This is a genomic window from Rhizobium sp. BK212 (assembly GCF_014197475.1).
Taxonomy (GTDB): Bacteria; Pseudomonadota; Alphaproteobacteria; order Rhizobiales; family Rhizobiaceae; genus Rhizobium; species Rhizobium anhuiense.
The window spans coordinates 1-57255 of record NZ_JACIFS010000013.1 but is presented as its reverse complement, the minus strand read 5'-3'; the positions used below and the strand labels follow the sequence as shown (position 1 = coordinate 57255).

The following is a 57255-nucleotide window of genomic DNA, read 5'->3' as shown; positions in this document are numbered from 1 at the left end:
GTGGAAAACCAGAGCCTCCGTATGCCGCGCCCGCTGGTCTGCCACAGCATCGTCGCAGCACGCGGCGCGGGCCAGGGCACCGTAGAAATGATGCTCCGGCGTCTCTTCGAAATGCGCTACGGACGACCATGGCAGCCTCTGCGCCCGCAACGACGCATCGACGGCCGCCTCATAGTCGCCGGCGAAGAACCGGGCCTGGAGTTTTCTGACGAAGTAGCAGATTTCCGCAAGATTCGGATTTTCCGAAAACCGGCGTTCGATCTCGAATTCGTCAAATCCGTCGTCGTCAAAGGAACCGAATTTCCGGGTCAACCCGCGCAGCGTCCGGACGAGCCCGAGCTGCGCGCTGGTGAGATCTACGACGAACTGGAACTGCACCTTTTGCGCAAATGCGAGGCCGGTCTCCGCTTGGTGTTGCACTTCCATAAGCGGATCTCCTGCTGCCAGCAGATTCGAATTCAAACTGGCATAGCTGTATCCGGCAAACGTCAGGTCACCGCTCTGATCGGCAATTTCAAGGGCTCGCCGCAACATGTCGCGGCCGATTCGGACATGTCTCGTCCACGGAATGACGTGAGCCCCGAAGTCTTTGTAAGTCCTGGCCTGAAAGCGTTTCAGGTCGCGCTTTTCGACCAGTTGGCAGCCTAGCTGACCGAAGCGGAAACCGGCCTCATAGTCACCGAAGCGCGGCCCAGCAATATAGCCAAGCGACACGTAATGGTAGCAGGAGCCGTCGCTGTTGCCGCGCTCGAGGCTCAGATTCACAGCCAGGCAGATTGCCATACATGCTAGGTTCGCGTCGGTATGCCATACCGCCCCCACGAGCCGGGCGAGAATATCCAACGTCGCGGAGGATGCTGGGTCGCTCATCAATGGCAGATCAATGAGATCCTTGATCGCGCGGCTCCCGAGCTGCAACCAGATCCGGTCGTATTCTCGTTGCACCTCCGCGTCGGCCGGATGCGGCGACCAGTCGACGCCGAGATACCGCCTCAGATATTCGAGACCGACGTCTGCGGAGCGGCTGGTTTGCCCGAGCGCAGCATAGAGATCAATGCGCAGGCAGGCGACAGCAGCCTGGTCGTCGGCGCCGACAGCACAACTGGAAAGCTGGGCTAACCGGCCCTCCGCATCCGGCAGAGCGCCAAGCAGGAACTCGCATTCGGCCCGGTTCAGTTCAAGCGCAAACGCCAGTTGGTGCTGGCGCTGCCACCGGTCTTTCGAAAGCATCATCGTGCCAGCAACGAAATAGCTCAGAGCGGAAGCGTATGCCGTCGAGGCCTTGGCGCGCTTGCCGGCCATCAGATTAAACTCTGACAGTTGCTCGCGCTCCTTAGCCGAGTTGATCAGTGCGGCTCCGCGATTAAGCTGGCTGACAATCTCGAAGACATGATCGTCAATCCGCTCCGGCGTAGTATTCGCCGCAAGTCGTCTGCCTATGCGAAGGTGTAACTCGCCGCGTCGATCCTCCGGGATCAGCGAATAGGCGGCTTCCTGAACGCGATCGTGGACGAACCGGTACGTGCCTGCCAGACGCTCGAGCAGTTCATGAGCGACGGCAGGCCACAAGGCCCCGGCGACTTGCTCCTCCGGGATCCCGAGCACGAGTGAAAGCACCCTGATATCTGCGGTGTTTCCAAGACAGGCGATCTGCTGCAACGCCTCCCGCGTTTCGGGCGGCTGACGCGCGAGCTTGCCGACCATGAGATGCACGACGTTGTCGGTGTATCCCATGGAGTGAATGCGGCTGAGATCCCAGGACCAGCATGCCGCGCGATAGTCGAAAGCGAGCACTCCCTCTTCGGCGAGCGAAAACAGGAACTGACGGACGAAGAACGGATTGCCGCCGGTCTTGTCGTGCATCATTCGGGTGAGCGGGGCCGCACGATCAGGCTGACAGTGGAGCGTATCCGCGATCAACTGCTGGAGATAGTCCTCAGTGAGCGGCGCAAGCGTGATCTCCGCGACCTTGCCGCCCGCGGTCTTGATCACGTCAAGCGTCCGCATCAGCGGATGGGCGGCAGTGACTTCGTTGTCGCGATAGGCACCGATCAGCATGAGGTGTTGCAGATCCGACCGGGTCAGCAGATCCTTAAGCAGATCGAGCGTCGCTCCGTCAAGCCATTGGAGATCGTCGAGGAACAGCGCCAGCGGATGTTCGGGCCGGGCAAAGACACTGATGAACCGCCGGAATACCAGTTGGAATCGTCGTTGCGCGTCCTGTGGTGGAAGTTCCGGGACCGGCGGCTGGTCGCCGATGACGAGCTTCAATTCGGGGACGAAATCGACCATCAGCTTTGCGTTCGGTCCCAGCGTCTCGCTCAGCGCCTCGCGCCACGGTGCCAAATCCGCCTCGCTCTTGGCGAGGAGCCCTTTCAGCAGACCCTGAAAGGCCTGCGCCAGGGTCGCGTAGGGGATGTCCCGTTTGTACTGGTCGAACTTGCCGGACGCAAACAGCCCGCGCGGCGGCACCAGTACCTTGTGGAGTTCGTTGACCACAGCCGACTTTCCGATGCCGGAATAGCCAGAGACCAGCACTAACTCCGGCGCCCCGCCCAGCACCACACGGTCGAAGGCAGCGAGCAAGGTTTCGACCTCATGCTCCCGCCCGTATAGCCTTTCGGGGATCAGCAGCCGGTCTGCGATATCGCGCTCGCCGAGCGGGAACGCCTCAATCCGCGATTCCATTTCCCATTGGCTGAGACAGCGCCTCAGATCGTGCTCGACGCCGCCTGCCGTCTGGTATCGTTCCTCGGCCGTCTTGGCGAGCAGCTTCATGACGATGGCCGAGACTGCCGGTGAAACGTCCGCCGTCCGCTCCTTGGGCGACATCGGCTGTCGTGCAATGTGGCAATGCACCCATTCCATCGGGTCGGAAGCGGCAAAGGGCAGGCTCCCGGTCAGCATTTCGTAAAGTGTCACGCCGAGCGCATAAAGGTCGCTGCGGGAGTCGATCGAGCGGTTCATGCGCCCGGTCTGCTCGGGGGCCATATAGGCAAGCGTTCCCGCAACCACTTCGGGCGGCTCGAGCGCTTGCCGCTCGCGGGATAGGCGTGAGGCAATGCCGAAGCCGGTTAGCCGCACCTCGGCGCACGTGCCCGCTACCAGGATATTGGCCGGTTTGATGTCCTTATGGACCAGGCCGCGCTGGTGGACTCTGCCGAGCGCAGCGGCGATGCTGATCGCTAGGCGCAAGAAAAGTCCGGTTTCCATTGCCGCTCCGAGCCGGCGGGCGAGCGGCTCGCTGCCCGGATCTTCAAGCACCAGCATGGTCCGGCCGCCCTCGCGCACCAACTCAAGCGGTCGCACCGCCCACGCGCTATCGAGCTCATCCTTCAATCCGTATTCATGGTCGAGGCGGCCGAGGCTTGAAGGCGTCGGATACTCGAGGGCCGAAATCACGACCAGAACCGGGTTCCACGTGCCGTCGGCACCCAGGCGCCGTTGCCTGTGGAACACGCGATCACCGTCCTCCCAAAGAACCTCCAAACTCCCATCTCCACCAACGCGTTTCGGAGATCCGTCCGGTCAAATTGGCCAAAGCGAGCACATATGACGAACCGCAACCACTTCCTCACTTCTTACCACATCTCGCCTGCCCGTCCCAACAACGAGGCCATCACCCGCCCGGTCGATACGTGGTCCACCTCTAGGAAAGACCGCCCAGCGGCTGCTGGGCGGTCGGGCGGGTCGTGGACCCGTAGAGCTTCGGATGGAGGGAGCGCCGAAGCTTGGTGGTAGCAACGGGGGGATTCGCTACCTGTCTCGCGAGGCAACGACTAGTCTAGCGATGGAAGGGACGACGCGACATTATACTGTGGTTTCGCTTTGCGATACCTTGGAATACCGGCACGGACACCCCTCAGCAGAACTTCTGCTCAGCGACTCATGTCGGCGAAGTCATCCTGGCCCGCAATGACTGGGGCGATGGTCTGCTCCTCTAACCCCGCGCATGGGTGCCGTCAGTTCGATTCGGTGTCGGTTTCCGTGTTGGAGTCGAAAGTGTCTTGCAGGGACTGAGGCCAAAAAGAAGCCTCCCGCGGGTGGGAGGCCAAGGCGGGCCGATCGGTAGCGATCCGGCCTGGGAGGAGGGGGAAATGAACGCGCACCATAGAGGAGGGCTTCCGCAGGGGCTATTGGCCACCAGGAAGGATCGATTACCAATGAGCGGGGGATGACCTATACGCGCAGCCAAGACCTTTATCAGTTCGTTTGAGTCTTTCCTGGCGCGAGCATCAGCTTGTCAGCCATACGCGCGAGTTCGGGCAGGGATCTGGTGCCCATCTTCTGCATGACCTGGCTGCGGTGAACCTTCACGGTAATCTCGCTGACGCCTAGAGCGCTGGCAATCTGCTTGTTGAGCCGTCCTGTCACCACCAAAGCCATCACCTCGCGCTCCCGTGGGGTCAGGCTAGCGAAACGAGTGCGCACCGTCGCCAGCGCCTTTTCATTTTCAAGCCATTCGCGGTCGCGCGCCAGGCCGATGTGAATGGCGTCGAGCAAGTCCTGGTCTCGGAACGGTTTCGTCAGGAACTCGACCGCGCCCCCTTTCATCGCTTTGACAGACATGGGGATGTCGCCGTGCCCGGTGATGAAGACAATCGGCAACTGAATGTTTTCTCTCGACAGCTCGAGCTGAAAATCAAGACCGCTTTGTCCCGGAAGCCGGACATCGAGTACGAGACAGGTCGGTCCATCGGGTCGCCCGGACGTGAGGAAGTCGCCCACGGAAGCGAGGAGGTTGACGGCAAAGCCGACCGAACGCAGCAGACTCCCAAGCGCCTCCCGGACCTCGGGGTCATCATCGATAACAATGATGGTCGCTAGCGCCTCGGTCAATCGTCAGAACCCGCAATGTGAATCGACGTTGGCATAATTTACTATCTACGCCTATTGGCCACGAGATGAGTAAACGAATGCCGAAATCGGGTTTCCTTTCGCACGCCACCATGCGCGATAATCACCCCGGCCACAAGGGTGGATGCCGGCGGCCGCAAACGGCGTTTTGCGCATCGTGGAGCGGCCAGCGTCGCCGGCGAACGAACCTTCTGTCGGGGCGCGTCGGTTGGTTCGGGTAGAGTAGGCAGCCTGCAGGACGGCTCTCCACCCTTTCGGCGCGGGCACATTCGAGATGACCGTCCTCCAACCCACATTTTATGCATTAACGAACTTGCCACGCGTATGGCTCTGTTTTCGCAGCGCGCGTCGGTCTCCTCATTTCCATGTTCCGCGCGTTCACATTCCCAATCCGTCGCAGAACTGTTTAGACAGCGTATACGAGCGTATAGCTTGCGGTGCCTTTGTCGCCGCCCGATAATAAGTCCATCCAGCAATTTGCCATAACGCCATTTAGGCGCGACGCCCATCGGCGAAGTCGGGAGGCGGCGGTGCCAACCAAGAAACCTCTGATTGCGATCGTCGACGACGACGAGTCGATGCGGGAGGCTATCAAGGGGCTCATAAGGTCGATGGGATTTGACGCCGAGACCTTTTCATCCGCGGATGATTTCTTGAGATTCCCTGATATCCGCCGCACGGCCTGCCTTGTGACTGACATCAATATGCCCGGAATGAGCGGGCTCGATCTGCACCACCGGCTGGTCGCGCTGGGCAAGAGCGTTCCGACTGTTCTGATCACCGCCTTTCCGGAAAAGAATGTGCGCGCGTCTGCGTTGGGCGCGGACGTCGTCGGCTGCCTGACAAAACCGTTTGGCGAACAGATTTTGCTTGATTGCATCCGTTCTGCGCTAGTTCTCAATAGCGAGGGCGAAAGCGGTTCGTGAGGTCGGAAATTCCAACGGAATTTCACATCAGACGGCTTCGACGAAACTCCGACCTCTCAGCTTCGATCTGCCGCAAGCAGGTCAAGGGAACTTAGGCGAGGGGCGGTACCACTGGCAGGCGCGGGAACGCCGGTGCGGAGCGCATCCAATCTAAAACCGACCGCGTCACATCTAATGTGACCTAAAACGCGAGCTGCAACTGCGGCGTCGCTTCAGATCTGCGCCGCTCCAGCGAAGACAGCGACACGCCGAGCAGACGGATGCCTTTTCGCGGCGGGAAGATTGGCGCGAGAAGCATATCGACCACCTCCTCAAGATTGGCAATTGCTGGCAGTGCTGACGGAACTGTCTTGCTACGGGTGATCTGGCTGAAGTCGGCATACTTGACCTTGAGCGTCACCGTCTTGGCGCCGATTTCATTGGCCTCGCAATAGCCCCAGACCTTTTCGATCAGCGACTGAAGCCCGTCGCGCGCGGGTTCATAAGAATGGATGTCGGCAGAGAAAGTGTCTTCCGCACCGACGGATTTCCGCACCCGGTCCGGTCTGACCTGGCGATTGTCGATGCCGCGGGCGATGCCATAAAAATACGGCCCTGACTTTCCGAAATGTTCGACGAGGAAGTCGAGCGTTTTCTCCTTCAGGTCCGCTCCCGTTTCGATCGCGAGCCGATGCATCTTCTCGGCCGTTGCCGGTCCCACGCCATGGAATTTCTTGACGGGAAGCTGTTCGACGAAGGCGGGGCCGTTCTTGGGGGTGATGACGGCCTGGCCGTTCGGCTTGTTGAGGTCGCTTGCCATCTTGGCCAGAAACTTGTTGTAAGAAATTCCCGCCGACGCGTTGAGCCCCGTCGCCGCCTTGATCCTCGCTCGGATCTCTTCGGCGATCTCGGTCGCAATCTCCATGCCCTTCAGGTTTTCGGTGACGTCGAGATAGGCCTCGTCGAGCGACAGTGGCTCGATCATCGGCGTGTATTCGGCGAAAATCGAGCGGATCTGCAACGACACGGCTTTGTAAACATCAAAGCGCGGCTTGACGAAGACAAGGTCCGGGCATTTCCGCTGGGCGGTCACCGAAGGCATGGCGGAATGGACGCCGAATTTGCGTGCCTCGTAACTGGCGGCCGCCACGACCCCGCGGGCAGCAGGACTGCCGACAGCAACCGGCACACCTCGCAGCTCCGGATTGTCGCGCTGCTCGACCGATGCGTAGAAGGCATCCATGTCGACATGCACGATCTTGCGCGGCCGTTCGCGGTTGTCTTCGCCTGTCATTATCTAGCTTCCATCAGCAAGACCATCACTCAAACATGGGAAGTGTGCTCCACACTTGTCACCTCGCGGCGTCTGCATCCGCTCGCAGCCCATGGCCATGCGCCGGCGGATTTCCGCGAAGGTGACGCTTGCGCCAAACGCTTTGACCAACAGTTTGCGCTCATGTGTACAATGGCGATCGCAGAGGAGGCATATGAGTTCGACCACCGGGACCTGGTGATCTTGCAGTCTCGGGATCGTATCTTCCACAAGCCGCGTTCGGCGCATCCAAAAATATTCCTGTCTCAACATCCGATTGAATCCGCTGGCGATTTTTATCTTTTGTACCGGCGCTCAACTTCAGCGGGTCATATGCGCATTGACTCATTTATCTCTTCGGAACAAATACAGAACATATTGCTGTTACTCAAGCCGAAAACGGGTTGCCCGAGATCATGAAGTCAGCCGTCGCCCCAAACGCCGTCCTCGACGGGCTGCGCGAGCAGATCGCGCACCTGGAAGGCGCCGGTCGGCGCAGCCGAGGCGTTTTGCCTTTCGGTGTCGCGCAGATCGACGAGCGGCTTCCGGGTGGTGGATTGGCCTATGGCGCGCTGCACGAATGCGCCGGCGGCGGGACCGGCACCGTCGACGGGGCGGCGGCCGCCCTGTTCGTGAGCGGGATTGCCGCCCGTACCAAAGGCAAGGTCGTCTGGTGCCTGACACGTCCTGACCTGTTCTTCCCGGCCTTGGCGCAGGCGGGTCTTCATCCGAACCGGGTCGTCTTCGTCGAGTCCGACAAGGAGGAGGACGTCCTTGCCAATATGGAGGAGGGCCTTTCATACGGCGGCCTCGGGGCGGTGATCGGCGAGATCGTCCGGCTGCCGATGGCCGCGTCCCGGCGGCTGCAACTCGCAGCCGAGAAGAGCGGCACGATGGCGCTTGCAGTGCGGCGGTGGCGACGGCAGACCGAGGCCAGCGACTTCGGCCAGCCGACGGCGTCGACCACGCGCTGGAGGGTGAGCGTCATCCCGAGCGAGGAACTGCCGGTTCCGGGCGTCGGGCGGGCGAGATGGCTTCTGGAACTGATGAGGGTGAAAGCGGGTGAGTGCGCCGAGTTCGAAGTAGGAGCCTGCGATGCCGAGGGTCGTATCGATATTTTTTCCCGATCTGGCGACGGACAGGATCAGGCGGGCCGATCCCGCCATTCCCGTTGAGGAGGCGATCGCCGTCATTTCGAAGAGCGGTTCCAAACGCTGGGTGTCGGCCGCCGATCCCGCGGCCAGAAAGGCTGGCGTTCACGTGGGCATGCCGGCCGCCAAGGCGCAGGCGCTCTTCCAGGGCCTCCGGATGATCGACGCCGATGCCGCCGCCGATGCAGCGGCGCTCGATCGCATCACCATGTGGGCGCTCAGCCAGTATTCGCCGATCGTCGCCGTCGACGCGCCGGACGGCATCGTCATGGACACGGAGGGCGCGGACCATCTACAGGGCGGCGAGGAGCGAATGTTGACGAGCATCGCCAACCGCTTCCGCGCCAAGGGCCTGACGACACGGGTCGCCATCGCCGACACGTGGGGTGCCGCCCACGCATGCGCCAGAGCGACCAGCCGCGAGACCGTCATGGTTCCGAGGGGCGAGACCCTCCGGGCAGTGGAAAAGCTGCCGATCTCTCTTCTACGGCTTCCTGAGAAGATCGTCGGCGACCTGCGGACGCTCGGCTTCAAGACAATCGGCGAGCTTGCCAATACTGCTCGCCCACCGCTTACGCTCCGCTTCGGGCCGGAGGTCGGCCGCCGCTTCGACCAGATGTTCGGCCGCACGCCTGAGCCGATCGATCCCATTCGAACAGCCGAACTTGTCGAAGTCAGCAGGGCGTTCGCCGAACCTATCGGCGCCGCCGAGACCATCAACAAGTATGTCGCCCGACTGGTCGTCCAGCTTGTCGATGCGCTGCAGAGAAGGGGGCTCGGCGTCCGTCGCGCAGACCTCATTGTCGAGAAGGTCGACGGCACCCGGCAAGCCATCCGCGCCGGGACCGCCAAACCCGTGCGCGATGTCGCCTGGCTGACGAAACTGTTCAAAGACAGAACCGAGAAGATCGAACCCGGCTTCGGTATCGAGAAGATGACGCTAGTGGCGGTCATGGCGGAGCCGCTAGAGGAAGCCCAGAAGACGTCGTCGCTGGTCGAAGACGAGGGTGTGGACCTCACGCCGCTCATCGACATCTACGGCAACCGTGGCCAGCGGGTCTATCGCGTCGCCCCCTTTGCTTCCGACGTTCCCGAGCGCTCGGTCCGGAGGATCAGTGCCGCATCCGATCCGATAGAGGCTGCCTGGGTCAATCACTGGCGCCGGCCCGTCCGCCTGCTTGCGCGACCAGAGCAGGTCGACGTGATGGCGCTGCTGCCAGACCATCCGCCCGTCTGGATCATGTGGCGGGGCAAGCGCCGGAAGGTGAAGAACGCCGATGGTCCAGAGCGGATCTTCGGCGAATGGTGGGAACGCAACTCCGAGATGGCCGCGGTCCGCGACTACTTCGTCATCGAAGATGATGCGGGCGAGCGTCTGTGGATTTTCCGTTCCGGCGACGGCGTGGATCCTGAAACCGGGAACCATCGGTGGTTCATGCACGGGATCTTTGGCTGATGAGATATGCCGAACTCCAGGTCACGACGCATTTCAGCTTTCTCCGGGGAGCGAGTTCTGCGCAGGAGCTATTCGAGACTGCGAAGATACTGGGAATTGGTGCCGTTGGTGTCGTTGACCGGAATTCGCTTGCCGGGATAGTCCGCGCACTGGAGGCGTCGCGGTCGACCGGGATCCGGCTCGTCGTCGGCTGTCGGCTCGATCTGCAGGACGGGATGTCGATACTGGTGTATCCCACCGACCGCGTCGCGTACTCCCGGCTCACGCGCCTGATCACGCTTGGGAAGTCCCGTGGAGGCAAGAACAACTGCATTCTGCATTGGAACGACGTGGTCGCATATGCCGATGGCATGATTGGAATCCTCGTGCCGGATCTTGCCGACGAGACCTGTGCCGTCCAGCTTCGGAAGTTGGCCGAGATATTCGGCGATCGCGCCTACCTGTCGCTCTGCCTTCGACGACGTCCGAACGATCAGCTCCGGCTCCATGAGCTGTCGAACCTCGCAATCCGCTTCAAGGTGAAGACCGTCGTGACCAATGACGTGCTTTTCCATGAGGCCGGGAGGCGGCAGCTTCAGGATATTGTCACGTGCATCCGGCACAATACGACCATCGATGCCGTTGGTTTCGAGCGCGAGCGCCATGCGGATCGGTATCTCAAGCCTCCCGACGAGATGGAGCGCCTGTTCCCGCGCTATCCGGAAGCGCTCAGGCGCACGATCGAGATCGCCGATCGATGCAAGTTCAGCCTCGAAGAGCTTACCTACCAGTATCCGGAAGAAGCCATCGTCCCCGGCAAGACCGCGCAGGAATCCCTTGAGCACTATCTCTGGGAATGCGTGCCGAACCGCTATCCGGAAGGCCTGCCGCCGGAGGTGCTGAAGACTGTCCGGCACGAGCTCGCCCTCATCCAGATAATGAAGTATGCCCCGTATTTTTTGACGGTCTTCAGCATCGTCAAATATGCGCGCAGCCAAGGTATTCTGTGTCAGGGACGCGGATCGGCGGCGAACTCGGCCGTCTGCTACATCCTCGGTATCACGAGCATTGATCCCTCGACCAACGATCTTCTGTTCGAGCGCTTCGTTTCGCAGGAACGGGACGAGCCGCCGGATATCGACGTCGACTTCGAGCATGAACGTCGCGAGGAGGTGATCCAATGGATCTACAAAACCTATACGCGCGAGAAGGCCGCTCTGTGTGCGACGGTCACCCGCTACCGGGCCAAGGGCGCCATCCGCGATGTCGGCAGGGCTCTGGGGCTGCCAGAGGACGTGATCAAGGCGCTGTCATCTGGCATGTGGTCATGGTCGGAGGAGGTTCCTGATCAAAACATCCGCGACCTTGGCCTGAACCCCGATGATCGCCGTCTTGCACTCACCTTGAGGTTAGCGCAGCAGCTTATGGGCGCGCCTCGACATCTGGGCCAGCATCCAGGCGGCTTTGTGTTGACGCATGACAGACTGGACGACCTTGTGCCGATAGAACCCGCCTCGATGAAGGATCGCCAGATCATCGAGTGGGATAAGGATGACGTGGAGGCGTTGAAATTCATGAAGGTCGATGTGCTGGCGCTCGGCATGCTCACCTGCATGTCGAAGGCTTTCGACCTGATCCGGGAACACAAGGAGGTCGACCTCGATCTCGCGAAGATCGAGCAGGAAGACTCGAAGACCTACGCGATGATCAGGCGCGCGGACACGCTCGGAACTTTCCAAATCGAATCCCGCGCGCAGATGTCGATGCTCCCAAGGCTCCGGCCGCAGACGTTCTACGATCTCGTGGTTCAGGTTGCTATCGTTAGGCCGGGGCCAATCCAAGGCGACATGGTGCACCCCTATCTCCGCCGCCGTGAAGGCAAGGAAAAGATCGAATACCCGACACCGGAACTGGAGGCCGTTCTCGGGAAGACCCTCGGAGTGCCACTCTTCCAAGAGAGCGCGATGCGCGTGGCTATGGTCTGCGCCGGGTTCACGGGCGGGGAAGCCGACCAGCTCCGGAAGAGCATGGCAACCTTCAAGTTCACGGGCGGCGTATCGAGGTTCAAGGACAAGCTGGTATCCGGGATGGTCAAGAATGGCTACACCGCAGAATTCGCAGAGAAGACCTTCTCACAGCTCGAGGGATTCGGATCCTATGGTTTCCCCGAAAGCCATGCGGCCTCGTTCGCTCTCATCGCCTACGCCTCCAGCTTCGTGAAGTGCCATTTTCCGGATGCCTTCTGCGCGGCGCTCCTGAATTCCCAGCCCATGGGCTTCTATGCTCCCGCGCAGATCGTCGGATGTGCCAAGAACCACGGTGTGCAAATTCTACCGGTCTGTGTGAACCGATCTCGCTGGGATTGCACGCTTGAACGCGTCGGCAACGGCGACCGCCATGCCGTTCGTCTCGGGATGCGGATGGTCAAGGGACTGGCGGCCGCCGATGCCGCTCGGATTGTCGCCGCCCGGATGGATACGGTATTCGAGAGCATCGACGACATGTGGCGGCGTTCGGCCGTTCCGTCCGAGGCTCTGAAGCAACTCGCCGATGCCGATGCATATCTGCCGTCTCTGGGGCTTGAGAGACGTGATGCGATTTGGGCGATCAAGGCCCTCCGTGACGAGCCGCTACCTCTGTTCGCGGCCGCTGCCGAGCGCGAGATGAAAGCGATCGCGGAGCAGCAGGAACCGGAGGTCGCACTCCGGCAGATGACCGACGGGCACAATGTCATCGCCGACTACAGCCACGTCGGGCTGACGCTACGCGAGCATCCGCTCGCCTTCCTGCGGAAGGATCTGCAGAAGAAGAACATCGTCACGTGCGCGGCAGCGATGAACGCTCGCGACGGCCGCTGGCTGATGACCGCGGGCCTTGTCCTCGTCAGGCAGAAGCCAGGATCGGCGAAGGGCGTGATGTTCATCACCATCGAGGATGAGACGGGTGCTGCCAACCTGGTCGTCTGGCCATCCTTGTTCGAAAAGCGCCGTCGCGTGGTGCTCGGATCATCAATGATGGCGATCAATGGGAAGATCCAGAGGGAGGGTGACGTCGTCCATCTTGTTGCACAGCAGCTCTTCGACCTGTCCGGCGATCTATCCGGTCTGGCGGATCGCGACACAGGTTTCAGGCTACCGACAGGCAGGGGCGACGAGTTTGCGCATGGCTCTCCCGGAAGTTCGGATTCGCGGGATCGACCGAAGCCTCTGCCCGAGCCGAGGGATATCTTCGTCAGAGATCTGCACATCGATACGCTGAAAGTGAAGGCGCGAAACTTCAACTGAAACGGCAATCCTACCGAAGGAGACCGTCGCTCCCGAATTCGTCCCATCCGCTCAAGCCGATCGCGGCTTCATCGGCTCGTTCGTTCTGTTTGGCTTTTTCCTTTTTCTTCAGCGAACGCGTCAGCTTCGCCTGATACGCGGCCCGCCTGCGATTTTCCGCTTTCGCCGCTGCGTCGTCCTCTCGCCATTCATCCACTGCGCCACGGTCGAGCAGATCTTCGACGACTCGGGGGTCGAATACGTGAAAGGTGATCTTCCTTGCGCGCCCTTGCAGCCTCACCGTTCGCGTTCCGGCGCTGGGCAGGCGACCGTCTTCGAGCCAGCGCTTCCGCTCTGATGCCGTGATCGTCAGGATATCCTCGATCTCACGAGGGATGATCGGAAGGTCTGCGATGCCGTCCAGTGCGCAGGAAACGGCCGATGCCGTCGCCCTGAATGCTGTCTTCGCAGTCTCTGGCATGACGAGGATGAGCGTGCCTGCCTGCATATCGAGCGACTTCCGCACCGGGGATGGTAGTCGCGAGCGGATTTCCTGCAGAATTCCCTTCACCCTGACACCAGATCCGAGGGTCGCCACCACGGGAAGTAGCCACTCCCTGATCAGCTCGGGATCGTCGGTTTCCTTGCTTTTCGTCTTCGTCTTGGGCATGTCGAAGCAAATGGTGTCCAAGGGGTCAAGCGTCAACGGAACTCGGGAGGATTTCCCACGTTCTCGCAGCGAGGAGGACCCCATGTCTGTGCCAAACGAACCCATCGTGCCGCCGCCATCGCCACCGCCCGTCGACACGCCACCGCGCGATCCTGACCGGATACCCGGCGAGGAACCGCTTCCCGATCCCGAGCCCGACGAGGGCGCTTCTCCAAGAACACGCGCTTCCGTACATCGCCCGACGTGGGACCTTCTTTGCAGAGGCATTCGTCTTCAGCCGGAGAACGGGCAATGACCAAGGACTGGCGCGACGACCTGAGCCTGAAGCTCGAAGATTTCGTCGACACGTTCGTGGTTAAAGGCGCAAAGGCAACGGAGGTCTACGATGCCATACAGAACGAACTTGACCGCCTGAGGGTCGCGTACGACCGGGACCCGGATCCCGCAGACGACCAATCGGACGACGTTGTCGAGGAACCGTCAAACGACTAGCCGGCTTCCCAGGCCTGACCCACGCGCGGGAAGACGGCCGGCAATCCTTCGGGAAATTTTCTAGTTGAGACTTGTTGCGGACACACTTCAGGTAGAACTCTCCCACAGGCCTTGCTGATGCGCGCTGAATTCGCTGCTCGCAACGCCGCATCGCTGAAATGCTTTTGATCGCGGATGTACTGGCACTGGTCAAAACGCGATGATGGGTCGGTGCGGTTTCTACCCGGCCTTTTTTGTTGCCTGAGAGGCCGGGGGGGGGTCCTCAGGGCGGATCAGTGCCACGTATCCAACGACGGCTCGTCGTCCTCGAAGTTTCCATTGCTGGCAGCATCGTACGAGTTGATGCTGCGGCCGCCGCCACGCGTGCCATATGCCGTCAACTGAACCATGACCTCTTTCGCACGCTCAATGGCCTCGTCTTCGCTTGCAGCGTGACCGTCTGCGACCTTGATCGACACCACTTCACCGTCGTCGCCGACGAAATCTATCCGCCAGCCCGTCCTCTCGTGTGCAACCTTGGTTTCCAGCAAGTGCATGTGACTACCCGGCCTTCCTGCCTTTGAGATCGGCCTCGACGCTCTTCCGGAGCGCATCCATGATACTGACCACATTCGACTTCGGCGCGGATTCGGCCGCTTTCCCCGTCGCCGTTTTTTTCGGTTTCAACGCCTTTTTCTTCTCGTCGATGAGCTTCAGCAGGCTGGTCTGGATGGGATCGCTGACCATGTCCGGCGACCAGCGCGCGGTCTTCTGCTTGATGAGCTTCTGGACGAGCGGAATGAGATCCGGATCTGCGTGCTCGTCGATTTGCTCGAAGTAATTCTCCTCCGGTCGAACCTCGTCGCCGAAACGCAGCGTCCAGAGCACGATTCCTTCGCCGCGCGGTTCCAGGACGACCGCCCGCTCTCGGCGGCCTATCACGAGCTTCGACACACCGAAAACCTTGTCGGCCTTCATGGCATCCCTGATCACCGCAAATGCCTCGTTGCCGACGGCGTCGCCCGGCATCAGGTAATGCGGCTTCTCAAGGTAGATCCACTCGATGCTGTCGGCCGGGACGAACTTGTCGATGTCGATCGTCTTCACCGTGTCGAGCGCAACGGCATCCAGATCGTCCTCGGTGAGGATAACGCAGTCGTTCTCTCCGCGAGCGTAGCCCTTGGCTTCGTTCTCGTCCTTGACGGGCTTGCCCGTGACGGAATCGATGTATCGGGAGACGATGCGGTTGCCCGTCTCCTTGTTAAGTGTATGGAAGCGAACCTTCTCGCTTTCGCTCGTGGCCGGGGTCATGGCCACGGGGCAGGTGACCAGGGAGAGTTTGAGATAGCCTTTCCAGTAATATTTCGGAGCCATCGTCTAATCTCCCTAGCTGGCTTTGCGCTGCGGGGCAGCCTTTGAAGCGGCGGACTTCGCTGCCGCCCCGCGCGCGGCGCGCTGCCTCCCAGTGCCGGTGTTGGCGTTGGCGGCAGTGCGTTTCGGTTTGTCCGCAGCGGCCTTCATGATGCCTGCGCTCTCGCGCAGCGCGGCCAGCAGATCGTTGGGCTTCGAGACCTGCACCTTCTTCGGCTTTGGAAGCGACTTGCCTTCCAGCTTCGCCTTCACCAGATCGGCGAGGGCGGCTTCGTAGCGGTCGTCGAAGGTCGCCGGATCGAACTCGCCCTTCTTGGTGCTGATGATGTGCTTGGCGAGCTCGAGCATCTCGCCCTGGATCTTGAGCTTGGGCATCTCCTCGAAAGCCTTCTCGGAGGAACGAACCTCGTAGTCGTAGTTGAGCGTGCTGGCGATTAGGCCCTTGCCGTGCGGCCGTATCAGCACCGTGCGCATTCGACGGAATAGGACGGTGCGGGCGATGGCTGCGACCATCGACTTCTTCATCGCATCGCGGAGAGCCGCGAACGCGTCTCCGCCCATCTTGTCGGGCGTGAGGTAGTACGGTTTGTCGAAATAGACGTCGTCGACGTCGGAGCAGGGGATGAACGCCTCGATCTCGAGCGTCTTGTTGCTCTCAGGAATCGCGGCGGAAACTTCCTCAGGATCGATGATGATGTACTGGCCGTTCTCGATCTCGAAGCCCTTGGTCTGGGCTTCCTTCGGCACCGGATCCTCGGTCTGGCTGTCTATGAAGATGCGGTTGACGCGGTTGCCCGTGGCCTTGTTGATGGTGTTGAAGGTGATGCGCTCGCTAGTCGAGGCTGCCGTGTAGAGAGCGACGCCGCAGCTTACCTCGCCGAACTTCAGAAAGCCTTTCCACTGCGCACGCTGTCCTGACGGCATGACAAATACTCCGAATCATTAATACGCGACTCAAAGACGTGTCAGGGTGATTCGTTCCGACTCAAAACGAATCATTTTTCAATACTTTACGGAAATTCTCTCTCAAATTGATTCCGCCGTCACCGCTGGCCGAATTGCGCCCGACAGTAGTGGAAAGGTGGAGATTTGTTCAGTTCGAGCGCCACGGTAACCACCTTCCTCCCAGCACAATGGCGGGCACCGCTTAGGGAATTCCGCAGCCGCTTCAAGCGCAGCATCGCCATCCACTGTCTCCCGGGAACCACCGGAATCCTTGTGAGTTTGTACTGCGAACGTTCATTCGAAGGAGAAGCCCGATGGCACAGACACCGACATCCCGCGGCCGCGCACAGGATCGAGCTCGCGTGGCCGGCGGTCAGGATCACGAGGTCAAGTACGAAGCAACGAAGGAAGGCGTCTCGAAAGATGCTGTCAAGAAGGCCGTGAAGAGCGCTGGAAACGCACGGAAGAAGGTCGAGGCCGAGATTGGTCGCCGTTAGACGGCCAAGCGGTGTTGCCCTATCCATGGACGAGGCAGGTTCCCGTGAAGTCCTGTCTTTGTTAGTCTGAATGATGGCGACCCCGCTGTGGTCGGAACGAAGCAGTCATAGCCGCGCACGCCTGCCGCCGCCATGTCTGGGGTAACGCATGTCCAAGTGCTTACAGGAAGACCACCTGCTGATGTCGAAGGCCGTCCGTGAATGGTATCGGTACTACGAGGTGGAGTGGGACGATCAAGCGTCCTCCTTTTTGTGTGATGCCGCCATCGAACTCTACAACGAGGGCTGTCGCTCTTTAGAGGAGATGGCGACCGTTCTGATCGGCACTTACGTCGGGCTGGCCGCCACGCGCGTAAACGCGCCATCTTCGAGCTCAGTGCATTGACAGGCCAAATCAGATCGGGCTGCACTCGGCGAATTCGCACTGCATGTGATCCGAGCGCGTCTTCTTCCAGCCGTAGACATATTCTCCTGGTCGATTGCGGTCGCGCGCATGTTTCGTCGCACCGCTTAAACGAAGCGCTGGCGGCAAAAATCGCCGCGCTGCTCACGCGTCTTCCTGTTGAGTATTGCCAACGTCCGGGCTATCACCTGCCTGCTGACCGGGCCTCACCCGACCTTTGTCCTGATCCGATTGATGCCATTACTGGGCGGGAAACCGGCTCAGCATCCGGTCCTGGACGTTCTCCTCGCCGACGATCATCGCCGCAAGCGAGATGGCTTTATCACGGTCCGCAACGTTTGTTATGTAGCCTTCGAGCAGGACCACAGGGCCGAGCATCCTGATCTCGATCGCACTGCTGTCGATATCCTGAGCGGCGGAAAGGGTCGCTTTGATCGTCGCCATGGTCGAGGCCGAACTATGGCCCTGGGAGCAGCACTCTTGGTGGCTGGCATTGTCGGAACCGAACTTCATATCGTCCTCCTGGTCGTTGCCCTCCACGAACCGTCATATTACCTCAGAACCTAATATGAGAAGCGGGCTATGGAGTCGCCAGTCCGACTTAGGTCCGTCTTCCCCTCGGCGCGATCCAGCTTAGATTTTCCTCATCCTTGTTAAAAGGACACCAGGGAGGTTTTAGCAATGTTGCCGTTCCCAGTCAGAACCTCCCTGGTGAAGCTTTGTCGATCCATGTCGGGCGTCGCATAAAAAGCGAAGATTCGCCCTGTGAAAACCTGCCTGGATGCCATTCAGGACAATATTCCCCCGAAGACCGTCTGCATGATCTCATTCATGCGCTGGGCCACGAGCGAGATGAGCTTGTCCCCGTCGGGTGCCCGAAAGTATCGTTGACCGCTTTGACTCGATCGAGGTCTATGAACAGTACGCAGTGGCTCTGGCCTTGGGAGCCGCCGCAAGCCGGACGGCGAGTTCGGTGCTGAATGAGCTCGGTTTGAAAGACCGGTCAGAGGATCGCGCGAGGCGAGATGCTGGAGCTCCTCACGAGTTGAGGCAAGCCGTGCTGAACGTCTCACCCTCACCAACCACCGCTTCTTTTACTCGTTGTCATCGCTGAACGACGGTCAGCGCAGCGATACCTGCCTCATCGGCCGCACGCAAGAACGCGTCCCAAAATTGCTCCGGAGCGATCTCACCGCTGATCGCATCGACGCAAGCCTTCACCGCAGTGACATATTCTTCGCCGTCATCGGAAGGCCAGTCCCTGAGCAGCATATATGCCGCGTCGCCGAGGGTGCGAACGATCCTGTGAGCTGGCTGACCGCGCAGAGCCAGCCCGACGGGTGTGAATGCAGACGTTGCGTCCCAGTTCATTGTCGTCGACCTCAGGTCAGACATCGCTATTCGCGGGATAATATACGCGTGTATTCCAAAATCGTAATTGACGATTGGTTACCCGGAGTGACCGGGTGTGAAGGTATGCCGCTGGAAAGGATTGGGCGCTCTACGATTTCGTATCGGAGCGCGCTGAGCAGCATCGGCTATTGTTGCGATAGATGACGACAGCGGCAGGGCATCGAGGTCACTCGCCCAAGGTTTTGAAACTCTGTGAGCAAGGGATGTCGAGGGTAAAGATGAGGCCGATCGATATCATTTCGACGGCCTCCAAAATTCGGATTAGTTTAACGCATCGGCGATTGCCAGAATAAGAAGAGCCGGTTCAAGTTGAACGTGGCCGACCGAGGAGTGCCCAAGCTCGACGTAACTTCTGAAGGCGGGAGGAAATCCGCTGTGGAGGAGGGGCCGATATTCCATTGCGAAAATCAGCTAAGGCTTGAGCCTCCAGCCTCGTTCTCTCGCTTGACCATTGCTGGTCAACTATTGGCTTGCCGGTCTGGTGGTCTATGACCGACCACCTTCCGTTCTCGAGTGCTTGTATCTGGTAGCGCTGCATTCTCAAGCCATAGATTTAGATGTGCCTACATCAGCCTGAAATCTCATTGAAATCAACTGGAACGGAACCCTGCTTCACACATACTTCGGTTAGATGGTGAACCCCCGGTTACCCGAGGGCAAGCGGCAACTTCCATATGGCGTCGAACTATCGACCTTACTACATTGTAGCGGCAATGTTCCCATCGGATATATCGCTTGTTATACGGTGATCAGGTACTTCTGAAGCCCTCAGGGATATCGCGTCTGTCCGGAAGCTACCTGGGAGCGAAATCGGACTCTTTGATCCCGCCAACCTAGCACCTGCGCTCAGGGGCGATCCGCAATATCGCCAGTAAAGCCGTCGGCGGGCCGCCCTCGACTATGGGTATCGGACGAACGTACATCATTTGTTACTTCGCACATGCGGTAATTGTCATACGATTCAAAACGCAAAAAAATAACAAAAATCAGTTGCTTACTCGAAGTTTCTCGACTACGTTTTTTACAGAAAAATTCCGAAATAACCGGCCTCGCCGGCGATACTCAGCGGTCGTTTGATCTCGCTTGAGGAGGATCATGACGTTGTTTGTCCGACTTCGTTTCTTCGCAATGATGCAGCGAGCGCGTGATCTCGTCTCGATCCGATACGGACCTACGACGGCAATCTGACGCGTCGGAAACCCTTTGTCCCACTTTTGTAAGATGGTGCTCCGGTGTGGTGCGCCCGAGGTTTGTTATGCAAAAGCAAGCTGTCGTATTCAACGGTCAGGAAGTCGGGATCGCGGTCCCAGTCGAAAACCGCCTCAAATTCATCGCTGTCCGCTTCAATGTCATTGACCTGGACAACAGGCTCTTCGACACGGTTACCGAAATCCGGCGCGCCATTACAGAGCATCTCGCGTCCAGCGGTCGTGCGATAACCTCGCACTGAATGGCAGAAGATATTCTTCTACGTCATGCGGCGTCCGTCATGGGAGGCCGACATGAACGCAATCCCATCTGCTTCACAACGCTACCCACCCAGGGCTGCAGGGCAATCGGACGCCGGCCAGCTGCGTCTGCCGCCATGCGATAGGCACTTTCGACGTCACGGCACTGTAGCGATTTCGCGTGTCGTTGATCCCACGTTCAATTCGATTGGCGACATTGAAATTTCGCCCGATCGCCCCGCCTCGTATGACGCTCCCGTGGGGATGTAAAATGATGCCATGAAGCCGGCACCGAGATCGAATGTTGGCCCGCAAAAGAGGACCGCGAAGAAACGTTCGTGCCTAAGCTTGAGCCTCGGCCGGCCGACCTGTCTTCGATTTGTCGAACGTGATGCGCTGCCACTCGCATCCTTGGAATTCTAGCCGGTCCATACCGAGCCGACTGCCTCCTGCGCCTGCCGCCGGTCAGACGAAGCGGAACCAGCACAGCGACGCGAATGCTCCCGTCGGCGCCAGGTTGGCATTGTCACGATTCGCAATTGGCGCTGGATGCAACCCCCTGATGGTACGCGCGGACGGCTTTGCTATGTGTCGTTTGTAAGCAACGAGAATAATCAGGCCCACGGCGACCGAAGTAAATAAAGTTAATTCTAAATTAGCCAATCGGGCGAATTCTCGCAGCTACGTGACCCGCGCGGTCGTCCTCAGGAGCTGGAGATCCGAATGAAGCGCCCGAATGTCAAGCAGGCCCTTGTTGCGGTTTTATCCGTCATTTGTGCCTTCCTCGTTGTCCTGTCCTACAGTTCCCTCAGCACGATCTCGACCTTGAACGACAACACCCAGCAAATTGGTGGCTTCTGGATGAAACGCCTGGTTACCGCGAGGGATATCAAGGGGAATTTCTCCGATTTGAAGCTTGCTTACGCGCGCTATCTGTTGGAGTCTTCACCAGAAAATCAAGCCGTTGAAGCTAAACTGGTCGACGACGCCAAGTCCGCTGTCCAGACCGCGATCGATGAATATGTGAAAGGCGTGCGTACCGAGCGGGGCCGGGAACTGATCACTCAGGTCAACTCGGAACTCAAGAAGTACGGCGAGCTTGCTGAGCATATGGCTAAATTACAGGACGGCGGAAAGGGCGCCGAGGCGGTCAGCTTTTTCCGCGAGAGTATGGAGCCGCAATCCGATCTGGTCGGCCAGAAGATTTCTGATCTCGTGGCCTTCATCTTGAGCCAGACCGAGACCTATGTGGCGGCAAGCGAGGGCGCCGCACGCACGGCATTCGTAATCACAGCAATAATTGCAACTCTTGCCGTTCTGGTCGCTTTAGCCGGCACGATATTCGCCGTGCTCGGCGTCGCGAGCCCGATCCGCCGCATCGCCTCAGCCATGAAGATCTTGTCCGACGGGGATCTGCAAAGCGAGATCCCTTATGCCGGCCGCGCCGACGAGATTGGCGCAATGGCAGCAGCGGTCGAAGTGTTCCGACAGAACGCCATACATGTCCTCCGCCTGGAACAGGAAGCGTCGGCATCGCGAAGCCAGTCGGAGGCCGCACGTGCAGCTGCACAGGAGCGCGCCGAGCATGAGGCGCAACAATTACGGTTTGCGACGACCACTCTAGGTGACGGACTGAGACGTCTTGCAGGCGGCGATGTCTCTTTCCAGCTGGCGGAGCCCTTCGCTGAGGAATACGAGCAACTGCGGGAAGATTTCAACACGTCCCTCAAGCAACTCGGGACGGCAATCGGTGCTGTCCTGCAAACGGTGCACAGCATCGACAATGGAACGCGCGAAATCGCGTCCGGTGCGCAAGATCTTTCCAAGCGTACGGAGCAGCAGGCCGCGTCTTTGGAAGAGACGGCGGCAGCTCTCGATGAGATTACCACCAACGTTGCCACCGCGTCCAAACGAACCGACGAGGCCCGCAATGTCGCGCAGGAGGCTAATGTCAGTGCGGAACGTTCCGCTGCCGTCGTGTCTCAAGCCGAACAGGCTATGAGGCGCATTGAGGACAGCTCGGAGCAAATCTCCAATATCATCGGCGTGATCGACGAAATCGCTTTCCAGACAAACCTTCTGGCGCTGAATGCAGGCGTCGAGGCAGCCCGCGCCGGAGAAGCCGGTAAAGGCTTTGCCGTTGTCGCACAGGAGGTACGCGAGCTCGCACAGCGCGCAGCGACGGCGGCGAAGGAAATCAAGGGACTCATCGAAAAGTCATCAGTCGAAGTCGGCACGGGTGTGAAATTAGTCCTCGAAACGGGCCAGTCGCTTAAGTCTATCGGCGACCAAGTCTCTCAGATCAATCAGCTGATGGCAGCCATCGCAACGTCGGCGCGAGAGCAGTCCACGGGGCTCGCCGAAATCAACACCGCCGTCAATCAAATGGATCAGTCCACCCAGCAGAACGCGGCGATGGTCGAGCAATCGACCGCAGCGGCGGCGTCTTTGTCGAGTGAGGCGAGCAGACTGCGTGAACTCGTCAACCAATTTCATCTCGACAGCGCCGCCGGCCATGTGGCCGCGTTGAGAAGTAATGTCAGGATCAGGGCGGCATGATAATGGCCCGGCCGTTTCGTCGAGCGGCGGTTGCTGAGACTGTCCTCGCGCAGATCTTGGCCTCTTTTCGACTGCAACCTCTCCAAGATCCGACGTGGAGGCCTCATTCGCCTCCATGCCGCTCGGCACAGCGGATGGCGGATTCGAGCGTGGGGAATGGGTGAGCGTGTCGGCACTTCCCGTATAGCCCATCAAAGGTTCGCTGAATGGCGCGCTGCGGCGGTCGAAAACAAGCCGCCAGCCCTTTCGGCTGTTCGGTCCCTAATGTCGTCACCGAGCGCGACGGTTTGAAAATCCTCGCAACGGTATTTTCGGGAAACAATGAGTGCGAGAAACAGGATAGCTCCACCGGTTGTCGCTTAAGACGCGCAAGCCGGAAGCCGTCGCTGTTCTCTCGTTATCTGTGTGTCTGCCAGTCTCCATCACTTGTCCTCCGCAGGGTGGCAAAGGATGCGCGGCGGGTGCAGATGGCCGCCGCCGCGCGTTCGTCTCGATCAACTCTTGATGGCGATGCGCTTGACCTGCGACTGCGCCTCCTCGGTCTTCGGCAAGGTGATCGACAGTATTCCGTTCTTGAAGGTGGCGTCGACCTGGTCTTCCTTGACCTTGACACCGAACGGGATGCGGCGCTCGAAGCGGCCGTAGTAGCGCTCGGAAAACCGGCGATCCTTATCCTCGCTCTCGGAGTGCTTTTCGCCCTTCAGCGTCAGCACGCCATCATTGAGCAGGACCTCGATGTCCTTCTCCTCAAGACCGGGGACTTCGGCCGTCACCTTGATCTCCTTGTCGGTGTCGGAGATCTCGACGCTTGGCCATCCACCCCCGAGGGAGGAGGCGTTGCCGAAGGACGGCAGGCCGGAGCCAAAGCCGCGGAAGACATCATCGAACAGACGGTTCACCTCACGATGAAGCGACAGGAAGGGATCACGGTCGTCATCGCGCAAGAGACTTGAAACCTGGTTGCCATTGTTGCGGCCCCAGGGAATCAGATCACGAACACTCATGTTTCTTCTCCTTTCTGTTGGTTCGCTTGGCGAAACTTTGCTGCCGGCGCCGGACCATGCCCGGCGCCTTGCTTGCGGTCTGCTGGGGAAGGCTTAAGCCGCCTGCTGCTTGCCCTCGATCTGCTTGGTCTCGGCCTTCGGCATCTGGCCGGTTCGGATCTCGATCTGGCGCGGCTTCATCTCTTCAGGGATTTCGCGCTTGAGATCGACGGTCAGCAGACCGTTGACGAAACCCGCACTCACGACCCTGACATGGTCGGCTAGTTCGAAGCGACGCTGGAACGAGCCGCTGGCGATGCCGCGGTGCAGATATTGGAGGTCATCGTCGCTCGCCTTCTGTCCCGAGACGATGAGCATGTTCTGCTCTTGAGTCATCGCCAGCTCGTCCTGTGAGAAGCCCGCCAGTGCCATGACAATGCGGTAATCATTCTCGCCAGCTTTGACGATATCGTAAGGCGGCCAACTGTCGCTCGTCTCGGCGCGGCTTGCAGCCTCGAGCGCGTTGAACATCCGGTCGAAGCCTATGCTCGATCGGAACAGGGGTGAGAAATCGAGGTTTGTCCTCATAGCCATATCCTCCTTATAAGCAACATGGATACAAGGAGACGCCAAGAGCAACGGCGTCTCCTGGACCTGTGTCAATCCCCATTGGGCAATCGACTAATATCGATATAATTCAGTGTCTTAGAATTTCAAGGGGAGTGGAACTTCTCGGTGGAAAAAATTGAAAATTTTCCGAGGCGCCACCATATCTGGGCCGAGCGGGAGAGAGGAGAAAGTTGCTATGATAATGACCGCAGACGACGTCATCGCCGTGCTTGGGCCTGCCGACGAAACGCTGGTGGCTGAGGTCATCGCGACAGGTGCGACCAAGACTGAACTTGCCGAGGCATTTGCGTGGGCCAACAACGACGAAGCCTTGATGGGCGAAGGTCGCCGTCTGCCGACAGGCAGGGTTGCCGCGCTCGTTGATCTGCTTTCCGCCGAGGAGGAAGAGCAGGATAGATGACATCACTGGCCGCTGCTCCGGGCGCGATCGACGCAACCGGTCATGCCGTCGCGAGCACGCGGATGTTGCCCTTGCGATCGATCACGTCCACAACGACATTGAGTCCGGAACGGCGAATGGCGATGTCTGCCGAACCATTGCCGATTAACAGGTGTCGCAACGTGACCTCATCGAGGAAGCTCGGAAGGCGCGGCTCGTTCAAGCTGATCTGCAAGGCGTTCGGATCGAACTCAAGACCGAGACACGACTGCAATAACGACAAAGGCGTTGCCGCCGCCCATGCCTGCGGCGAGCAGGCGACCGGATAGAAGGTCGGTCCCTGCGCGCGCCTGCGCGGCAGGCCGCAGAAAAGTTCGGGAAGCCGCCGCAATTCGATATAGGTCGAAGCGGCAAAGAGTCCCTCAAAGATCCGCGCGGCTTCCGCGCGATAGCCATAGCGAGCAAGCCCCCTGGCGATCAGGGCGTTGTCGTGCGGCCAGATCGAGCCGTTGTGATAGCTCATGGGATTGTAGAGCGCCTCTGTGGAGGCAATGGTGCGGATGCCCCAGCCACAGAAGGACGAGGCACTCATCAAAGTGAGGGTGAGCTGTCTGGCCCGTTCGGGATAGGCGATGCCGGTGAACAGGGCATGGCCGGCATTGGAGGAGCGGACCCTGCAGGGTCGCTTGTCGCCATCGAGCGCCAGCACGTAGGTGCCAAGTTCCTCGTCGAAGAAGCTCGTATCAAAGGTGCGACGCAGCCCCTCCGCACGCGCTAAGAAGCCGGCGGCCCGTTCCGGCCGGCCGAGGCGCTGAAAGATCTCGGCCGCCGCCTGCCACGCGCCATAGACGTAGGCCTGAACTTCGGCGATCGCGATCGGACCCTTGGCGAGCGTCCCGTCCGCGTGGAAAATGGAGTCGTGGCTGTCCTTCCATGCCTGGTTGACCAACCCTTCTTCCGTCTGTCGCCCATATTCGACGAAGCCGTCGCCGTCGCGATCGCCATGGTCATCAATCCATGTCAGTGCGGCTTCGATATGCGGCAGGAGACGGTCGATGGTCGCAAAATCACCGGTTCGCCCGAGATATTCACCGGCCAACATCACGAACAACGGCGTCGAATCGATGCTGCCGTAATAGCGGCGAAAAGGAACCTCGCCGAGCTCGGCCATTTCGCCACAGCGCACCTCGTGCAGGATCTTGCCGGGTTCCGCATCTGCGACTGGATCGATCTCCGTTGCCTGGTTGGTTGCCAAGTGGCCAAGAACTCCGCGTGCGATCTCCGGATCGAGCCAGAGCGTCTCCAGCGCCGTAATCAGAGCATCGCGCCCGAAGACTGTGCTGAACCAGGGAATCCCGGCGTAGGGATAGGGGCCTTCTGGCTTGTCGGTCATCAGCATGTAGAGATCGGAGATGCTGCGTTGGGCGACTTCGTTGAAGATTTCGTTCGACGTTGTGATCGAGGCGGCGCGCGACGAAGAGGCGCGCAGGGCTCTGCGCGAATCCCGCAGCGCAAGGAAGAACGAACGATGGCCGGGTTTTCGAGTCTCCTTCTGGTCACAGCCGATTTCTATGAACAGAGACCGGCTCTCGTGCGGCGCCAGCTGGAGATTATAAGTGACATGGCCGGTGGTGAGTTCGGTCGGCTTCGGATCGAAGGAAAGTTGCGTTGATCGATTTTGGTTGTCGAGGCCGATATAGGAGAGAAAGACACAATCCTGCTCAACGACAGGAGAAAGATGGCGCCCTCTTTTTGCCCTTACGGTTCCGCGAACTTCGAAGAGATCGGCGAAATCCGCTCCGAAAGTCATCTCGATACGAATGGGCCGCGGGCGGTCATCAAAATTCCTTATCGACAGTCGCTCGTAGCACTGAGCATTCCAGAGGAAGCGAGACCTGCGCAGGTGGATGACGTCGTGGCCGAGGACAAGCCGACCCTTGTCGTCGAAGAGGTCGGGATTGGTGAGGTCGCAGGTGAGCGTCGCGTTGTCATCGCGCAGTATCGACGACAGCAGCATTGGGGGCTTGCCGTTGATCGTCAGGCTGAGATGCGAGAGATATCGGGTATCGCGATGAAACAGGCCTTCCGGGCTGTCTGGTCCCGAAACTGCATCGCCATTGTGATCAAAGACGGCGAAAGTATCGCCGTGCTTTAGAGTGAGCGGCCGGCGCTCCTGCAGTGATGAGGTAGCCGGAATGAAAAATTTCTCGACCGTTGCCATCGGGCCGGACGATGCTGGCACTGGGCTGCTGTCTATAGAAGACATTGCTCCTCCTGAAATCTCAGACGACGAGCTGCAAGTCGAGCGGCTGCCCGTTCGACCGGCGAACTGGAGCGACTTTGGAACGGACGCCGGGTAGGCTACGGTAGAGGTCGAGGTAGTCGTACGCCATCCTTTCCGCGGTAAAGCGCTTCTCGAACGTGGCCCGCACCTTGTGGCGATCCATCCGAAGCGCCCATTCGACGTTCTCGGCCGCGTCGGTGACGCTGTCGACCAGAATTCCGGACACGCCGTTGTCGATCACCTCCGGCACCGAGCCGCAGCCGAAGGCGACGACCGGAGTGCCGCAGGCCATTGCCTCGATCATCACCAGTCCGAACGGCTCCGGCCAATCGATCGGGAAAAGCAAGGCTCCTGCATTTCCAAGGAAGGTTGCTTTCTGATGCTCATCGATCTCGCCGATGAACTCGACATTGGAATGACGTTTCATCATCGGCTCGATGACCGTTTCCCAGTAGGCCATGTCGGCATTGTCGATCTTGGCGGCGATCTTCAGCTGCATGCCGACTTTTGCCGCGATCTCTATTGCACGATCGGGTCGCTTTTCCGGCGAAATGCGGCCGAGAAACGCAAGGTAATCGCCCTTTGGCTTTTCCGTGAAAGGCAGCAGACCGGTGGGCAGACCGTGGTAAACCGTTCCCGCCCAATGGACCGGTGGCATAGGCCTACGTTGGTCATTGGAGATCGAAACGACCGGAACATCTGCGAAGGTCTGGTAGAAGGGCTTGAGATCCGGCAGATCCAGACGGCCGTGCAAGGTTGTCAGCGTGCGGTCGGCAAAATTTCGGATCAGCGGGAAATGCAACAGATCGATATGGAAATGCAGGACATCAAACTCATGCGCGCGGCAGCGAATTTCCTCCAGCATCACAATCTGATGCGGCAGTTGGTCCTTGACCGCCGGGTTAAGCCGCAGCGCAACGTCCGCGCAGGATACGAGCCGGGCGTCGATGACGGAGTCGCCGCTGGCAAAAAGCGTGACGTCGTGGCCCTGCGAGACAAGTTCTTCGGTGAGATAGGATACAATCCGCTCCGTTCCCCCATAGAGCTTCGGCGGAACGCTTTCGGGGAGCGGCGCGATCTGAGCGATCTTCATCGGCAAAACCTCCTCAGTTGAGCAAAGAGTCGTCGGTAAAAATCTTCTCCGCGTCCGAAACAGGCACGCGGCGGTCAGGGGGAGCGGTTAGATCTCGAATGGTTGTCTGAGTCCTCGTTTCCAGTAGCTACACAGACCGAAGCCGCCGGATCGGTGCGACAGCGATCTACGGCGGCGGCTTTGGCTGTCATTGACGGAAGCCGTCTGCTTTTGCGCTGATGTGTTTTGATCGTCACCATCGAGAGCCTTCAAGGTCGCAAGAACCTCATCATAGGAGACAATCCGTTCTGTCCCGGGATAGCGTCGCCAGGCTGGCATGGATTCGATTGCACATACGTCGGACGCCCAAGAGGCCAGAATAGCCCGCTTCTCGTCCTTGCTGATATTGTCCGCCAACAGCACGTGGCGGGGATGATCGAAATGCATGGCCGGGTGCAACAGATGCGCGGCGCTTATTGTTGCTGCGGCATGCTTGGCTGCAGAATTGCTATCAGTTTCCTTTCTCATGTTCTGACTCCACGGATATAGGACCAATGGACGTTGTCGACTCTCCCATGTCACGCGGCCTGGGTGGGTTGCTTTTCGAACAGTCCGCGCGCGGCCCGAACCATGGTCTTCAGGTGTTCGGGATTGCGAACGCCCTGCCGATAAAGCTCCACGACGATTGCCGCGATGCGTTCAGCTTCTTCAGAATTGCGAGGCAAGTCCGCCACAGTTCTGAGGTCATCGAAGACGTGTCGGCAGACTTCGAGGTCACGGGAATCAAGCGGCGCTTGCGACTTCTTGACGATCGTTTGAACCATTTGTTCCTCCATTGCTGGAGGCCCGCCCTTCAAGAGCAGGGCGGGCCGGCGGCCTTAGAAATCCATGCCGGCACCGGCGGGGATCGCCGGAGCGGCTTCCTTCTTGGGCTTTTCAGCGATCATAGCCTCCGTCGTCACCAGCAGGCCGGCAACCGAAGCAGCATCCTGGAGCGCGGTGCGCACGACCTTGGCCGGATCGATGACGCCTTGCGAATAAAGGTCGCCATATTCGCCGGTCTGGGCGTTCCAGCCGTAGGAGAAGTCGGTTTTCTCGCGCAGCTTGCCGACGATGATCGAACCTTCGGCGCCGGCGTTCTCGGCGATCTGACGGACCGGAGCCTCGATCGCCCGGCGAACGATCTCGATGCCGACCTTCTGGTCCTGGTTGGCGGCATCAAGATTGTCGAGGGCCTTGACGGCACGCAACAGCGCAACGCCACCGCCCGGCAGGATGCCTTCCTCGACGGCCGCACGGGTTGCATGCAGTGCATCGTCGACGCGGTCCTTCTTCTCCTTCACTTCGACTTCGGTCGATCCGCCGACGCGGATGACGGCAACGCCGCCGGCGAGCTTTGCCAGGCGCTCCTGGAGCTTCTCGCGGTCGTAATCGGAGGTCGTCTCCTCGATCTGGGCCTTGATCTGCGCGACGCGGCCATCGATTTCCGCTTTGGAGCCGACGCCATCGATAATGGTGGTGTTCTCCTTCTCGATCGCCACCTTCTTGGCCCGGCCGAGCATGTTGAGGGTGACATTCTCGAGCTTGATGCCGAGGTCTTCGGAGATGACAGTGCCGCCCGTCAGGATGGCGATGTCTTCCAGCATGGCCTTGCGGCGGTCGCCGAAGCCCGGAGCCTTGACGGCTGCAATCTTCAGGCCGCCACGCAGCTTGTTGACCACGAGGGTCGCAAGTGCTTCGCCTTCGACGTCTTCAGCGATGATGACCAGCGGCTTGCCGGACTGGACGACGGCTTCGAGAACCGGAAGCATGGATTGCAGGTTCGAGAGCTTCTTCTCGTGAATGAGGATATAGGGATCCTCGAACTCCACGCGCATCTTGTCGGCGTTGGTCACGAAGTAAGGCGACAGGTAGCCACGATCGAACTGCATGCCTTCGACGACTTCGAGTTCGGTTTCGGCGGTCTTGGCTTCCTCGACGGTGATGACCCCTTCATTGCCGACCTTCTCCATCGCTTCGGCGAGATAGCGGCCGATCTCGGAATCGCCATTCGCGGAGATGGTGCCGACCTGGGCGATCTCGGAATTGCTGGTGATCTTGCGAGCGTTGGTCTTCAGTTCCTTGACGACGGCGTCGACGGCGATGTCGATACCGCGCTTCAGGTCCATTGGATTCATGCCGGACGCAACGGCTTTCGCACCTTCCTTGACGATTGCCTGAGCAAGCACGGTTGCGGTCGTGGTTCCGTCGCCGGCGAGATCGTTGGTCTTCGATGCCACTTCACGCAGCATCTGGGCACCCATGTTCTCGAACTTGTCTTCCAGTTCGATTTCCTTGGCGACCGAAACGCCGTCCTTGGTGATGCGCGGCGCGCCGAACGACTTGTCGATCACAACGTTGCGGCCCTTCGGGCCGAGGGTCACCTTCACTGCGTTGGCAAGCACATCGACCCCACGCAGCATGCGTTCACGAGCATCGGTGTTAAATTTAACGTCTTTTGCAGCCATTTCTCTAACTCCTCTAATAGGCAGCTATTTGACTGATAGATTGGTGGGGTGGACGGCTCAGGCGGCCTGCTTCTGCTCTGCCGGGGCTTCGATGACGCCCATGACATCGCTTTCTTTCATGATCAACAGGTCCTCGCCGTTGATCTTGATCTCTGTGCCGGACCATTTGCCGAACAGGATGCGATCGCCAGCCTTGACGTCAAGCACCTGGATCTGGCCGGCATCGTTGCGCGCGCCGGGGCCGACGGCGATGACCTCGCCTTCCTGAGGTTTTTCCTTGGCGGTATCGGGAATGATGATTCCGCCTTTGGTTTTCTCTTCAGACTCAACCCGGCGGACAAGAATGCGATCATGAAGCGGTCGGAACGACATGTTTTCCCTCCGATGGACAAACAATGATGACGTTGTTCCCCCGCCCGGACCGGATGACTAGTCCGGGCGGGTGCAAAACCTCACTCGAGCGTTTTGCGCAAAATGATCTGGTTTGTCGGTTTTTTGATTTCAAGAGGTCAAAACAAAAAAATTAGCACTCTTCATCGCCGGCTGCTAACACACTGGAAAAACACAACAACAACGCCTCCGGTATTCAAAAATCGGTGATGACCGCAAAATTTACAGAACCCTGCAGGCTGTCGCGAAACCGAGATGAATCGGCATGATTGGCCTATGGCGACAGATCTTTTCGCTTCCCGGCGATAGAGCGGTCACGAGCCACGGCGTGGGGCATGTTGCGTCTGCTGACCGACAATACGAATAGTGTCGGCAAGCATTAGGATCGGGGAAGACGCCGATCAACGGCACCCCAAGCGTTCAGTGGAAGGTGGGCCCGCCAATTCGGCCCGAGAACACAGCTAAGATCAACGATTGACGAGCATTTTGACTGGTCGACAAGGCAAGATCAGAAGTGGCCATGCACCAGGTTAACACTGGGAGCTGATCCCCACCAAATATACGCAAAAATCGCCCCGCGGAGACGCGGGGCGCAATGGTGAGCGGACATGGAAAGGCGGACGTTAGCGAAAAATCGCAATCACATCCGCGCTCAAAACGCGACGCTCCAGAAAAAGTTCCAGCAGTGACTAAGTAATTTGAACTGAAATAAATTCCGCGCGACAGAGGGGCACGACCTGCCTTTGACGCTGGCTATGCTCGGATCGGCCGCAAATTGGCGCTCGACAGATCCACCTTTCGCTCGGCGACCGGTTAACGTTGGTTTGCGATGCTCCGCCAGGCTGGCCTCGCCAAATACGCTGTCAGGCCGATGGCGAGACAGCCTGCGGTACTGAACAAGATGATCTCAAACGTGGCGGAGGGTCCACCGGCACTTTGGGCGATCCATCCAAATACAGCCGAAGAGATCGCAACTCCGAAAAACACAAGGGTGTTGAGAAAGCCCAACAAAAGGCCTCGGTGCTTGGAAGGTGCAAGTTCCTGCGCTTCGGCCATAACCAGGGGATGGAGGTTGCCGATTGAATAAAGCAGGCAGATCAGAGCGACGGCGGCGACAATACTGGAGCCGGGTGAAACGGCCATGGCGAAAGCGGCGATCGTCCCCGCGGCCATCCCAGCCGTCACGATGCTTCGCGGTGACACTTTGGATACGAGCGCGGGAATAGCAAAGGACGTCCCTATGCCGACGGCGCTCACGATCGTCAGCGCGAAACCTGAGACACGCTGATCCGCGGAGAACACCCCGGACAGGTAAGGGGTCGCCCAAGCATTGCGAAAAGTCCCTCCGAGCGACAGGGTTAGGCATATTGGCAAGAGGTAGACTAAGCCCGCTGGCCTGCTCTCAGTCGCCTCTTCCGATTGTCCTTCTTGTGGCGTTGGTGCCATTTGAAAGGCGACGCCAACCGCGCAAAGCGCCATCGCTGACGCTGCAACAAGCATCGCCCCGCGCCACCCGAGGACTTCAGAAAGCCAAACCATAGGCGACGCCGATAGAAGGGCGCCGATGGTGCCAACAGCGCTGACGGCGGTGATCTTTCTCCGCGCGGCCACCCCGTCGCCAAGACTTCCGAACTGATAGACCACTCCCATGAAGATCGGCGCGCCCCGCGCCCAGGACCGCCTGACCGGCAACAAGCTGTCCGGCCGTTCGTGCCATGGCGACCAACGCGGCCCCCATGGCGCCGACGATCATTAAAACAGTCATAGGCGTTCCTGCGCCGAAGCGGTCGAAGGCTGAGCCCAGTGGCATCTGCAGCAGCCCGAACGAAATGAAGAAGGCCGACGCCGCGTATCCATAGCGGCTGGGGTCGAGATCGATGTCGGCAGCGACCATCGGACCGACCACGCCGAAATAGCTGCGAAAGAACATGCTCATCAGAAAGGCAAGAGCGAGGACGAAGAACTGCTTCCTGTTGTTGTGCATCAAGCGTCCGCCGTTTGCGAGATCCAGAAGCAATGTCAATCGGTGCGAATGGTTCCGAACCGACGACGCCAAGCGCCCCTAACTCTTGCAGATCGTTCTCTCGAATTATTCCTCAGCGTCGGAATACGTTTTGAATTGCAGTTTCAGAAGCGATGCGTCCACCGACAGGACGAAACCTGTCGGCGCGTAGCCAACAGTGACATCGCCGAAGGCGGAGAGACTGGAGTTGATGAGTCGAAAGCCGAACCCCTTCTTATCCGGCGCTTCTACCGCAGGGCCACCGACCTCCCGCCAACGGAAGTCTAGGCGCTTGTCACCCGCCTCGTCGCGTACAGACCAATCGATTTCGACTATCCCGGTCTCTCCCGATAGCGCACCATACTTGTTGGCGTTGGTGACAAGTTCGTGCAGCACGAGGGAGAAGCAAAGAGCCGCCTGAGGACCCAATTCAACAGCAGGACCGCTTGCTTTGAACCGTTCCGACGTCTCTAGTCCGAGATTGATAGCCGTCGCCTCGACAATCGCCGTCAGGGTAGCGCCCAGCCAATTCCGCTGTAGCAAAATTTCGTGCGCTTTGGCATATGCATTGATCCGTGCCGAGATCGCCTGTTCCGCATCCTCTATAGAGCTCGCGTTTCGGAAGGATTGGCTGGTGATAGCCTGAATGACGGTGAGCGTATTCTTCATCCGGTGCGAGAGCTCGTGCATCAGAACGCGCTGTCGTTCCTCGTTCTCTCTCTGCTCTGTCTGATCTCTGAGAATCTTCACGAAGCCCTCGACTTCGCCGTCATCCGTCGTCAATGCCATCATCTGACCCGACGCCCAAAACAACGAGCCGTCCTTGCGAACGTGCCAGCGCTCGTCATTGCCATGACCTTCGGTCAAAGCGGCGGTCATTTCCCGTTGAAGAACCCCCGCCTGCCGGTCTTCCTCGGTGAAAATCACGGCCGCAGGCCGGCCGACCATCTCGGCCTCATCCCATCCGAGGATCCGTCGCGCGCCCTCATTCCAGGTGGTCACCAGCCCATCCAGATCTGTCGAGATGATCGCATATTCGATCGCACTTTGGAGAATGGCTTCGAGAAAGCGCTCTCGGGAGCGACTGGAGTTGGAAAAGAGTTTCATGATCATATGATGGCCCGATCCTTCCCAGGGCCCGCAAGAAAAAGGGCCTCATCCTGTTTCTAGGACGCCGCCTGACATTGGGGACGGCGCTGGCGTTTGCAATGGGCTACTCGACGGTTCTGACGGTCCTTGAATGATCGGCTATCCCTAACAATATCATTTCGACAGGACCATTGGTGGCATGAAAGGAGGAAAAAATGCCGCAGAACGATGTTCCATGGACCCAGCCGGTAAGAATCCGGCTGCAGTGCGGTTTGGAGCGCAGTTTCACAGGCGCATACGACGCCTTGGACTTTCTCGAAAACGAATGGCCGTTGCGTCACGGAGAGCGCCACGAGCGAGCAGTCAAGACGTGCCGTGGCGCCCTCAACGACACCACCGCCGGCATTATCGCGCGGGAGGCCTTCGTGGCCGCCTGCTTGGAAGCCGGCATGCCGTCCGTTCTTGTTCCTTGGAAGAGAAAGCCGACCGCGCATCCGGCTCGGCCTGCGCGCCTTGCTATCATCTAGGGGTATCAGTGACGACCTCGCCTCATCGGAGGCGAGGTCCGGCATAGCGCCTTCCCCGGCCGCGCTATCTTCGGCACGGTCGCGCCGGTCTATGACGACATCGTGGTGCTGGGCTCGCCTGTCTAAGCAGCCTGGCAAATCTACGACAGCCGATCAGAAGACCGAAACGTTCTCAGCCTTCGACTTTCCGGTCTTGCGGTCCTCCGACCTCGAAGCTGACCTTATCGCCTTCGCGCAGCGAACGGCCGCGTTGCAAGGCAGAGACGTGAACAAACACATCCTGTCCGCCGCCCTCAGGCGTGATGAAGCCGAAGCCCTTGTCGCAGCGCTCAGCCGGCACGTTTCCGAGCACATCCGGCCGATGCGCCTCCAGCTCGCGGAGGATGCGAACGATAAGGGCTCCACTATCCGCCCTGCCTCAAGAACAGGCGCCTGTTTGCCCCTGCTGGATTTTCGTTATCAGTGTCGTTGCCATCTCTGGTCTCCAACATTTGATACAACTGGAACTCAGTTCGATCTGATTCAGCTTTCGAGAGCGGCATGTTCGGTCGCCGGCGCTCCTGACATGGCGAGACAGGCGCCACTCAGCATTACGATGATGCCGATCACATCCATCACTGTTATCCGCTCCGCGAAGACAGCAGCGCCGAGGGCGACAGCGATGACCGGCGAAACGAAGGCATAGCTACCGGCGCGGGATGCGCCGATATCCCGCAGCAAGCGCATGAAGGTCGTGTAGCCGATTAGCGAGCCAAAGATCACAAGGAAGAACCAGCCAAGCCAGGCAATCATGCCCCAGTCGCCGGAGAGGGCGGAAACTGCCCCCGGTTCGAAAGCCAGGGCTACCATCAGCAGCACGAAGCCTCCGAACGAGGTCGTCACACCTGAAACGAACAAGGCCGGATAGAATCGGAGAAGTGGACGGGCCAACACCGAGCCGTAACCATAGGTGAAGGCCGCTGATGCAACCGCCAATCCCCCCCATAGGCTCGCGCCTGGGAAGGCTTCAGGCAGACTTACATAGGCGGAAGCCGGCCAGAACAGGACGACCAGTCCACAGACCCCCAGAGCGATCGCGAAGATCCGCCGGCCATCCAATGTCTCTTCGCCTAGCAGGAGAGCAAATACCAGGAGCGCGATCGGAGTGAGCGACATTTCCAGAACGGCGGCAGTCCCGGAATTGATATACTGCATGCCCCAGAACAATGGGCCGTAGCAGAGCGTAATCATCAGCATACTGGCGGCGGTAAAGCGAATGCCATCTCTCACCTTCAGCCCCGCTATGTTGCCATTCGCCCAAGCGTAGAGAAGAAGCAACATGCCGGCAGCGGTGAACCGCGTGCCGGCGAACACGAGCGGCGGCACGGCTTGGATGCCGGCCTTGGTTCCGATCCAGGTGCTTCCCCAGATTATGCATAACATCAGAAAGCGCAGATGATTTTTGTTGGCACCGCTGGGCATCGGGGCTCCGATCCGTGTAACGTGTAAAAATCATTTAGACCGTTACAACTCGCCCTTGCCCAAATCGTTCCCGGAAACGATATTCAAATTATGAACACGCTAAAGACGATCCATGACATCAGCCTTCTCGGCGGTCATCCAGCGCTCGACTTCGTCAACACGGTCGATAGTCGCGGTGAACGTTGGGGCCCGGATTTCCTGAATAGCTACGATGACCTCGTGGCCTGGGCCCGTCGTCTCGATCTGATCGACGACAAAGAACGCGATACCTTACTAGCTAAGGCCGGCGGGTCGCCGTCCGACGCGAAAAAGGAACTCGGAGAAGCTAAGGAGTTGCGGGAGGCTCTTAGCCGCCTGTTTCTGTCCGAATATGATGCAAGCCCGATCAGCCGGGACGATCTCGACCTCGTTGCCGGCATGGCCCGGCGTGCGCAACTGCAGCAATCACTGAGCTGCGTTGGAGGCAGGATCCAGTGGCGTCCGGCGGATGCCAAAGATTTGGATGCAATCAGTACTCGTATCGCCCAGTCAGCCGCCGAACTGCTGACGTCGCGACACGCACGCCGTCCTGTACGTGCGTGTCAAGGTCCAAATTGCGGCTGGCTCTTTCTGGATCAATCTCGTGGCGGCCTCAGACGATGGTGCTCGGACAAAACCTGCGGATCGCATGCTAGAGTGCGCAGGTTTCGGGCTATCCAAGCCAGTTGATCACCCAGGCTGACCGGCCAAATTCGTCTTCGTCTTCGTCTTCGTTAGCGCAAACGCGAAAGTGGGTTACATGCACCCGCTGACGGCGAAGATCGCCGCGGTATCCTAACCGTGGGCTCGTCAGGGCTTGAGCATCACAAGCTGCTCCCCGCTTCCAGCGTCCCAGATCGTCAGGTCGACGACAAAGTCCCCCTCTTCGCTATCAGGTCGAGCAAGGCTGCGGCCAGCCGTCCCGCGCAGATCGGGTTGGTCGCAAGGTCGAGTGTCTCATTGCTGGTCAGCGCCAACCGAAACGAAAGGTCACTGTCTTCTAGAGGAGAAAATGCAGTGACGCTGTCAGATTCAAGATACGCGTCCGCTTCACCATCGGCATAAGGCCGGCGACGTTCGAAGGCTCGATGAAATTCACTCTTTTGTTCGGCGGAGAGCATTGTGATCCATTCCTCTATCGCGATTATCGGCCAGGCGCCGCTCCGTCGTTGTCGACGGAAAAACACAAGCCCATGGCAAACACAAGCCAATGTCCGTCACGGGCAGTGGAAACGCCGTCTCTTCAAAACAAGCTCGCCGCGGCAGCTCTGAGGTCAGAGCAACGTGCTATGATTCAAAATTCAGGAGATCGCACGTTATCGGCGTTGCTGCTCCAAGGCGAAGCACGCGGAAGCAGCTCTTCGCGATTTCATTGCCAGCCATGGCATACCACCGCGGCCATCGATCCCCGCGGCGGAAACGCCATCTCATCAAGCGACGTGTGGCTTTTGCCGCTATCGCAAGATGGTGCTCGATAGGGGAGACGCCAGCTGCACTTCAACCCTCCTTGCGCAGCGCGAGGAGGGTTGAACTCGAAGCCGGTTAGATGGCGGTCCGCCGGTACCGGTCGCGCTCTTGCGCAATCTGTTCAGGGGCATATGGATCGAGCGTATCGTCAAACCGGGTCCATCCCTGCTCGTTATAGGCACGCCGACGTTCAACCGGGTCGACCCAGTTCGAACCCTGGAGAATGGCCTGCGCCTCGGAAGCGCGGGCGTCGTCGACCCGGGCCGTAACCAAGCTGCCACCACGGCGGACGCCTTCGGCATAAAGGTGGGCATCATCTTCCGAGACGCCGGAGTCGGTGAGGGCGCCGATTAGGCCACCAGCGGCACCACCAGCGACGGCGCCGGCAACAGCCCCGGCCGCAGTCGCGGCAAGCCAGCCTGCGGCAACCACCGGTCCGACACCGGGAATGGCCATCAGGCCCAGTCCGGTGAGCAGGCCGCCAGCGCCTCCGAGGGCAGCGCCAATGCCGGCACCGGTCGCGGCATCCTCTCCAACGTCGGAGTCGCGATCGATGCGGCCGGCCTTGTTGGAGACGATGCTGATGTCGGTTGAGGGAACGCCTGCCGCTTCCAATTTGGTGACGGCGGAGCGAGCGTCAGAGTAGTCATCGAAAAGTCCGGTTACAGTTCTCATCATGCTTCTCCTTGGGTTACTTGGCGACGATGTTGCCTTGATAATCGAGGGCTATGGAGACGGCTTTGCCATCCTTCATGCCAGAGGCCATCCAGATCCCCTTGTCGTCGAGCTTGAGATCCTTGACGTCGGTGTAGCCGGCTTCCGCAATGCGATCCTTCGCCTGAGCTTCGGTAAAGCTGTTGGCACCCTCAACGGGCGCAGTCGGATTTTTGGTATCCGGGGTTGCAACTGCTGGTGTATTTCCATCCGGAGATGGAGCCGGCGGTGTTTGGGCGAAAGTTGCGACGACAGAGGCGCCAAAAATTGCCGCTGCCAACATGATCTTCTTCATATGGTGTTTCCTCCGTTTGCGGATCAGGCAGATCCATGCTCTCAAAACCGCCAGAGAAGATTTTTGTTCCTCGCCGCCGCAGGGAAGTATGCAATTGATTTTTTTAAATATACGGCGACGAGACCCCGAAATAATACTATCCCTCCCGGTGCCGCGGCAAAACGAGCGGACAATGAGGCGTGGAGCGAGCGACCTCCAATGAGCAATTCAAAAGCCTCACATAGGCGATGGGACTTTTAACTCCTAAAGTTGTGCTTTCCTTTGCACAGGAGATTAAGGCGAGACATTTTTTACCGGCCCAAAGAGTCTCGGCCCGGCCGAACCGCTGCCGATTTATTCGCCGAGGTCGCGGCGTGCCAACCGGACGTTACGGAGATGGTGAACGCACCGGTTTTTTCCGAATTCTCGGTGCGCGAGCGCCGTCAAACGCGGGGCCAAGCTCTCTACCCCGAGCAGCGGGCAATAAAAAAGGCCGGGGCGAAATCGCACCGACCTTTCCAACATCGCTCTTCACACCAGTGCCAGTACATCCGTGGTCAAAAGCAGATAAGCGACTTCGGCAGTCGCGAACACTCGCGTGGAGCACTCACCAGCAACGCCGAAGATCCGTAGATAGCTTCGGGTTATGTTCAATTCAAGTCCCCCGGCAAAACGGGCGCATAAACCTGCCAACCATCAAATGGACGTCCGGGAACCAAATTGAAATGCGGAGGTTCGCGGTTATGATTCACGGTAATACGGCATGACGCATCCTCACGGAAGGCATGCAGTGCTCGTCGTCGAAGACGAGCCCCTGCTGATGATGATGGCGGTGGACGTTGTCGAAGCGGTCGGACTGGAAGCGCTCGAGGCGACGAACGCGGATGATGCGGTCCTCATCCTGGAACGCAGGAGCGATATCGCCATCGTCCTGACCGAGGTCGAGGTGCCGGGTACGATGGATGGCTTGGCGCTGGCCGCCTTGGTCCGCGAAAGATGGCCCCTGATCGAGATCGTCGTCGTGTCGGGGAGGGTGACGATCGGCAGGGAGGGCCTGCCCGAGCGTGGGGTGTTCTTCTCCAAACCATATGATGCCGACGAGCTCGCTTACACGCTTCGACGGCTGGCGACTTACCAGGTTTGCATCCCACGCGCCGAGCGAATTTAATGCACCGAGTTTCCGCAAGGCCGAGCGCGGCGAAGCCAATCATCCTGTTCCGGTGATCCTCCGAAGGGAAAACTTGTCGGATTGGTGGTTCACTCGGCGGCATGACGGAGGGGGTATCCGTCTGCGAGCTCTGCCGAAGCGATGATCTCGAAGTCCGCGGGCATGGCGTGCTGATCGGTTCCCACGAGCGCCAGCGTCCAGTAAGCAGGATCCTCCCCGAAAACCGTGGAGACCTGAACGATCGTTATTCGTCCGTCGAAGTGCTTCGAGGACTTCGCCCAGTAAAACGCATCCGGAACCAAACTTGCTGCAACCATGACGCCAACTCCCATGACAAGTGAACGATAGCAGAAATCCTGGAAATGAGAATGCCTCAGCTTGTCGAGGTCGTCATCGGGTGGATAACGGTCACCCGTGGGCTGGCCGGCTTCCCTTTGGCGTCTATGAAGCATCCAGGATGGCCAGGCCGCTGAACTAGCCCTCGCCCTAAGGTGCGTTGAGGCAACGCCACGGAACTTCCAGCCACCTGCTGACATTTCATTGTCGGACCGCTTTTTGGGAACGACCATGGCCACGGACAAACTATCGACCTATCGGTCGAAGCGCGATTTTCAGAAAACCGCCGAACCGAGCGGTGAAAAGCGCCTCGCGCGCAGCAATCGCCGTCGCTTCGTCATCCAGAAACATGATGCTACCCGCCTGCATTACGACCTCAGGCTCGAGCTCGATGGCGTCTTCAAGTCGTGGGCCGTCACGAAGGGGCCGTCCCTCGATCCGCATGACAAGCGGCTGGCCGTCGAGGTCGAAGACCACCCGCTCGACTATGGTGATTTCGAAGGCACCATTCCGAAAGGCCAGTATGGCGGCGGCACGGTCATGCTCTGGGATCGGGGCTATTGGGAACCGGAAGGCAAGATGAGCCCGGAGCAGGCCCTGGCGAAAGGCGATTTCAAGTTTACGCTGGAGGGCAAACGGCTGCACGGCAGCTTCGTGCTGGTGCGCATGCGCAACGATCGCGACCGCGGCAAGCGGACAAACTGGCTGCTGATCAAACACCACGACGAGTTCTCCGTCGACGAGAACGGCGCGGCCATACTTGAGGAAAACCAGACATCAGTTGCCTCCGGACGTACGATGGAGATGATTGCCACGGGAAGGGGACGAAAACCCAAGCCTTTCATGGTCGAGGGCGGCGACGTTCAGGCCGATGCCGTCTGGGACAGCAATCAGGGACTGGCGGCCGAAGAGCGAAAAGAGGATGACAGGGCCGGGCGAAAATCGAAGACGGTCACAACGGTCGATCTGCCTGATTTCATTGCGCCGCAGCTTTGCCAAACCGTGGAGCGCCCGCCCCCCGGCACCGGCTGGATTCACGAGATTAAGTTCGACGGCTATAGGATCCAGATGCGGGTGCTGGATGGCGAGACGACGCTGAAGACCAGGAAAGGACTCGACTGGACCGGCAAGTATCCCGAGATTGCCCAGGCAGCGTCGGCCCTGCCGGACGCCATCATCGATGGCGAGATCTGCGCACTCGATGAAAGCGGCGCGCCGGATTTTGCAGCCCTGCAGGCGGCTCTCTCGGAAGGCAGGACCGGCGAGCTCGTCTATTTCGCATTCGATCTTCTCTATGAGGGTGGCGAAGATTTGCGATCCTTGCCACTCGTCGAGCGTAAGGAGCGGCTTCAAAGCCTTCTGTCCGACGCCGGCAGCGATCCGCGCATCCGTTTCGTCGAGCATTTCGAAACGGGCGGTGATGCGGTCCTTCGGTCTGCCTGCAAACTGTCACTGGAAGGCATCGTCTCGAAACAGGCGGATGCACCCTATCAATCCGGCCGCACCGAAAGCTGGGCAAAGTCGAAATGCCGCGCTGGCCACGAAGTCGTGATCGGCGCCTATGCCAAGACCAACGGTAAATTCCGATCTCTGCTGGTCGGCGTCTACCGGGGCGACCACTTCGTTTATGTCGGCCGCGTCGGCACCGGATATGGTGCGAAGAAGGTGGAAACGCTGCTTCCGAAGCTGGAGGCGCTCGAGACGGTGAAATCGCCTTTCACCGGCATCGGCGCGCCGAAAAAGGAGGCCGAGGTCAAGTGGCTGAAGCCGGAGCTCGTGGCGGAAATTGAATTCGCAGGCTGGACGGCCGACGGTATTGTCCGGCAGGCGGCGTTCAAGGGGCTGCGCACAGACAAGCCGGCCAAGGAGGTCAAGGCCGAACGGCCGGCGAAACCCGCGCAGACGGACGTGCCGCAGCCGGCGGCGGAGACGAAGGCCAGGCCGGTCAGGCGAAAGGGCGCCAAGGCGGAGGTCATGGACGTGCTGATCTCCAACCCTGACAAGCCGCTGTGGCCGGATGCCAATGACGGCAAACCCGTCACCAAGGAGGAGCTGGCCCGTTACTACGAAGCGGTCGGTTCCTGGCTGATCGAGCACATCAAGGGACGTCCATGTTCCATCATCCGGACACCCGACGGGGTCGGCGGCGAGCAGTTCTTCCAGCGCCATGCTATGCCCGGCACCTCCAACCTGCTCGAACTGGTCAAAGTCTTCGGCGACAAAAAGCCCTATCTGCAGATCGACCGGGTCGAGGGTCTGGCTGCCGTCGCGCAGATCGGCGCCGTCGAACTGCATCCCTGGAATTGCGAGCCGCATAAGCCTGAGGTGCCGGGACGACTGGTCTTCGACCTCGATCCAGGTCCGGGTGTGCCCTTCTCCGAGGTCGTTTCCGCAGCCCGCGAAATGCGCGACCGTCTCGACGAACTGGGCCTGATAAGCTTCTGCAAGACAACCGGCGGCAAGGGCCTGCACGTCGTCACCCCGCTTGCCGTCGACAAGAGCGAGCCGCTTTCTTGGGCGCAAGCGAAGGGCTTCGCGCATGACGTCTGCCAACAGATGGCGCGCGACAATCCGCAACTCTATCTGATCAAGATGACGAAGAGCCTGAGGAACGGCCGCATCTTCCTCGACTATCTTCGCAACGACCGAATGGCAACCGCGGTGGCGCCGTTGTCGCCGCGGGCTCGACCGGGCGCCACTGTCTCGATGCCGTTGAGCTGGACGCAGGTCAAATCCGGCCTCGACCCCAAGCGCTTTACCATCCGCACTGTTCCGGCGCTTCTGTCGAAATCGTCGGCTTGGGAGGACTATTGCGACGGCCAGCGGCCGCTGGAGCAGGCGATGAAGCGCCTCGCAAAGGCCCGGGTGGCGGCTTGATTGAGAAGTAGTTCATCGCGGATCTGGCTCGAGGTGGTAGCCGGCATTGCTTTGCGAATTCGGGGCCGGCCAAGATCTGCAGAGGACGACCAGCTGGCCAGGCGTCGGATCATTCCGTCAAATCATACACTGCCGCGTTGTCCTGGATCTCCCGAAGCCCCTTGTACGATGCATGACGGAGGTTGCCGTCCCCAGTCCAGCCCCGAAACTCGATCTCAGCGATCAGCGTCGGCTGCACGAAGACGAAGCGCTTGCCCCTCAGCGGAACGACCGGCCGGTTCGTCTTCAACGGATCGAGCGTCTTTTTCAGGTGCTCGGCATCCTTCGCAGTGAATCCAGTCCCGACTGATCCCACAAAAGCCCAATCGAATCCCTTCCTACCGGCCAACAGCAAGCTGCCGATGCCGCCCCGCGCGACTGCCGACTGCTCGTAGCCAACGATCATGAAGCTTTCGCTCTGGACACACTTGATCTTCAGCCAGTCACCGGTCCGGCCGCTTCGGTAAGGTCGGTCACGATGCTTGGCGATGATCCCTTCCAGTTGATGATGGCAGGCGTGCTCGAGCAGGTCTTCGGCGGGCAGTTCTATCTCCTCGGAAAGACGGATCGCGCCGTCGCCGTCTTCCGGCACAAGGTCTTCAAGCAGGTGCCGGCGCACTGCAAGCTCGGTGCGGGTCAGATCATGCCCATCGAGATAGACCAGGTCGAACGCGAAAAGGCTGGACTCGGTCGATACCCGTTTGCCCCCCCGCCCGCCGAGCGAACGCTGCAGGGCGGCAAAATCAGATCGGCCCCGCTCGTCAAGAACGACCGCCTCACCATCGAGGATGGCAGTTGTTACCCCAAGGTCTTTTGCCGCAGCAGCGATGGTGGGGAAGCGGTGGGTCCAGTCATGGCCGCCGCGAGTGATGACCCGCACGCGCTTTGGCTCGATGTGGATTGCCAATCGATAACCGTCCCACTTCACCTCATAGAGCCAATCCGATCCGATAGGCACGGTCGGCTTGAGCAGCGCGAGACATGGCTCGACGCGTGACGGCATTGGATCGAAGGGTAGACTCGGCTGGTCGGGGTCGCGCTTGCGGATCGGACGAGACAGCAGCGTTAAGCGTGACTCGTCGAGCAACGGCAGGGAGGGGCGACGTGGACGCATCATGTAAAGGCTATCCGTTCGCAGGACGATGCCGCTGTGTAAAAGGCAACAGGGAACGCGACCTCTCCAAACTTGATATAGCCTTTCCAATTCGCTCGCGGGGTAACCATCTTCGCGGACTCCTGACGCAACCAACCCGACTCAACCGAATCAGTGACGCTTTGTTCCAAGTCGAAACGAATCTAGTTTCAATGACTTAACGCTGATATCTCACTCGTATTGCGAGTCGGCAGATGCTCTTGATTCAATGCCTTTTTTGCGGCTGCGTGCGTTCTTGTGCGTTCGGCACATGCGAACTGGTGCGATGAAAGGCGAAAGTGACAATTCATGCCGGAAACAAAAGTTCAACGACGGTTCCCTTGCCCGGCACCGAGGCAATGCGAGCGTCGCCACCGCTTTGGCGTACGAATCCATAAACCACTGCTAGGCCAAGACCGACGCCGCCTTCCGCGTCGCGCGTGGTAAAGTAGGGTTCGAAGGCTTTGTCGACGGCCTCGGGTGTCATGCCGATGCCGTCGTCTGTCACACTGACGCTGACGCCGGCCTCACTGCGGGAACAACGTATGAGAATTGTTCCACCTGCCGGCATAGCCGCGGCGGCGTTGAGGCAGAGATTGAGGATCGATTGTTCGAAGAGCGCCGTGTCGATGAGGACGGTGGGCAGGTCGCCGGCTATTTCGAAGGCGAGCCGGCATTTTTCGCCGATGGCGATTTCCAATACGTCGGCCATGCCGCGCAGCACCGCGCCGATCTCCACCGCGCCGGGATGGATCGGCTGCTGGCTGCCGATGGAAAGCATACTCCCGGCCAGCGACCTGCCGCGGTCGGCAGCCTTACGGATGCGGGCGAGGTGTCGCTTTTGCCGCTCATTGAAGCCGGTTTCGCGCTCCAGCAGGCCGAGGCTGCCGGTGATGATGCCGATCATGTTGCCGACTTCGTGGCTCACCTGATGGGTCATACGCATGATGCCGTCGAGCCGTTGGATTTTTGCCGCCTCCGCCTCCTGCCGGTCCATGTCGGTGATATCGCGCGCCAGCAGCACGACGCCGCCGTCCGGTTGCCGCGATACCGACACTTCGGTTACCTGTCCGACATCGGAGCGATGGCGCAGCACACAGCGGTCGGTGAGCAGCCCCGCATCATCCTCAGCCGGCAGAAGGGCCCGATCAATCTCCGGCAGCGGCGTCACGAAGCTGCGAAGCGGCAATTTCCTGGCCGAACCAGACCAGCCCACCAGCTCGATGACACGCCGGTTCATGGTGATCGGCCGGCCGCGCGGATCGAATAGCGCGATGCCTTCGTTCATACTGCGGAAGGTGGAGCGGATGGTGCGTGCGGCGGCCTCCGCCGTACGCCGAAGCCGCGTCACGCGCTCGACGCTCTCCCGGAATGCGCGGAAAGCTTCGAGCAGGCGCACCAGCTCGGTTTCCGTGCCGTCATAGCGAGGCGTATCAACATCCTTGCGCCCTTCTGCCAGTGCGTTCATGCCGTTCGAAAGGGAGACGATGCCGCGTGAGACACGCATGACCGATCGGATCGAGACCACGGCCATTGCCAGGACCAACAGCGAGGCAACAGCGACGATGACGAGGATGCGGCTCAATGCATCGGAGGTCGAGACGAGGTCGTCACTGAGGTTGCGGGCAACGGCCTCGCTTTGGGTTTCCGTCGCATGCGACAGATCGCGTGAGACGCTGTGCAGGCGCGAGACTGCGGCGCGGATGGCGAACATTTCGAGCAGATAACGCGTCTGTGCCTCGAAGATCCGTTCGTAAGGCGCAAGCTCGGCGGCGGCAACCCGGGTGTCCGGCGCGGCGCGTTCGAGTCGCGGGGCGGTCTCCGAGACGTAGCGCCGGCGCAATTCGCCGAGCTGGAAGAGGCTATCCGAATTGGAGGCGGATTGGACGATGGCGTTCAGCCGACTGCGGAAACCTGCATCCCCAATGCCGCTGCCGGTCGCGATCTCGCCGAGTGCTGCCGCGGCCTCCGCCTTGTGCTGCTGGGCCGATTCCGCGTCGCCCGCAAGCGTCGTCGTCTGCGTGCGGATGGTTTCCAGCAGCTCTACGATGCGGCTGCTGGCAAAACCCCGTACGGCAGCCCGGTCGTTTTCAGGTTGCATCGCGCGCAAAAGCGCATCGACCTGCAGGACGACCGAGCGGCTTTCGCTAGAGACCCGGTAGGGTGAGGTCGAATTCATGAGGAAGGGTGCGCTGGAGACGAGGTCTGAAACCTGCCGCGAGACCAGCGAGGCCTTGGCGAGAGCCGAAAACGCCTGCAAGCCATAGGCGGCCATTTCTTGGCGCGCCCGCTGCAGGCCGTAGACGGCAATGGTCGCAAGGCTGAAGACGAGCACGCAGATGAAGGCGATGGCGAAGGGCAGCCGAAAGGCGATGGAGGAGAGGAACGGACGGCTGATCACGGTGCGGTCTCGCTATCGTCTGTGTCGAGAATATAGCCCTTGCCGCGGCGCGTCTTGATATGGCGCGGCAGGTCTGGATTGCGCTCGATCTTGCGACGCAGACGCAGCACGAGCACGTCGACATTGCGGTCGATATAGCGCTCGCTTTCCGCGCCCAATCGATCGAGGATATGCGCGCGGCTAACGGGTGTGTTTGGCGTTTCGGCGAGGATTTCGAGCAGCGCGAATTCGGCGCTCGTGAGCGACTTGGCGGGGTCGGTACGGCAGATGGCGCGGCGGCTCTTGAGATCCACCGACCATTCGCCGAGCTTCAGGGATGTGGGTTCATGCTCCCGCTCGCTTTCGCGCTCCGGCTTCAGCGAGGGAATCGTCCGGCGCAGCACGGCTTTGATACGGGCCGTCAATTCGATGGGCTCGAAGGGTTTGACGACATAGTCGTCTGCCGCGGTTTCGAGACCCAGCACCCGGTCCACGGCGCTGCCTGCAGCGGTCACCATGACAATGCCGATATTGGCCTGCGCGCGCAGGCGCTGCGCGAAGGTGCGTCCGGATGTGCCGGGCAGGTTATGGTCGACGAGCACGAGATGCACGGTTTCGCGCGAAAGGACGATCGCGGCCTCTTCCGCGGATGGCGCGGTTAGAGCTGTCCAACCTTCCGCCTCTATGAGGTCGGAGATAAGCTCCGCCATGTCCGGATCGTCCTCGACGATCAGGATGGTTATCCTCTCATTCAACACATGCACGTCCTCCCGTGCCTATTATAGGCAGAGATGTCACGATCTTCAAAGCGAGCTCGTGTTATGCGGTTTGTCACATTTGTAACCTTTGTCATTTTTTCGAGGGTGATACCGGCTCCGGCTGTAAGAACCGTAACCATTCTTCGATTGCGCGGGGAAGCAGATGTGACATCCTGATTACGGAGATTGGGACGCAAGGTCCAATGGGAGGAAGTTGTGAGAGGCATCACCGCTTTCAGCGCGGTAGCAGCTTTGTGGCTGGCGAGCGCCAGCACCGGCATCGCAGCACCGTCGCTCACCGTTCTGTGCGGGGTGGACGAGACGTGGTGTGCCGCGATGAAGACGGCCTATGAGGCGAAGACCGGGCTCGAAATTTCGGTGACACGCAAGAGCACCGGCGATATTCTCAATCAGATCCGCGCGGAGAAAACAGCACCTACCGTCGATGTCTGGTGGGGCGGCACGGGCGATACTCATCTGCAGGCCGGTTCTGAAAATCTGCTCGAACCCTACCAGCCGGCCCATGAGCGCGACATGCTGCCCTGGGCGCAGAACTTCTTCGCCATGTCTGGCGGCCGCTCAGCCGGCATTTATGCGGGGGCGCTCGGCTTTGCCTACAATGCCGACCTGCTGCGCGAGCTGAAGCTGCCCGCGCCGACCTGCTGGAAGGACCTCACGGATGTCGCCTATCGCGGCCGCATCCAGAGCGGTAATCCGAATTCGTCTGGCACCGCCTTCACGACGCTTGCGACGCTGGTTCAGCTCTTCGGCGAGGATGAGGCTTTCCGTTATCTCGCTGCGCTCAATCGCAATATCGAACGTTACACACCCTCGGGGGCTGCGCCGATCAAGGCGGCGGCGCGAGGAGAAACGCTCATCGGCATTTCTTTCATGCATGATGCCGTGACGCAGAAGCAAGCGGGCTTTCCCCTCGTCATCGTCGCACCCTGCGAGGGCACCGGCTACGAGATCGGCGCCGTGAGCATCGTCAAAGGCGCAAGGCATATCGAGGAAGCAAAGCGCTTCGTCGATTTCGCGCTGAGCCCGGCAGGGCAGGGTACGGGCGCGGCGTCCGGCCAGAACCAAGTTCCATCCAACGCGAAATCCACCCTGCCGCTTGCAGCCCCGGATATCTCGATGATCAAGATGGTCGACTATGACTTCGCCACCTTCGGCTCGCCGGATGAACGAAGCCGACTGCTCCGCAGGTTCGATGCGGAAATCGCCGCGACGAACTGATCAAGGCATTCAGACAAACCACAACCCAGAAACATGCACACGCCGACGCGGGCAGGCCGATGGCTCTGCTGTGTTTTGTTCGTGCGAAAATCTAACCCAGGCAACAAGGAGGATGCCCCATGAAAATGAAGACCCTTTCCCTCGTGCTTTTCGCCGGCACGGCGCTCGGGGCGCTACCGGCGCAGGCGGCTGGCGAACTCAACCTCATCTGCTCGGCAGACGTTGTCATCTGCGAGCAGATGAAGGGCGATTTCGAGAAGGCGCATAGCGACATCAAGGTGAACATGGTTCGCCTTTCGTCCGGCGAGACCTATGCCAAGGTGCGTGCCGAGGCTCGCAATCCGAAGACAGACATATGGTGGGCCGGCACGGGCGATCCGCATCTTCAGGCGGCTTCGGAAAATCTGACCCTCGAATACAAGTCGCCGAAGCTCGATGAACTCAACGACTGGGCGAAGAAGCAGGCCGAAAGCTCCGGTTACAAGACCGTCGGCGTTTATGCCGGCGCGCTGGGCTGGGGCTACAACACGGAAATCTTCAAGTCCAAAGGCTACAAGGAGCCAGTCTGCTGGGCCGACCTTTTGGCACCGGAACTGAAGGGCGAAATCCAAATTGCGAACCCGAATTCTTCTGGTACCGCTTATACGGCGCTCGCCTCTCTCGTGCAGATCATGGGCGAGGACCAGGCTTTCGACTACCTGAAGAAGCTGAACGGCAACATATCGCAATATACCAAGTCCGGATCGGCACCCGTCAAGGCCGCAGCACGCGGTGAGACGGCGCTCGGCATCGTCTTCGTCCACGATGCTGTGGCGCAGACGGCCGAAGGCTTCCCGGTCAAGTCGATTACGCCTTGCGAAGGTACCGGCTACGAGATCGGCTCCATGTCGATCATCAAGGGCGCCCGCAATCTCGACAATGCGAGGATCTGGTACGACTGGGCGCTGACGGCGGAAGTTCAGTCGCGCATGAAGGATGCCAAGTCCTTCCAGCTGCCGTCCAACAAGAGCGCCGCAATCCCGAAGGAGGCGCCGCGCTTCGAGGACATCAAGCTGATCGACTACGACTTCAAGACCTATGGCGAGCCGACGAAGCGCAAGGCACTGCTGGAACGCTGGGATCGGGAAATAGGCGCCGCCGCCAACTGATGTCCAGACCGGCGGCGCCCGTCTCCCCGGGCGCCGCCTCCTCACACTCAAGACAGCGAGGTCAGCCATGAGACATGGCAATCGCAGGCTGGACGTGGTCCTGATCCTGGGCGTGGTCGCATTGACCCTATTGCCCTGGTATCGGATCGAGAACGGCTTCTTCGGACTCGGTTGGCTGGCCGGTTTCCCCCTTTCTCCGGAAGCCGCCCCCGGCGTCGTGCAGATTTTCGCGCACGGCCGGCTGTGGCTTGCCGCTGCGCTCGTGCTCCTTCTCCTGGCTATCGTGGCCCGCGGCACGGCAGACCCAATGCGCCGCGGCGCCGTGCTCGCCTGGACCGGCGCGATCGGCGTCCTCTTCCTGTCGCTCCAGGGCCTCGCCGTCGGCTTTTCCGGTTGGACCTGGACGGTGAGCGAAATGCTCTTCGGCCCGCTCTCGAACGGTCAGGCTTCGATGGGGGCGGGTGCGGTGCTCTCTGCGATCACCTTCGTGCTGCTCTTCGCCTTCGGCCTTGCCGAACGCGGTGTCATGAAGGGCGATGCCTTTGTCGTCAGCGCGATCGCGCTGCTCGTCTTCCTCGTCGCGGTCTTCGTCTTCTACCCGATTGGCAGCATGTTCATCGGATCGGTGCAGGATTTCGACGGCTCGTTCAATGCGGATAACTTCATCCGGAACGTGCAGGATCCGAGCATCTGGAGCCTCAACTGTGTGATCGGCGCCGGTCGCTGCGGCGTCGCCTGGCGTACGCTCTGGCTCGCCATCATGACCGGCCTCGGCTCGACCCTGCTTGGCCTCGCCTTCGCGCTTGTCGCCACCCGCACGCGGTTTCCCTTCAAGAAGGGCCTGCGGCTGCTGACGATCCTGCCGATCATCACTCCACCCTTCGTCATCGGTCTGGCGCTCACGCTGCTCTTCGGCCGCGCCGGTGTCGTCACGCAGGGGCTGTCGGGACTCTTCGGCATCGAGCCCGGCCGTTGGCTCTACGGTCTCACCGGCATCTGGATAGCGCAGGTGCTGTCTTTCACGCCGATCTCGTTCCTCGTGCTGATCGGAGTCGTCGAGGGCGTCAGCCCGTCGATGGAGGAGGCGTCCACGACGCTGCGCGCCGACCGTTGGCGCACGTTCCGGCGGGTGTCGCTGCCGCTGATGAAGCCCGGTCTGGCCAACGCCTTCCTCATCGGCTTCATCGAAAGCATGGCCGACTTCGGCAATCCGCTGGTGCTCGGCGGCAGCCATGGCGTGCTTTCGACCGAGATCTTCTTCGCCGTGGTCGGGTCGCAGAACGATCCGTCGCGCGCCGCCGTACTCGCCACGGTGCTGTTGCTATTCACGCTCTCCGCCTTCCTCGCCCAACGCGTCTGGCTGTCGGGCAAAAACTACGCCACCGTCACCGGCAAGGGCGATAGCGGATCGCACATCGCTCTGCCGCGAGGGCTGTCGATCGGCGTTCACGCCGTCGTCATCCCGTGGATCCTCTTCACGCTCGTCATCTACGGCATGATCCTGGTCGGCGGCTTCGTGAAAACCTGGGGTCTCGACAACTCGCTGACGCTCGACCACTACGCCAAGGCCTTCTCGATCAGCTTCGAAAATGGGATCGCCTGGACGGGCGTCGCTTGGAACTCGTTCTGGACGACGATCGAGATCGCGTTGGTCTCTGCTCCGCTGACTGCCGCCGTCGGCCTACTGACGGCTTATATTATCGTGCGTCAAAAATTCGTCGGGAAGAATGCCTTCGAATTCGCCCTCATGATGAGCTTTGCTATTCCCGGCACAGTCATCGGCGTCAGCTACATCATGGCCTTCAATCTGCCGCCCTTGGAAATGACCGGCTCGGCACTGATCTTGATCGCCTGCTTCGTCTTCCGCAACATGCCGGTCGGCGTGCGCGGAGGCATCGCGGCGATGAGCCAGCTCGACAAGAGCCTGGATGAAGCCTCCCTGACGCTGCGGGCCAACAGCTTCCGCACGATCCGCAAGGTCATCCTGCCGCTTTTACGCCCGGCCATCACCGCCGCGCTCGTCTATTCCTTCGTGCGCGCAATCACCTCCATCAGCGCCGTCATCTTCCTCGTCAGCGCCGAGTACAATATGGCGACCTCCTACATCGTCGGCCTCGTCGAGAACGGGGAATATGGCGTGGCCATCGCCTATTCCACCATGCTGATCGTCGTGATGATCACCGTCATCGCCTGCTTCCAGCTCATCGTGGGCGAACGGCGCCTGCGCCGTGAAAACCGCGTCGCCGGCCTTGCCACATCCGCTTCCTCTCGCCAGGAGAAAATCGCATGATTAATCCCAAAGCCGGTTCCGTTGTCTTCCAGAACGTGCGCAAAACATTTGGAGCCTTCACTGCCATTCCCGACCTCTCGCTCACCATCGAGCGCGGTACGCTCGTCACCCTGCTTGGCCCCTCCGGCTGTGGCAAGACGACGACGCTGCGCATGCTTGCCGGCCTCGAACATCCTTCGGCCGGAAAAATACTGATCGGCGGCAAGGACGTCACCATGCTGCCGGCCAATGAGCGCGATGTCTCGATGGTCTTCCAGTCCTATGCGCTCTTTCCGCACATGAATGCGCGCGACAACGTCGCCTATGGCCTGGAATCCTCGGGCTTCAGCCGCAAGGAAGCGCGCGAGAAGGCGGAGGAGGGGCTGGCACTGGTCGGCCTTGCCGGCATGGGCCATCGCCTGCCCGCCGAACTCTCCGGCGGCCAGCAACAGCGCGTCGCCGTCGCCCGCGCGCTGGTGCTGGAACCGCAGGTGCTGCTGCTCGACGAGCCGCTTTCCAACCTCGATGCGCGCCTGCGCCGCAAGGTACGCACGGATATCCGCGAACTCCAGCAGCGCCTCGGCTTCACCGCCGTCTATGTCACGCACGATCAGGATGAGGCGCTTGCCGTGTCCGACCGCATCATCATCATGAAAGATGGCGAAGTCGCCCAGTCCGGCGCCCCGCGCGACCTCTATGAAGCGCCGGCTTCCGCCTTCATCGCGGATTTCATGGGAGAGGCGAATGTGATCCCCTGCGAGGTGGTTGGTATCGATGGCGCCGATGCTGACATCCGCATTGGTGGTTTCCGACATCGTGTGCCGGCGGGTAGAGCGACGCCGGGTGCGGCGAGCCTTGCCGTTCGTCCCGGCGCCATCGCGCTTTCCGAGGGGCGGGGGCACGGGCTTGCCGGCCGCATCCTGCATTCGGCCTATCTCGGAGATCATGTCGAGTATGAGGTCGAAACCGACGTCGGCACGCTCTTCATCGTCGACCACGCCGTCGACCGCATTTTACCGGTCGCGTCCGACGCTACGCTCGGCTTCCGAAGTCGCGGCATCGCCCTTATCAGCACGTGAGAGACTCTGAGGCAAAATCCTGGGCCAGCCTGCGTTCGATGACCGCCTATCAGAACGAGCCTGTATGGAGCCCTTGCGTTAAACCGATGTTCGCCCGCCGGAAGGATTAGGTATGATTGATATTCTATCGCTGGAAAATGATTTCGAGGCCGTGATTTTTGATTGCGACGGCACACTTGTTCACACGCCCCCTGTCTATGCGGACGCATGGGCAGCCGGCTTTGCCCATTCCGGCAAACCGATGAATCAGGCCTGGTATTTGATGCGGGCGGGAATGTCTGAAGGGGTCCTTATGGAGGCCTTTGAGCGAGAATTCGACGTTGTGCTCGATCGCGAATCCGTCATCGCCACCATGCGATCGCACTTTCTTCAGAATCTACACAGAGTGCGTGAAGTGCATGTGGTTGCTGCGACGGTTCGCCGGTTGGCCGGCGTGCGTCCCATGGCTGTTGCCTCCGGCGGTTCGCGGGAAATTGTCACTGCGACCCTGCATGGAACGGGCCTGCGGGAATATTTCGACGAGTTGGTCACGATCGATGACGTGGCAAATCCAAAGCCGGCCCCAGACCTGTTTCTGCAGGCGGCCGCTCTATTGGGAATAGAACCAGCCCGGTGTGTCGTGTTCGAAGATAGCGAACAAGGTCTCGAAGCAGCTCGACGGGCGGGTATGAGCGCCATTGATGTGAATCGGCTTGATCTTCCTGAGCAGCAACGCGAGTTGAACATTCGCGACAGCTTGAAGATGAAGGCCTGAGATTCGGCTGCGCCTTTTCTTGCGCAGGTTCTTGATGTCCGTTGCCGATACATCTGAGCAGCGATTCTAATCACCCCCCTGATCGGCCGCTTCGCCCATCCACTTCGACGCCGACCTCTTAAACCACTCAACGACCTGAACTATTGCAAGGAGTACCAGCATTATGTCGCAACAGACGGAACTTGATACACGCTTTGTCTTTGCCAAAGCCGTTGCGCGGGAGGCGGGCGCTATGGCGCTCGACTATTTCAACGGGCGCGACAGACTCGTGATCGAAACGAAGCGGGATCTGCAGGACGTCGTGTCAATTGCCGACCGCAACGTCGAGACATTCATACGAGAGCGCGTGGCGGAAGCTTTTGGGGCAGACGGATTTCTCGGCGAGGAATACGGTTATCAGGAAGGGGGGTCGGGATTGACATGGGTTGTCGATCCGATTGACGGAACAGCGCCATTCGTCAATGGCATGCCGACATGGTGTGTATCGATTGCCGTTCTGCACCGCGGTATGCCCGTGATCGGCGTGATCCACGTCCCGTGCGATGATGAACTCTACGCAGCGGCGGCGGGCATGGGCGCGAGCCTGAACGGCAAGAAACTCAGCCTCGATCCGTCACGGACTTTGCAGAATGCAATGACCGGCATTGGCTGCAATTCCTATGTAACCCCGGAGCGGGTAGGCGCAATTGTGTCTGCTTTGCTTGCCAAGGGTGGCAACTTCATCCGCAATGGCTCGGGCGCCTTGATGCTGGCCTATGTGGCCGCGGGGCGGCTTGTTGGCTACTACGAGCCCCACATGCGTGCCTGGGACTGCATGGCCGGCTACTGCCTCGTCAAGGAAGCCGGTGGAACCCGTCTAGCCTTCCCGGCTGAGGGCGAAGCCTTGCTGCAGGGCCATCCGGTGCTGGCGAGCAATCCGACAGTTTATGCCGATTTGCTTGCAATCCACACTGGCTGACCTTCAAGGCCGCTCAGTGCACTTTTCTGGCCGATACGGCCAAGGCGGGCCAGACGCATGAGCTAACCCGTCCGGAGGCCTGGGCACAGGGCCAATGACTGGCAGTCCAACCTTGATGGGACGCTGCACTCCGTCCGCTATAGGCATCAGCGCCTGATCGGACCTGCCAAACTTGGCCTTCGAGCTGAAGCGGTGAGCGGCATCCACTTCAGGATCGTCTCGGCGTTGCGTGGCGACGTTGTCGATATCGCCGGGTTACTGGCGCGGCCGGCCAGGTGGGCCTCATTGCCGCGGTCCATCTGCGGCGTGAGCGACGGCCTGACACCTCGCAGATCTGCCACGTCTGCCTGCATCAACACTTGCCGATCCTATTGCGGCCATTGCGTCCTGCCTCGGCTTCTGGTCCTGCCAGGCTCGCGCCGCCCGCAACGGCCTTGCCGTCCTCCACTACGTTGCGGCCCTGCGGGTGCAGGCTGCGCTTGCAGCCTGGCTTTCGGACCGCCGTAGCAGGTCGCGATGGCCGCGACCTCGAAACGGAGGTTCAGACATGAGCAGGCAGCCATCCCATCAACGATCCGATATCTATAGCCGCATCACCACCAAAATCATCGCCGATCTCGAACGTGGCGTGCGGCCGTGGACCAAGCCCTGGACGACGGGACATGCGACGGGCGAGGTCAGCCGGCCACTGCGCCATAACGGTCAACCCTATTCCGGGATCAACGTCCTTCTCCTCTGGTCCGAAGCCATCGCCCGTGGTTTTGCCTCATCAAGCTGGATGACGTTTCGCCAGGCAATCGAGCTCGGCGGCGCCGTCCGCAAGGGCGAAACCGGCACAACCGTGATCTTCGCCAGTTCGTTCATCCGCACTGAAACGACGGAGACTGGCACTGAGGTCGAACAGGATATTCCATTCCTCAAAGCTTACACAGTGTTCAACACCGATCAGATCGCCGGTCTCGACGGGCGTTTTGATGACATCGCACCTGTCGTCGATCCAATGAGCCGCATCGGCAATGCCGGCCGCTTCTTTGCCAATACCGGTGCGCTGATCCGGCACGGAGGTACGGCTGCCTATTATGCCGCTCAGCGTGATTACATCCAGATGCCATGCCTGGATGCCTTCAGGGACGATGCCTCCTATGTCGCCATCCTCAGTCACGAGATGACGCACTGGACCGGCGCACCACGAAGGCTTGATCGCGATCTCAGCCGCTACGCAAAAGGCAGGAGCGAACGTGCCCGTGAGGAGCTGATTGCCGAACTCGGCAGCGCGTTTCTCTGCGCCGATCTCGGCATCGTCCCCGAGCTCGAACCACGACCCGACCACGCAAGCTACCTCGACGGCTGGCTCAAGGTTCTGGGCAACGACAAGCGTGCCATCTTTTCAGCGGCAGCACATGCGCAGCGCGCCGTCGATTACCTGCATTCCTTGCAGCCGAACCGCGACGAGGAGGAGGCGGCGTGAGCCGCCTCTGCCTCATCCATGAGAGACGCGCATCACGGCAACGGTCCGCTAGCCACGCGACAAACGCGGCTAACCACCGTTGCTGTAGATATCGACGCGCTGACAGCCGCAGCTAGCAGAGGGTTCCTGACCTCTTGCTCCCGTCGCCTCCAAGTTCTCCAGACCACGTCCAAGCTCGACAGGCAGCCGGAGCAACAGGTTGAACCAGGAGCGACGAAAAGCCGAGGTGAAGCGAGCTCCTTAACTCCCCACGCCGCACAGGTTCGATCCCTCACAAGACGCTGCCGGTCACCGGTCGAAAGACCTGAACTCCAGCAATCAGCCCCACATAGCATGTCAGCTACATCCGCCTGACGGATGGGCCAAATTTCGCTTGCATTCTTTGCGAGACGAGCCTGGGTCGGACTTCATCATAAAGCCCTCGCCACCGCCGATCACGAGAATGGGATCGGGATCAGTGCCGATTGGACTGATCAGCGCAAGATAAGACGGAGCGCCGCTGCCGCGTCGCTAGGCATTGGTCGTTCGACGCGTCTGTAGACTCGTCCGTTCGGCGTCCGGGTCATCAGCCCGAGATCACAGAGCTCGCGGCGCAGAAGTGCGTAATCGCCGAAGTCATGGCGCTCATTGAGCAGGATGTTTACATCTGGCTCGGAGAGCTCGCGTGCTGCCGGAATCTGCGCCCACAATATCCAAAGCGCAACGATCTGGTCAGTGCGTCGCGCCGGCCAACGCAGCAATCGGCCGCCCTTGTCAAAGCAGCGGGCAATTCTCTCCACCAGCCTCTGATTGATATCGGAAGGTTGCTGAAACAGTTTGTCGTCGGGTGGGCTTGGTGCCGGATCCCCCGCACCTTTCACCGTCGCTCGCAAATTCTGGAAATTGCCGAGCCCAGCAGCTTTGGCGAGGATATTCAACAATTCGAGGTGGGACGGGAGTCCATCTTGGTTGGACAATTGCGATCTCACCGATTTGGCAAACGTCGAAACGTCGCTCAGATTAAGCGGTATCAGCTTTCTGGACATGACCTATCCTTCGGTCGTGCCGTCCAAAAGGATTGAACCGCACCGGGTTTGCCGGAGGCCGTTTGGTTTAAGTTATGCAGCCATGGCTGGTTCGTCCAGCATGGCGTAGTACTGCTCCTCGGCTTCGG

At 59.9% G+C, this 57255-nt stretch carries 53 protein-coding genes and 2 pseudogenes (1 of these 55 only partly in view); 22 read left to right on the top strand and 33 right to left on the bottom strand.

What is annotated here, in order from left to right:
• Positions 1-3489: the 5' portion of a trifunctional serine/threonine-protein kinase/ATP-binding protein/sensor histidine kinase gene (locus FHT79_RS29390; protein ID WP_183904609.1), read on the bottom strand. Its footprint begins 2049 nt before the window's first position; the window shows 3489 of its 5538 coding nt (coding positions 1-3489); the start codon lies at positions 3487-3489; the stop codon falls past the left edge of the window.
• A 714-nt stretch (positions 3490-4203) separates the two neighbouring features.
• The gene (locus FHT79_RS29385; protein ID WP_097596365.1) at positions 4204-4839 is read right to left on the bottom strand and encodes a response regulator transcription factor; all 636 of its coding nucleotides are present in this window, start codon (positions 4837-4839) and stop codon (positions 4204-4206) included.
• Positions 4840-5387: 548 nt separating this feature from the next.
• On the opposite strand from FHT79_RS29385, the gene FHT79_RS29380 reads away from it, so the two are divergent.
• The gene (locus tag FHT79_RS29380) at positions 5388-5783 is read left to right on the top strand and encodes a response regulator (RefSeq protein WP_097544222.1); all 396 of its coding nucleotides are present in this window, start codon (positions 5388-5390) and stop codon (positions 5781-5783) included.
• 181 nt (positions 5784-5964) lie between these two features.
• Here the strand turns inward: FHT79_RS29380 and dinB are convergent, their stop codons facing one another.
• Both dinB and FHT79_RS32280 read right to left on the bottom strand, forming a co-directional pair.
• Positions 5965-7056: a DNA polymerase IV gene (gene dinB / locus FHT79_RS29375; RefSeq protein WP_097544223.1), complete on the bottom strand. Its 1092-nt coding sequence runs from the start codon at positions 7054-7056 to the stop codon at positions 5965-5967.
• Between the two features lie 3 nt (positions 7057-7059).
• Complete coding sequence (locus tag FHT79_RS32280) at positions 7060-7323, bottom strand: hypothetical protein (RefSeq protein WP_097596376.1); 264 nt, start codon at positions 7321-7323, stop codon at positions 7060-7062.
• A gap of 167 nt (positions 7324-7490) precedes the next feature.
• On the opposite strand from FHT79_RS32280, the gene FHT79_RS29365 reads away from it, so the two are divergent.
• From FHT79_RS29365 to FHT79_RS29355, 3 genes are read left to right on the top strand one after another with little or no spacing between them, the layout of a single operon-like run.
• Positions 7491-8249, top strand: a complete 759-nt coding sequence (locus FHT79_RS29365) for an ImuA family protein (protein ID WP_097596375.1) — start codon at positions 7491-7493, stop codon at positions 8247-8249.
• On the top strand, positions 8170-9681 hold the full coding sequence (locus tag FHT79_RS29360; RefSeq protein ID WP_097596364.1) for a DNA polymerase Y family protein: 1512 nt from the start codon (positions 8170-8172) through the stop codon (positions 9679-9681). Before FHT79_RS29365 ends, FHT79_RS29360 begins: the two co-directional genes overlap by 80 nt.
• The gene (locus FHT79_RS29355) at positions 9681-12944 is read left to right on the top strand and encodes an error-prone DNA polymerase (RefSeq protein ID WP_097596363.1); all 3264 of its coding nucleotides are present in this window, start codon (positions 9681-9683) and stop codon (positions 12942-12944) included. The genes FHT79_RS29360 and FHT79_RS29355 overlap by 1 nt, the downstream gene beginning before the upstream one ends.
• 10 nt (positions 12945-12954) lie before the next feature.
• Here the strand turns inward: FHT79_RS29355 and FHT79_RS29350 are convergent, their stop codons facing one another.
• Positions 12955-13593, bottom strand: a complete 639-nt coding sequence (locus FHT79_RS29350; protein WP_097596374.1) for a hypothetical protein — start codon at positions 13591-13593, stop codon at positions 12955-12957.
• 82 nt (positions 13594-13675) lie between these two features.
• On the opposite strand from FHT79_RS29350, the gene FHT79_RS32275 reads away from it, so the two are divergent.
• Both FHT79_RS32275 and FHT79_RS29345 read left to right on the top strand, forming a co-directional pair.
• A complete protein-coding gene (locus FHT79_RS32275; protein WP_097544227.1) occupies positions 13676-13888 on the top strand; it encodes a hypothetical protein in 213 nt (70 codons plus the stop codon).
• Positions 13885-14085, top strand: coding sequence for a hypothetical protein (locus FHT79_RS29345; protein ID WP_097623389.1), 201 nt, complete (start codon positions 13885-13887; stop codon positions 14083-14085). Before FHT79_RS32275 ends, FHT79_RS29345 begins: the two co-directional genes overlap by 4 nt.
• A 272-nt stretch (positions 14086-14357) precedes the next feature.
• Here FHT79_RS29345 and FHT79_RS29340 read toward each other — a convergent pair whose 3' ends face one another.
• From FHT79_RS29340 to FHT79_RS29330, 3 genes are read right to left on the bottom strand one after another with little or no spacing between them, the layout of a single operon-like run.
• On the bottom strand, positions 14358-14621 hold the full coding sequence (locus FHT79_RS29340) for a hypothetical protein (RefSeq protein WP_097596361.1): 264 nt from the start codon (positions 14619-14621) through the stop codon (positions 14358-14360).
• A gap of 4 nt (positions 14622-14625) precedes the next feature.
• A complete protein-coding gene (locus FHT79_RS29335; protein WP_183904608.1) occupies positions 14626-15438 on the bottom strand; it encodes a Ku protein in 813 nt (270 codons plus the stop codon).
• A gap of 12 nt (positions 15439-15450) precedes the next feature.
• Positions 15451-16359, bottom strand: coding sequence for a Ku protein (locus FHT79_RS29330; RefSeq protein ID WP_097544231.1), 909 nt, complete (start codon positions 16357-16359; stop codon positions 15451-15453).
• A 335-nt stretch (positions 16360-16694) separates the two neighbouring features.
• On the opposite strand from FHT79_RS29330, the gene FHT79_RS29325 reads away from it, so the two are divergent.
• Complete coding sequence (locus FHT79_RS29325; protein WP_097596433.1) at positions 16695-16877, top strand: DUF3606 domain-containing protein; 183 nt, start codon at positions 16695-16697, stop codon at positions 16875-16877.
• A gap of 148 nt (positions 16878-17025) precedes the next feature.
• Entirely contained in the window at positions 17026-17262 is a 237-nt protein-coding gene (locus FHT79_RS29320) for a hypothetical protein (RefSeq protein WP_097544233.1), read from the top strand.
• Between the two features lie 258 nt (positions 17263-17520).
• On the opposite strand, the gene FHT79_RS29315 is transcribed toward FHT79_RS29320, so the two are convergent.
• The 3 genes from FHT79_RS29315 to FHT79_RS29305 form a co-directional block, all read right to left on the bottom strand.
• Entirely contained in the window at positions 17521-17793 is a 273-nt protein-coding gene (locus FHT79_RS29315; RefSeq protein WP_097544234.1) for a BON domain-containing protein, read from the bottom strand.
• Positions 17794-18109: 316 nt separating this feature from the next.
• Entirely contained in the window at positions 18110-18196 is an 87-nt protein-coding gene (locus FHT79_RS32270; protein WP_244604766.1) for a hypothetical protein, read from the bottom strand.
• A gap of 188 nt (positions 18197-18384) precedes the next feature.
• The gene (locus FHT79_RS29305; protein WP_097596434.1) at positions 18385-18651 is read right to left on the bottom strand and encodes a DUF982 domain-containing protein; all 267 of its coding nucleotides are present in this window, start codon (positions 18649-18651) and stop codon (positions 18385-18387) included.
• A gap of 1297 nt (positions 18652-19948) precedes the next feature.
• Here FHT79_RS29305 and FHT79_RS29300 point away from each other — a divergent pair.
• Together FHT79_RS29300 and FHT79_RS29295 are read left to right on the top strand one after the other, a co-directional pair.
• Positions 19949-20143, top strand: coding sequence for a hypothetical protein (locus FHT79_RS29300; RefSeq protein WP_003577126.1), 195 nt, complete (start codon positions 19949-19951; stop codon positions 20141-20143).
• 721 nt (positions 20144-20864) lie between these two features.
• Entirely contained in the window at positions 20865-22700 is a 1836-nt protein-coding gene (locus tag FHT79_RS29295; RefSeq protein ID WP_097596435.1) for a HAMP domain-containing methyl-accepting chemotaxis protein, read from the top strand.
• A gap of 494 nt (positions 22701-23194) precedes the next feature.
• Here FHT79_RS29295 and FHT79_RS29290 read toward each other — a convergent pair whose 3' ends face one another.
• Positions 23195-23704, bottom strand: coding sequence for an Hsp20/alpha crystallin family protein (locus tag FHT79_RS29290; protein ID WP_183904607.1), 510 nt, complete (start codon positions 23702-23704; stop codon positions 23195-23197).
• Between the two features lie 93 nt (positions 23705-23797).
• Positions 23798-24271: an Hsp20 family protein gene (locus FHT79_RS29285; protein ID WP_028756366.1), complete on the bottom strand. Its 474-nt coding sequence runs from the start codon at positions 24269-24271 to the stop codon at positions 23798-23800.
• A gap of 217 nt (positions 24272-24488) precedes the next feature.
• Here FHT79_RS29285 and FHT79_RS29280 point away from each other — a divergent pair, with 217 nt between their 5' ends.
• Positions 24489-24713: a hypothetical protein gene (locus FHT79_RS29280; protein WP_028756281.1), complete on the top strand. Its 225-nt coding sequence runs from the start codon at positions 24489-24491 to the stop codon at positions 24711-24713.
• A gap of 40 nt (positions 24714-24753) precedes the next feature.
• Here FHT79_RS29280 and FHT79_RS29275 read toward each other — a convergent pair whose 3' ends face one another.
• The 9 genes from FHT79_RS29275 to FHT79_RS29235 all read right to left on the bottom strand — a co-directional run bounded on the left by FHT79_RS29275 (position 24754) and on the right by FHT79_RS29235 (position 34060).
• The gene (locus FHT79_RS29275; RefSeq protein WP_183904606.1) at positions 24754-26958 is read right to left on the bottom strand and encodes an amylo-alpha-1,6-glucosidase; all 2205 of its coding nucleotides are present in this window, start codon (positions 26956-26958) and stop codon (positions 24754-24756) included.
• A 16-nt stretch (positions 26959-26974) separates the two neighbouring features.
• On the bottom strand, positions 26975-28069 hold the full coding sequence (locus FHT79_RS29270) for a glycosyltransferase family 4 protein (RefSeq protein WP_028757338.1): 1095 nt from the start codon (positions 28067-28069) through the stop codon (positions 26975-26977).
• A gap of 87 nt (positions 28070-28156) precedes the next feature.
• A complete protein-coding gene (locus FHT79_RS29265; RefSeq protein ID WP_028756278.1) occupies positions 28157-28576 on the bottom strand; it encodes a hypothetical protein in 420 nt (139 codons plus the stop codon).
• A 50-nt stretch (positions 28577-28626) separates the two neighbouring features.
• Positions 28627-28872 (bottom strand): hypothetical protein, encoded by a 246-nt coding sequence (locus FHT79_RS29260; protein ID WP_028757337.1) that lies wholly within the window; start codon positions 28870-28872, stop codon positions 28627-28629.
• Between the two features lie 54 nt (positions 28873-28926).
• A complete protein-coding gene (gene groL / locus FHT79_RS29255; RefSeq protein WP_183904605.1) occupies positions 28927-30555 on the bottom strand; it encodes a chaperonin GroEL in 1629 nt (542 codons plus the stop codon).
• A 57-nt stretch (positions 30556-30612) separates the two neighbouring features.
• Positions 30613-30927, bottom strand: coding sequence for a co-chaperone GroES (gene groES / locus FHT79_RS29250; protein ID WP_028757336.1), 315 nt, complete (start codon positions 30925-30927; stop codon positions 30613-30615).
• Positions 30928-31758: 831 nt separating this feature from the next.
• Positions 31759-32484 (bottom strand): MFS transporter, encoded by a 726-nt coding sequence (locus FHT79_RS29245; protein WP_281414622.1) that lies wholly within the window; start codon positions 32482-32484, stop codon positions 31759-31761.
• The gene (locus tag FHT79_RS32450) at positions 32468-32968 is read right to left on the bottom strand and encodes an MFS transporter (protein ID WP_183904603.1); all 501 of its coding nucleotides are present in this window, start codon (positions 32966-32968) and stop codon (positions 32468-32470) included. The genes FHT79_RS29245 and FHT79_RS32450 overlap by 17 nt, the downstream gene beginning before the upstream one ends.
• Positions 32969-33034: 66 nt before the next feature.
• Positions 33035-34060: an HWE histidine kinase domain-containing protein gene (locus FHT79_RS29235; protein WP_028755970.1), complete on the bottom strand. Its 1026-nt coding sequence runs from the start codon at positions 34058-34060 to the stop codon at positions 33035-33037.
• A gap of 191 nt (positions 34061-34251) precedes the next feature.
• Between FHT79_RS29235 and FHT79_RS29230 the strand changes: the two genes are divergently transcribed.
• Positions 34252-34563 (top strand): DUF982 domain-containing protein, encoded by a 312-nt coding sequence (locus tag FHT79_RS29230; RefSeq protein WP_028757698.1) that lies wholly within the window; start codon positions 34252-34254, stop codon positions 34561-34563.
• A gap of 153 nt (positions 34564-34716) precedes the next feature.
• On the opposite strand, the pseudogene FHT79_RS29225 reads toward FHT79_RS29230, so the two are convergent.
• Positions 34717-34915: pseudogene (locus tag FHT79_RS29225) on the bottom strand (cold-shock protein).
• A gap of 170 nt (positions 34916-35085) precedes the next feature.
• A complete protein-coding gene (locus FHT79_RS29220; protein WP_183904602.1) occupies positions 35086-36024 on the bottom strand; it encodes an EamA family transporter in 939 nt (312 codons plus the stop codon).
• 90 nt (positions 36025-36114) lie between these two features.
• Here FHT79_RS29220 and FHT79_RS29215 point away from each other — a divergent pair, with 90 nt between their 5' ends.
• Entirely contained in the window at positions 36115-36732 is a 618-nt protein-coding gene (locus FHT79_RS29215) for an ABATE domain-containing protein (RefSeq protein WP_028755980.1), read from the top strand.
• A gap of 170 nt (positions 36733-36902) precedes the next feature.
• On the opposite strand, the gene FHT79_RS29210 is transcribed toward FHT79_RS29215, so the two are convergent.
• The 3 genes from FHT79_RS29210 to FHT79_RS29200 form a co-directional block, all read right to left on the bottom strand.
• Complete coding sequence (locus tag FHT79_RS29210; protein ID WP_244604757.1) at positions 36903-37163, bottom strand: hypothetical protein; 261 nt, start codon at positions 37161-37163, stop codon at positions 36903-36905.
• Between the two features lie 421 nt (positions 37164-37584).
• A complete protein-coding gene (locus FHT79_RS29205; protein WP_028755979.1) occupies positions 37585-38184 on the bottom strand; it encodes a general stress protein in 600 nt (199 codons plus the stop codon).
• 16 nt (positions 38185-38200) lie between these two features.
• The gene (locus tag FHT79_RS29200; RefSeq protein WP_028755978.1) at positions 38201-38518 is read right to left on the bottom strand and encodes a PepSY domain-containing protein; all 318 of its coding nucleotides are present in this window, start codon (positions 38516-38518) and stop codon (positions 38201-38203) included.
• Positions 38519-39260: 742 nt separating this feature from the next.
• Between FHT79_RS29200 and FHT79_RS29195 the strand changes: the two genes are divergently transcribed.
• A complete protein-coding gene (locus FHT79_RS29195; RefSeq protein WP_049810872.1) occupies positions 39261-39665 on the top strand; it encodes a response regulator in 405 nt (134 codons plus the stop codon).
• An 89-nt stretch (positions 39666-39754) separates the two neighbouring features.
• On the opposite strand, the gene FHT79_RS29190 is transcribed toward FHT79_RS29195, so the two are convergent.
• Positions 39755-39982: a hypothetical protein gene (locus tag FHT79_RS29190; RefSeq protein ID WP_028755977.1), complete on the bottom strand. Its 228-nt coding sequence runs from the start codon at positions 39980-39982 to the stop codon at positions 39755-39757.
• A gap of 250 nt (positions 39983-40232) precedes the next feature.
• Between FHT79_RS29190 and ligD (FHT79_RS29185) the strand changes: the two genes are divergently transcribed.
• A complete protein-coding gene (gene ligD, locus FHT79_RS29185; RefSeq protein WP_097596306.1) occupies positions 40233-42878 on the top strand; it encodes a DNA ligase D in 2646 nt (881 codons plus the stop codon).
• 109 nt (positions 42879-42987) lie between these two features.
• Here ligD (FHT79_RS29185) and ligD (FHT79_RS29180) read toward each other — a convergent pair whose 3' ends face one another.
• The 4 genes and pseudogenes from ligD (FHT79_RS29180) to FHT79_RS29170 form a co-directional block, all read right to left on the bottom strand.
• Positions 42988-44034 carry a non-homologous end-joining DNA ligase gene (gene ligD / locus FHT79_RS29180; RefSeq protein WP_028755975.1) on the bottom strand — a complete coding sequence of 349 codons (1047 nt, stop codon included), beginning with the start codon at positions 44032-44034 and terminating at the stop codon, positions 42988-42990.
• A gap of 2 nt (positions 44035-44036) precedes the next feature.
• Positions 44037-44141 (bottom strand): annotated as a pseudogene (locus FHT79_RS32265) (Ku protein); the annotation flags it as partial.
• Positions 44142-44356: 215 nt separating this feature from the next.
• Positions 44357-46450, bottom strand: a complete 2094-nt coding sequence (locus FHT79_RS29175; RefSeq protein WP_028755974.1) for an ATP-binding protein — start codon at positions 46448-46450, stop codon at positions 44357-44359.
• Positions 46447-47187: a response regulator transcription factor gene (locus tag FHT79_RS29170; protein WP_028755973.1), complete on the bottom strand. Its 741-nt coding sequence runs from the start codon at positions 47185-47187 to the stop codon at positions 46447-46449. Before FHT79_RS29170 ends, FHT79_RS29175 begins: the two co-directional genes overlap by 4 nt.
• Before the next feature lie 216 nt (positions 47188-47403).
• On the opposite strand from FHT79_RS29170, the gene FHT79_RS29165 reads away from it, so the two are divergent.
• The 7 genes from FHT79_RS29165 to FHT79_RS29130 all read left to right on the top strand — a co-directional run bounded on the left by FHT79_RS29165 (position 47404) and on the right by FHT79_RS29130 (position 56102).
• The gene (locus FHT79_RS29165) at positions 47404-48426 is read left to right on the top strand and encodes an ABC transporter substrate-binding protein (RefSeq protein WP_028756656.1); all 1023 of its coding nucleotides are present in this window, start codon (positions 47404-47406) and stop codon (positions 48424-48426) included.
• A gap of 119 nt (positions 48427-48545) precedes the next feature.
• A complete protein-coding gene (locus FHT79_RS29160) occupies positions 48546-49574 on the top strand; it encodes an ABC transporter substrate-binding protein (protein ID WP_028755971.1) in 1029 nt (342 codons plus the stop codon).
• A 67-nt stretch (positions 49575-49641) separates the two neighbouring features.
• Positions 49642-51864 carry an iron ABC transporter permease gene (locus FHT79_RS29155; protein WP_097545233.1) on the top strand — a complete coding sequence of 741 codons (2223 nt, stop codon included), beginning with the start codon at positions 49642-49644 and terminating at the stop codon, positions 51862-51864.
• On the top strand, positions 51861-52922 hold the full coding sequence (locus FHT79_RS29150; RefSeq protein WP_028756654.1) for an ABC transporter ATP-binding protein: 1062 nt from the start codon (positions 51861-51863) through the stop codon (positions 52920-52922). The genes FHT79_RS29155 and FHT79_RS29150 overlap by 4 nt, the downstream gene beginning before the upstream one ends.
• A 112-nt stretch (positions 52923-53034) precedes the next feature.
• Positions 53035-53676 (top strand): HAD family phosphatase, encoded by a 642-nt coding sequence (locus FHT79_RS29145; protein ID WP_097545232.1) that lies wholly within the window; start codon positions 53035-53037, stop codon positions 53674-53676.
• 163 nt (positions 53677-53839) lie between these two features.
• Positions 53840-54634 (top strand): inositol monophosphatase family protein, encoded by a 795-nt coding sequence (locus tag FHT79_RS29140; RefSeq protein WP_028756652.1) that lies wholly within the window; start codon positions 53840-53842, stop codon positions 54632-54634.
• A 547-nt stretch (positions 54635-55181) separates the two neighbouring features.
• Positions 55182-56102, top strand: coding sequence for a zincin-like metallopeptidase domain-containing protein (locus tag FHT79_RS29130; protein ID WP_028756651.1), 921 nt, complete (start codon positions 55182-55184; stop codon positions 56100-56102).
• 473 nt (positions 56103-56575) lie between these two features.
• On the opposite strand, the gene FHT79_RS29125 is transcribed toward FHT79_RS29130, so the two are convergent.
• The gene (locus tag FHT79_RS29125) at positions 56576-57127 is read right to left on the bottom strand and encodes a DUF2087 domain-containing protein (protein WP_028756650.1); all 552 of its coding nucleotides are present in this window, start codon (positions 57125-57127) and stop codon (positions 56576-56578) included.
• Positions 57128-57255: the final 128 nt, after the last annotated feature.

Bases quoted from the DNA above. Each gene is read 5' to 3' on its own strand.
- FHT79_RS29295 (WP_097596435.1), top strand. From the start codon at position 20,865: ATGAAGCGCCCGAATGTCAAGCAGGCCCTTGTTGCGGTTTTATCCGTC.
- FHT79_RS29325 (WP_097596433.1), top strand. From the start codon at position 16,695: ATGGCACAGACACCGACATCCCGCGGCCGCGCACAGGATCGAGCTCGC.
- FHT79_RS29365 (WP_097596375.1), top strand. From the start codon at position 7,491: ATGAAGTCAGCCGTCGCCCCAAACGCCGTCCTCGACGGGCTGCGCGAG.
- FHT79_RS29330 (WP_097544231.1), bottom strand. From the start codon at position 16,359: ATGCCGTCAGGACAGCGTGCGCAGTGGAAAGGCTTTCTGAAGTTCGGC.
- ligD (WP_028755975.1), bottom strand. From the start codon at position 44,034: ATGATGCGTCCACGTCGCCCCTCCCTGCCGTTGCTCGACGAGTCACGC.
- FHT79_RS29265 (WP_028756278.1), bottom strand. From the start codon at position 28,576: ATGAGAAAGGAAACTGATAGCAATTCTGCAGCCAAGCATGCCGCAGCA.
- FHT79_RS29195 (WP_049810872.1), top strand. From the start codon at position 39,261: ATGACGCATCCTCACGGAAGGCATGCAGTGCTCGTCGTCGAAGACGAG.
- FHT79_RS29355 (WP_097596363.1), top strand. From the start codon at position 9,681: ATGAGATATGCCGAACTCCAGGTCACGACGCATTTCAGCTTTCTCCGG.
- FHT79_RS29280 (WP_028756281.1), top strand. From the start codon at position 24,489: ATGATAATGACCGCAGACGACGTCATCGCCGTGCTTGGGCCTGCCGAC.
- FHT79_RS29350 (WP_097596374.1), bottom strand. From the start codon at position 13,593: ATGCCCAAGACGAAGACGAAAAGCAAGGAAACCGACGATCCCGAGCTG.
- FHT79_RS29275 (WP_183904606.1), bottom strand. From the start codon at position 26,958: ATGTCTTCTATAGACAGCAGCCCAGTGCCAGCATCGTCCGGCCCGATG.
- ligD (WP_097596306.1), top strand. From the start codon at position 40,233: ATGGCCACGGACAAACTATCGACCTATCGGTCGAAGCGCGATTTTCAG.
- FHT79_RS29230 (WP_028757698.1), top strand. From the start codon at position 34,252: ATGCCGCAGAACGATGTTCCATGGACCCAGCCGGTAAGAATCCGGCTG.
- FHT79_RS29345 (WP_097623389.1), top strand. From the start codon at position 13,885: ATGACCAAGGACTGGCGCGACGACCTGAGCCTGAAGCTCGAAGATTTC.
- FHT79_RS29360 (WP_097596364.1), top strand. From the start codon at position 8,170: ATGCCGAGGGTCGTATCGATATTTTTTCCCGATCTGGCGACGGACAGG.
- FHT79_RS29315 (WP_097544234.1), bottom strand. From the start codon at position 17,793: ATGAAGTTCGGTTCCGACAATGCCAGCCACCAAGAGTGCTGCTCCCAG.
- FHT79_RS32275 (WP_097544227.1), top strand. From the start codon at position 13,676: ATGTCTGTGCCAAACGAACCCATCGTGCCGCCGCCATCGCCACCGCCC.
- FHT79_RS29290 (WP_183904607.1), bottom strand. From the start codon at position 23,704: ATGAGTGTTCGTGATCTGATTCCCTGGGGCCGCAACAATGGCAACCAG.
- FHT79_RS29270 (WP_028757338.1), bottom strand. From the start codon at position 28,069: ATGAAGATCGCTCAGATCGCGCCGCTCCCCGAAAGCGTTCCGCCGAAG.
- groL (WP_183904605.1), bottom strand. From the start codon at position 30,555: ATGGCTGCAAAAGACGTTAAATTTAACACCGATGCTCGTGAACGCATG.
- FHT79_RS29210 (WP_244604757.1), bottom strand. From the start codon at position 37,163: ATGCTCTCCGCCGAACAAAAGAGTGAATTTCATCGAGCCTTCGAACGT.
- FHT79_RS29145 (WP_097545232.1), top strand. From the start codon at position 53,035: ATGATTGATATTCTATCGCTGGAAAATGATTTCGAGGCCGTGATTTTT.
- FHT79_RS29190 (WP_028755977.1), bottom strand. From the start codon at position 39,982: ATGGTTGCAGCAAGTTTGGTTCCGGATGCGTTTTACTGGGCGAAGTCC.
- FHT79_RS29340 (WP_097596361.1), bottom strand. From the start codon at position 14,621: ATGCACTTGCTGGAAACCAAGGTTGCACACGAGAGGACGGGCTGGCGG.
- FHT79_RS29215 (WP_028755980.1), top strand. From the start codon at position 36,115: ATGAACACGCTAAAGACGATCCATGACATCAGCCTTCTCGGCGGTCAT.
- FHT79_RS29305 (WP_097596434.1), bottom strand. From the start codon at position 18,651: ATGAACTGGGACGCAACGTCTGCATTCACACCCGTCGGGCTGGCTCTG.
- FHT79_RS29260 (WP_028757337.1), bottom strand. From the start codon at position 28,872: ATGGTTCAAACGATCGTCAAGAAGTCGCAAGCGCCGCTTGATTCCCGT.
- FHT79_RS29150 (WP_028756654.1), top strand. From the start codon at position 51,861: ATGATTAATCCCAAAGCCGGTTCCGTTGTCTTCCAGAACGTGCGCAAA.
- FHT79_RS29220 (WP_183904602.1), bottom strand. From the start codon at position 36,024: ATGCCCAGCGGTGCCAACAAAAATCATCTGCGCTTTCTGATGTTATGC.
- FHT79_RS29155 (WP_097545233.1), top strand. From the start codon at position 49,642: ATGAGACATGGCAATCGCAGGCTGGACGTGGTCCTGATCCTGGGCGTG.
- FHT79_RS29140 (WP_028756652.1), top strand. From the start codon at position 53,840: ATGTCGCAACAGACGGAACTTGATACACGCTTTGTCTTTGCCAAAGCC.
- FHT79_RS29335 (WP_183904608.1), bottom strand. From the start codon at position 15,438: ATGGCTCCGAAATATTACTGGAAAGGCTATCTCAAACTCTCCCTGGTC.
- FHT79_RS32280 (WP_097596376.1), bottom strand. From the start codon at position 7,323: ATGCGCCGAACGCGGCTTGTGGAAGATACGATCCCGAGACTGCAAGAT.
- FHT79_RS29300 (WP_003577126.1), top strand. From the start codon at position 19,949: ATGCAAAAGCAAGCTGTCGTATTCAACGGTCAGGAAGTCGGGATCGCG.
- FHT79_RS29160 (WP_028755971.1), top strand. From the start codon at position 48,546: ATGAAAATGAAGACCCTTTCCCTCGTGCTTTTCGCCGGCACGGCGCTC.
- FHT79_RS29235 (WP_028755970.1), bottom strand. From the start codon at position 34,060: ATGATCATGAAACTCTTTTCCAACTCCAGTCGCTCCCGAGAGCGCTTT.
- FHT79_RS29205 (WP_028755979.1), bottom strand. From the start codon at position 38,184: ATGAGAACTGTAACCGGACTTTTCGATGACTACTCTGACGCTCGCTCC.
- dinB (WP_097544223.1), bottom strand. From the start codon at position 7,056: ATGACAGGCGAAGACAACCGCGAACGGCCGCGCAAGATCGTGCATGTC.
- FHT79_RS29130 (WP_028756651.1), top strand. From the start codon at position 55,182: ATGAGCAGGCAGCCATCCCATCAACGATCCGATATCTATAGCCGCATC.
- FHT79_RS29200 (WP_028755978.1), bottom strand. From the start codon at position 38,518: ATGAAGAAGATCATGTTGGCAGCGGCAATTTTTGGCGCCTCTGTCGTC.
- FHT79_RS29320 (WP_097544233.1), top strand. From the start codon at position 17,026: ATGTCCAAGTGCTTACAGGAAGACCACCTGCTGATGTCGAAGGCCGTC.
- groES (WP_028757336.1), bottom strand. From the start codon at position 30,927: ATGTCGTTCCGACCGCTTCATGATCGCATTCTTGTCCGCCGGGTTGAG.
- FHT79_RS29125 (WP_028756650.1), bottom strand. From the start codon at position 57,127: ATGTCCAGAAAGCTGATACCGCTTAATCTGAGCGACGTTTCGACGTTT.
- FHT79_RS29285 (WP_028756366.1), bottom strand. From the start codon at position 24,271: ATGAGGACAAACCTCGATTTCTCACCCCTGTTCCGATCGAGCATAGGC.
- FHT79_RS29245 (WP_281414622.1), bottom strand. From the start codon at position 32,484: ATGGTTTGGCTTTCTGAAGTCCTCGGGTGGCGCGGGGCGATGCTTGTT.